Genomic DNA, 42,685 nt, shown 5'->3' on the forward strand with positions numbered 1-42,685 from the left:
TTCAACCCCCTGGAATTCGACGACGTCAGCGTCGTTAAGTGCGGTATTAACTTTATCGTAAATGCCGTTTTTCTTAATGGAGCCACCACCGTATAAAAAGAGTACTTTGGCTTGTTTAGGCAAGCGTGAAGCCACTTCGCTTAGCTGCCCTTTGCCAAATAAAATTTCGGTCCGATTTTTAAAAGTAAAATTAAGCATGGTTTGCCTGTCCTCAATTATTTTGTGAGTGTAAAGGAAGAAAATGTTCTTCTTAAAACCGATTCTCACCCATAGGATCTTCCCGAGATGCCACTTTGCTGCGCCTGGAAATGGTTAACAAGCCCACGTGGTAATAGGGTGATAATACGCGCCAGCGATAAAATTGATGATGCTTGATCAATTTTCATATCTTGTCGCATTAGAAAGTGCGCGCATCTTAGAGGGGTTGGGCAAACTGTAGAAGTCAGATAAATTTAGTACAGTCATCAAAAATCTGATGGGTAAGCCTATATGTCTTATTTAACCCAATTAAAAACCTTCGTAGAAGTGTACCGTAGTGGCAATATAACGCGCGCCGCGGCGCGTCTTCATATGTCGCAGCCGGCTGTGACATCTCATATTCAGGCAATGGAGAATATTGTCGGCAAAGAGTTGTTTGTAAGAAAGGCAAGAGGGGTTGAGCCTACCGCCGTTGCTGATGATTTAGCGCTTCAAGTGGCTGGCCACATTGATACGTTGGAGCAAAAAGTGGCGTCTATTCGCAGTCGGGCATCAACTGATCATGGAACCTTGCATTTAGCGGGGCCTGCTGAGTATTTAAGCGTTGTTGCCGGGCCTGCGCTGGCCAACTTACTGCAGGCAGATAAAGTCAATCTGGTTATTCACACAGGAAACAAAAACAACACTTTTCAGCTGCTAGAAAACGACATCGCAGAGCTTGCGATTATGGCGTCAGAACCTGCCGAAGGAAGGTACGAATATCAATTGCTAGATAAAGAACGTTTGATTTTGGTGATGAACAGAGTGCAAGGCAAGTTGCTGGAAAACAGGGAAGTGACCGCTGAACTATTAAATCAACACAAAGTGGTAACCTATGATGAACAGTTGCCGCTGATCCGTCGCTACTTTTCTGACGTGTTTAATGCATCGTGTGAGTCGCCAGTGGCGGCGGTGTGTCCGGATATTCGCGCGATAAGCAGTATTATCAAAGCCGGGGTAGGGTATTCGGTGCTACCGGATTATTTATGTAAAGAGGGGATCGCGAATGGTGAGCTCGTTCCCCTTGGTCAGCGTGGGCCTGAAAATGGGATATATTTGGTCTGGAAAAAAGGGGCGTTACGCCACCCAAGGGTCGATTTTGCTAAAGATGTGATCATGGCCTTTGCAAATATGAACTACCTATCGACGTATCCAGACTAATAGCGCACTGTTGTCAGTGCGCTAAATCGTCAGTTTTCCCGCAGCAACCCGGTTATTTGTGCACAGACTCTAGTTGCTGCAACAGTTTTTCTGATGCTTTGCCAGTCACCGGCTGCCCATGCTTGCGCTGAAATGCCATGATTGCTTGTCGGGTTTTCTTTCCCATTAACCCATCCAGAGGTCCAGGGTTGTAGCCTCGTCGACTCAATTGCTTTTGGGTTTCAAGCACCAGGTTGATTTTTGTGGGGGCTTTGGTTTTGGCCGGCGCTTTTGAGGCTTGGCACTCGGCTTTTTGGGCATTGCGCTTAAGATCGCAGTTTGTTTTGACGGGCGGTTGCGCACTCACGCCGACACTCACAAGTGTTCCGGCTAAGGCTACTAGTAGCGCTTTTTTCACAAGTTTATTCCTCAATAAAAGTAACGACAGAATCGAACTGTAGTGTACCGGTCAATGTGAAAATAACCAAGGTGGGCGTTCTCCCACTTGTGCGGGTTGAAATCGCCCTCTTCATACGTATTCAGTAGGTTGCAGTTATATACTGCTTACAATTGGAATAATTGCCCATTATGCTGTTAGTGTTTGCCTTAAAAAAACATTCAGTATGCACGTGAATTCGGAGAGTAAGATGCAGAAGTATTTCCCCCAGGCAAGTCGAATGATTTATGGTTGCATGGGCTTAGGTGGCGGCTGGAACACTCAACCGGTAGCACATCAGGATGTGCAACAGGCCCATCGGGTTATTGAGCAGGTACTGTCACTGGATATCAACGTTTTTGACCACGCAGATATTTATACCTTTGGTAAAGCGGAAACCGTGTTTGGACGGGTATTAAAGGACAACCCGTCTTTAAGGGATAAGCTGGTTATTCAATCAAAATGCGGCATACGTTTTGCCGATGAGTCGGGCCCCAAGCGCTATGACTTTTCTGCGAAATGGATAGAACGATCGGTAGAAGGAATTCTGACGCGATTAAATATCGAGCAACTGGATATCTTACTTCTGCATCGTCCCGACCCACTAATGGCGCTCGAGGAAGTTGCCAATACACTGGCGAGGTTACAACAACAAGGGAAAATTACCCATGTAGGTGTATCAAACATGCATGGCCACCAAATCGCCTACTTGCAGTCGGCACTGTCAACGCCTGTGGTGGTAAATCAACTGGAAATGAGCTTGGCATGCCGTGATTGGCTAGAAGATGGAATTACCACCAATAGTAAGGCCAATTGCTCATCGGGCTATGGGTCAGGAACACTTGAATACTGTTTGCTTAATAATGTACAAGTTCAAGCATGGGGCTGTTTAGCGCAAGGGATCTATACTGGCGCGAAAAACCAAAATAACGCAGATGCAGCCACGGCCAACTTAGTCAACCAATTAGCCAGTGACTATGAGACGAGTCCTGAGGCAATTGTACTTGCCTGGTTAATGCGCCATCCTGCTAACATTCAACCTGTGCTTGGCAGTACCAATTTACAACGTATAAAACACTGTGAAGCGGCAATGCGCGTGACCTTGTCTCGCGAACACTGGTATCTATTACTGGAAACAGCCCGCGGACACGAAATCCCCTAGTTTTCGATAATCACAAGGGCTTAACAACGAGACGCCATGGGCAGGGCACAGAAAACGCCCTGTGCTTCGTTTACTTAAAATAATAACGGGCGATGACCTCTTTTTGTTGCCCGGTTTCATCGGTGATACCGATGCCAAGGCCAATGATCTTGCCTTCAGCTTGCGGTGGCGAGGCTTTCATTTTTGCCTCAACGCTGGCCAGATTAGGGCTTTGTTCATTGGCCAGCAACGTTAGGTGTGGCTGAAAATTTTGAAACACATTTGGGCTGCCATAACGTTTGAAAGCTTCTAATTTATTAGGGTAGTGTTTTACCCAGCCAGGCAAGTCGGCTTGGTGATCACGCAAAGGTTCGATGGCCAGTGTCACTTCGTCGGCAAGCCTCTGCAGAGTAGGGGATAACTCCAGGTCGATGAACGCCCAATGACTGGGGGTAACAGTGAAACCCTGGGCTTTTATTGGAAACGCCTGGTGGTTTGCCACAATCTTTTCAACGGCTTTTTTGATGGCGGCTTCTGAGCCTTCAGGGAAGTCAGTTAAATAGAGGGTAGCGTGTACCTCAAACCCCTGCTCATAAAAGGACTCAATACCTTCCTTTTTTAGTGCGTCGCTGGTTTGTTTCACAAGCGTCACTAAAGGCTTTGAGGGGATAGCAAAGACATCCATGCTGATGCTTTTGGCTAAGGTGCTGGCAGAAAAGGTGGCCAAACTGGCAGTGATAAGAAGCGTAGCAGCCAATTTTGACAGGAATCTTTGATTGCGCATTTATCTCTCTTTTATTGAGTGGGTTCGGGGCGTGAGTCGTATTAAGTTGATCATAATAACCAGTAAATGAGCTATAGATGAAATCTAATTGGCCTAAGCGCCTAGTTTTAGTGACATGAATGGGTGTCTGCGTCACAGGCACTCACGTTGCGCCCCAATTTGCTTAGGTGTTCTTGTCCATGGTTGTTGCGGGCTTTTTAAGGATCTGCTTTTGTATCACTCTGTGGGTAAACAAGCGATTGAGGACTTCGAACATGAATGCAATAAAGAAGATTGAAAGAATATAATAAATGATATTCGGCATGGTTTGCGAAGAATAAGAAATCGCAAAAAATGCAGCGCCGAAAGATCCAACAACGGCGGCAATCACGCAGGGGAGGTTGGCGTTCGTTTGTTTAATTTTAAAAAGGTGGCCGGTATGCGTAAATCCTTGGATCAGCAATACTGCGACAGACGCTATACTTGCAATCTGACTTAAATCGAACAATAAAACCATTGGCACGATAAGCAATGCCGAAATCAGTAAGCCTTCGGTGTTATTAAAAATATGATATTCGTAGGCTTCTGGCAGGTTCCCTTCTTTGGCTAACGTGTAGCCAATTTGAGTGGCGGCGTACAGCGTGGCATTGATCGCCGATGCGGTAGCAAGCAAAGCGGTAATGGCGATCAATTTGAATCCCCATTCCCCCATGGCAGGGCGAACAGCTTCGGCCAGCGCATAATCTTTATCTTCCAAAATTGTTGCCAACGACAAATTACCAAACACAGCAAGGGAAACGGCAATGTACAAAACAGTGACCAGCGCAATGGCTATTATCATTGCCTTTAGCATAGTTTTTTCGGGGGTCTTCATATCTTCAACACTATTAGTAATGACGCTGAATCCTTGGAAGGCAAAAAAGGTAAGTCCCAAAGCATAAAAAACATGCAACGTGGTTGGTGAGTTCACCAAGGTTAGGCGCGCGGGCTGAATGTAAAACAGCGCGATGGTAGTAAAAATAATCAAGGCTAATAACTTAATCACTACAATGAGATTCTCGGCCTTAGCCACTATAGAAGCACCAATAAAATTTATAAAAACAAAAAAACACAGTACAGAAACGGCGAATATATTAAGCACTAAATCACTATCGCTATTGGGAAAGTAGGTGGCTGCATAAGTGCCAAAAGATTTGCACACGGCGGCGATGGACACTAATTGCGCGAAGTAAAAGAGTACTCCAAGTGCCCCAGAGAAAATGCCTTCCCCGTAGCCATGGGTTAAATATTCAACAATGCCTCCTCGGCTTGGGTAACGAACAGCTAATTTACTTAGTGAGTAACCACAAAATAGTGCAATGATGGCTGCAATGGCAAAAGAGAAAGTGACGAGGTTCCCGGCAATAACACCGGCTTCCCCAATAACAATAAAAATACCTGCGCCAACCATCGAACCAATACCTAAAAAGACGGCACTCCATAAACCAAATGCTTTTTTTTCTAAGGCGGGTTTAGTGATTAAACTCATAGCAACTTCTTTTATTTTTTATTAATAACAAATTTAAATTTAGTGAATTGTTTTTCACTGCTAAATTACCTGTTTTAAAGTAGGGTTATTATCTACTTGGTATTCATCATTTTATCATTGTCTTTCGACTGACGATTCGCGAGTTTCATACCGCTATACCTTCCCTTAGTGTAACGGTTTCTATTAGGTTAAATTTTGAGTGACGATGAAATCACCAATATTGTCGATTGTTGAACGTCTTGTTTCGTAGTGGCTTCGTCTTTTTTATATTCACTAATTTTATTTATTAAATTTATTTTATTTATTGGATTGCTTTTTTCTAAAGTTTTCCGACATAAAATTCCAAATATTTTATAATTATGTGAAAGGCTTCAAACTTTATAGGTGTAAAAATTACATTGTCGAACACTGTTTGAATTGGTGTTATTTTGATCAAATGTTATTTTTATGTATGGATTTTCACTTCAAAATTACTCGATAAAAATAACGACTAAGAAATAATTTTTTATATTTTTGTAAAATCTTTGAAAATGTTTAGCGCTTTGATTTCTTGTTATTTCCCTGTTTAGCCATTCAGTTTTTTCATTGCGTTTTATCGTGCAATCCCCCTTGTATTGTGTGATGTAGCGCGATAAAAGAAAATTAAGCGCATATAAATCAAGTGATTATGTTTGTTCTGCTGAGTTGGCATCAAGGTATTAAATAAAATACCAATTTATCGATAGGTATTTTTTTGATATAAGTTTAATTGTTATAATTACTGTTTTGTTGGTGTTTTATTTTTAAGGAAAGTTATGAAAAAAGCATTATTGATGGGGCTGTCGGCATCACTATTTATGCTCACTGGATGCGGTCAAAATGTAGATAACATTAAAAAAGATTTTGCAATTAAAGCAGGCACAAATGCAGAGCAAGCGTTTTCAGGGTATACGGTATCGATCCCCGATTCTGCAATTGAAAAAGTGAAATCATTTATAAATGAAAATAAAATTCCTTTTGGTTTAGATATTAACGAGCAAGGGCAGTTAGACCCATTTCCTGACGTTAAATTTAAAAATGGTGAATTTAGCCAAGCGGTTACTTCACGGGACGCGTACGCAGAATACCTGGAACAGTATCGAGGAAAAGCTCAAGCAGAGGCGTCATCCGTTGTCGAAAAGGCAGAGTCAACGATTGCTGGGTATCAGGCTCAAATCGACAGCTTAAATAGCAAGCTAGAGCAATTTAATAGTCTGGTGGCCGATGAGTCACAAGCATATGAGAGTGCACAACAATATGTAAAAGCCATTGAAGCTAAGATGGAGGCGAGAACCGAGCAGTTTCACACCGAGTTCTCTGAAGCCGTGGTGGCAAACAATCTGCCAATTAGCAAGGATCAGCGTGTTAAACCAACTCGCTACTACAAACATCGCAGTGAATCACGGTGCCGACGCTATGATCAGAGCGAGGTTACTTACCTGAAGATTAAATCAGAGGGATGTGTTTATTCTAACATTGGCGGCGATCAAGCGGTATTGGCTCCTATTTTTGCAAGCTTTGGGGTGGATTATGAAAACCTGAAAATTGATCTTAAAGCAGCAAAAGAAGACGAGAAGAAAGCGAAAAAAGTACTGCAAAACGCCCAGACCATTGCTGCAAACAAGCTGGATATAGATACCCGCAAGGTTGAGCGTTCAATTGCTTCGCTGAATCGTAATATTGAGCGAGAGCGCAATAGCATGAAACAAAATGCGGATATTTCTCGACTGATGAGCAAGGCAATGCTGGGTGACGAACAAATTCACACGTTAGTCAAAGAGTATAGAACTGCGGTAAGAGCGTATCACCTTTCCGTTAAACGTGAAGCCATCCTGGAAGGGGATTACTCTGTTGATGAGTTTGATGATGAACAGGCCATTCCTGAAATTGAAGATAATGAAAAAGGTTTAGCAATCTACGTATTTACTAATGATGCGGATGAGCAAACTGTATTCTGGTCTCAGCTTAAGTCTGGAGATACAAGTACCTTTGGCGATATGTTCAAGAAAACTGCCCGCTTATGGAAGTCTGAACAAGATATCAACGATGATGATGAGGCCGTGGCAGTACTCGCATCCATGTTTTAATTCACTCGTTAGGTAGTGGTGAAAGCCACTAACTTCTAAGAAGGTCAACGCCCCGCTCATACCAAAATGGTTTTGCGGGGCGTTTTCCACGCTATCCATCTGCAATTTTTACGCGCTATCCATCTGCATCAATACTTCTACGGCTTTTTCAAGCTGAGCATCTTTCCCATTTTTGGTATCTTCAGGGGTGTTTTTTACTTTGATATCCGGCTCTAATTGGTTATTTTCCAAGAAGTTTCCGTCGATGTCTGCGACTCCCATTTGCGGGATCCCAAACACAAGATCTTCTGTCTGAAGCGCTTCCCACCATACCGCGGTGCAGGTGCCGGGTACTGGCATGCCCACGGTTTTTCCAATGTTATTCATGGTGTAGGCTTTAGGAAAACAATAGCCATCAGAGTAGTTGCCTTCATTCATTACCACGATGGAGGGTTTTGCCCACCGTTTCATGGAGTCACCTTTATATTTAATACCGCCGGCCACTTCCCATGTATATTGCTTACCACTTAGTAAGGTTACTAAATCATCGGTAAGCCAGCCGCCGCGGTTAAACCTTGTGTCTACCACCACGGCTTTTTTATCAAAGGTGCGGCCAAACAGTTCTGCGTAGGTTGTACGGTACGCAGCATCATCCATTTGGGGAATGTGCACATAGCCTAAGGTGCCTTTAGACATTTTATCTACCAGCGCCCGGCGGCTATCTACCCAGCGCACATACAAGGCCTGTTGTTCTTCACCTATCGACGTGGGTTTTACTACCACCTCATGTACCTTGCCTTGGGTCACAAGGGTCAACCGGGTTCGTTGTCCGGCTTTGCCATTTAGCCTTTGATACACATTAGCGGTGAGGTTCACAGCCTGGCCATCCACATGAGTCAGCAGGCTTCCTTCTTTCACTAGGTCTGAAAACATCGTAAGGGGGCTTTTAGGCAGTATTTCTTCTATTAGGATCCCTTTACGGGTGGGCACATCGGCATAAATCACCCCAAGGGAGGAGGTTGAAGCCGGCGGCGAGGGAATGAAGCGATAATAGGTGCCTGTGTGCGAGGCATTTAACTCGCCTAGCAACTCACTGGTAATAATAGAAAAATCATAATTGTTTTGAGTGTTTACGGCTTTTTCGTAATAGGCGTCATACATCCGTTTCCAATCTATGCCGTGCATATCCGGGTTATAAAATTTGTCTTGGGTTTGGCGCCAAATATGATCAAACAGATAGGCGCGCTCTGCGCTTTCATCAAGGTTTATACTGCCACTGTAAGCGATGCTTTTTTTCTCATGATCTCCAGAAAGCGCCACTGTGTACAGGGCACCATCGGCAAGAATAACCGCGTTTTCGCCTTTTTTGTCCATTTGCATAAAGGCGTGTTTTGCATTTAATTTTACCGCCAGTTTAGTGCTCTTTTCTTTAAAGTCTTCCACCCACAGGTCAAAGCCCTTCTCAAACTTAGCCAGGTAATACAGCTTGTCACCCTCAGCGGTCAGACCATAAACCATACCCTCATTACCGTCGAAGTCAGAGGAATGTTTGGTTAAGCGTACAGTACGCATTTGTAGATCCTCCCACTCGATGGTGATGGGAGTAACCGCTTTTGCTTTCTCTTTGCTGTCTTTGTCAGTGTCTTCGTCTTTGTTTTCTTTTTCGGCATCTGTTTGCCGTTCATCTGCCAGGGTTCGCTCTTCTTTGTTCTTTAAAAAGTCGTCGTAGGCTGTTTGGGTAAGGAACACAGACATAATGTCGAAGTCGTTGCCCCAGCTGCCATGATTTCTTCTGCCAAAGCGACCAGAGACAAATTGAATGGCGCCATTTTCTCCCCATTGTGGAGCCACATCGGCGTAGCCCGATAAGGTAATATCCACAGGCAATTCACTGCCATCTGCCGGCGCTATGCCTAAGTCGGTATAAAATACGAATCCTCTGGGAATGTATGTTGCAACGATCCAACGGCTATCAGGCGACCAGTCAAAGCTAATATCGCCATCTGAATAGCTGTAGTTTAGCTGCTCAGAAAACACCGTATTTGATGTGTTTTTATCGATATGAAATACGCTGATTTCGTCGCGGTTTTTAATATAGGCAACAGACTTTCCGTCGGGGGAAACGCGGGGCTGGAAGGCGTCGTGGCTATCTGTAATCAGCGGGGTGTGAGTAAATTTAGTGGCAGCAAAAAAGTAGGGTTCCGCTTCATCAGCAATGGCCACTTGGTAAATGCCCCAGCTGCCATCCTTTTCTGCTGCAAAGGCAATGGTGCGTCCATCGGGAAACCAGCTTATTCCCCGCTCTTGTTCCGGGGTGTTGGTAAGCCTAACCGTGGTACCAAATTCGATGGAGGTGACAAACAGTTCGCCTCTGGCAATAAACGCCACTTCTTTACCGTTAGGTGAAAGGGAAAATCGATTGGCTTTGTTACTTACCGATAGCGCTTGTTGAGATAAATTGTGTTTCTCGGCCAGCAGGCTGACATCGAGTTTTTGCGGCTTTTTGCCATCTTGCAGTACAAAAAGATCGCCATGCCAGGCATAGGCAAGAAGACCCTCATCCGCGCGGGATAAAGATCGCACGGGATGGGTTTGGTGCTGGGTAACACGGATCTTATTGTTCCCCTTGGTGTCCATTTTCCACACATTAAAATTGTTGGTTTCGTCTTCGCTTAGATAATAGATGACGCCATCTTCACCCCACACCGGGTTGCTGTCGCCACCGGCGAAATTGGTCAGTTGCTTGTGTTCGCCGGTTTTCTTTTCCAGTAGCCAAATGTCTCTGGCAAAGGAAGACACATCGTGTTTACGGTAACTGTTTTCATACCCCTTGTTGTCCATATACACAAACTGCTTATCATCCGAAGAGGTTTTGCCCTGCATGGACGAGGTGGTCAGTAACATTTGCGGTGTGCCGCCGTTTACATTCACCGAATACAGTTGGGCTAACGCACGGGTAGGAAAATCAGAGGAGGTAACCGAGGGCATGCGCGCTGAATTAAAGTGAACGGATTGATTGTCTGGGGTGAACTCGGTGGGGAAATCGTTGGCGCTATGGTAGGTTAGCCTTGTTAGCGTGTTGGTCTGCAACGCAAGATGATAAACATCAAGACTGCCGTTTCTGTCACTGGCAAACGCAATGCTTGTACCGTCATGTGACCAAACCGGATAACCGTCCCAGCTGCTGTCAGAAACGATAGGAACGGCTTGTCCCCCTTGTGTACTTACCCGATAAATATCCCCCTTCGCGGAGAAGATAATACTTTTGCCATCTGGCGATATTGCCGGTTGCTGATACCAGTTTTCGTTTGCGTTGGCGACGAATGCGCTTAACGCGAAAACCGCTGCACATAGTAGTGTGAGGGAACGCGGGGCTATCTTCATATTTCATTCCTTTGATTGAAGAAACATTTACTGTGCGTAATTGCTAATAATTCGGGCGTTTAAAATTTATACAGAATGTCTAACCTTATTACAACCAATAAACAATAGGCACAGAGTGAATGCCCGTGTAACACCGGGGGCCGGCCGGCAGTGAGGTTAACCTCTAAGTTGGTTGAGAAACTCACCGTGTTTGGCAAGGCTTTCTACTTTGTGTTTAACCTGTTGACGCAAGCCAGACATAAATCCCTCGAACTCGGTGTCCGACATTTCATTTGCAATGCGGTGATATTGGCGCGGCTTGATGCGTTGACCAAGCATGACCTGAGTCCAAGAATCCACTCGGAAGATATCGCCATCATCTAAAAATACCCGACCGGTGTCTTTAAATAACTGGATTTTGTGGCGCAGTGAATCGGGGATCTCCATGGACTGACAATGGCGCCAAAAGGGGCTGTCATCCCGTTCCGTAGCACAGTAATGCAGGGTGATAAAATCCAAAATACAGGCCATTTCGCTGTCTAACTTATTATTGTATTCATCGATGGCGGCTTGGGTCACGCCTTCAAAGGGGAATAGGCGCATCAAGCGCACCACGCCAGTCATGATCAGGTGAATGCTGGTGGATTCCAGAGGTTCGATAAAGCCCGATGCCAAGCCCAGGGCAACACAGTTTTTGTGCCATCCTTTGCGGCGTTTACCCGGCTTAAAACGAATTAAGCGTGGTGATGTAATAGGTTGTCCATCCACAGCATCTAGTAGGCGTTGTTCAGCCTGTTGGTCGTCAAGGTAACGCTGACAATATACCAAGCCATTGCCCATGCGGTGTTGTAAGGGAATTTGCCAGCGCCAGCCCGCATCGTGAGCGATGGAGCGGGTATAGGGTTGCGGATCCTTGTGCACGTCGGTTTGCACGGCTAACGCGCTATCACACGGCAGGTAATGAGACCAGTCGTCATAGCCTGTGTGCAGAGCCTGTTCGATGAGCAGGCCCTTGAACCCCGTGCAATCAACAAAGAAATCGCCGTCGATGCGCTCGCCTGACTGCAAGATCAGGTGAGTAATATGACCTGTCTGCGGGCAGGTACCCACATGGTTAATTTTACCTTCCAGCCGTTTTACGCCGGCCTTTTCGGCAATACCGCGCAGAAATAATGCGTATTTACCGGCGTCTAGGTGATAGGCGAAGTTGAGAGGTTGCTGTGGCGACAAGGAAAATCTACCGGCTAGGGCAGCCTCGTGCTCCACGCAGTATTCGCCAAAACCGGCGGTCATTCCTTCGCGCTGGCCGCGCAGCCAGAAATGGTGAAATTCACCGGCCCAGCATTCTTTGCCTGTGATGCCAAACGAGTGAATATAGCTGTCGCCGATTTGCCCCCAGTCTTCAAATTGAATACCGAGTTTAAAGGTGGCATTGGTTTGCTGTAGAAACTCTTTCTCATTGATACCAAGCAGTTTGTGTAAGGTTCTGATGGGGGGAATGGTGGCTTCGCCCACGCCAACGGTGCCAATGTCATCAGATTCTACCAAGGTAACAGACAAACTTTTACCCAGTAAACGGGAAAGGGAAGCGGCGGCAATCCAACCTGCGGTTCCGCCTCCGGCAATGACGACACGTTGAACCTTATCCATGTTTGCTCCTTAATATCATCAGGCGTTGATCCCATTGCTCTAGACGCGACTTTTGGATGATCCCGCACAAAGCTTAATGACCTTTTCGCGGTTGCTGTTGACCAAAACGCTAGCCCGTTAAGTGTATACTGCTTTGCTGTAATGGGTGAACGAAAAGGCTGTGGCAGAGGGATAAAGTCTCCTGCCACAGCCTCTTAGGTAGCTTAGAAGCGGTATCGCGCACCGAGTGAGTAACGCGCACCCAATTGCTCGAGTCGCCACAGCATGGCGCTAGTACGACCATGTCTGCGACTGTTTTCCTCGGTAATGTTGATTCCTTCAACAAAGACAGTTAGATCGTCGCTGATGTCGTAGGACACGTTGAAGTCAATTTGCGAATAGGCTTCGGTAAAGCCCGGTTCATTGACATACTGGGAGGTAGTATCGAGGAATTTATCTCGCCAGTTATAGGCAACACGCGCCTGTAACGCCTCTTTTTCGTACATCAGGATGAGGTTGGCGGTATCACTTAACCCCACCAGGGCAAACTGGGTGACTGATGGGTCTGCATTAACGTCAAACTCAATATCGCCATCAACGGTGGTGTAGTTAGCCGACACACCAAACCCCGTTTCGCCAAAGAAGTGCTGCACGGCAATTTCAAAACCGTAAATGTTGGCACTTTTGTTGTTGACCGGTTTCGAGTTAATGAAAATCAGATCTGGATCGTCAGAATTGGGCAAGATGTCGTAGGCGGCTTCGAATTGCTCATCGGTCATCGAATCATAATCTACGCCATTTTCTATCGCTGCGACCATGTTAAACAGGCTGGTGTCACTGATCGTGATGCCTCTCGCCTCAAGCTCAGCGGCGGCTTCTTGGACCCGGGGCCCGTTGGTGGCATCGGTTAAACCAAAGATGCTTTCTTCGACCTGTTCGTTACCGATGAAGTTTTTCACCCGTTTATCGTAAAAACCCACCGAAACATAACTGGTCTCATCAAAGTAATATTCGAAAGACAAGTCTATGTTATCGGATTCAAGGGGGACCAGGTAAGGGTTACCTGACGTTGCGCTTGCTGTTGCTTCACCTGTGAGATAGGTGGGACCACTGGGCGGTGATACCGTTGCTGCCGCACTTAAGTTGTCGTAAGTGGGGCGCGCTATGGTTTTACTGTAAGAGATCCGGCCTATCATGTTGTCGCGAAACTCAATGTCAAAATCAAAGGACGGCAACAGGTGGTCGTAATCGGAGCGCACAGAGACATCTTGTGTTTGGTCACTGTCGTAGCGTACGTTAAAGTCGTTATTCCCTTCCCATGCAATACCGCTGGGAACGGCGATATTGGCAATAGAGGTTGTTTCTGTGCGCTCATAGCGAATACCCGCCAGCACGTTATAGGGCATACCACCGAGTTCACCATTCAGATCGAATTCAAAATAGGCCGCGACAATATCTTCTTTAATGGTGCGGTTTGTGGCGTAGGGGTTGTCGGCAACAAAGTCAAAGCCGTATTCATTGGCGGCAAATGCACCGAGCTTTGCCACATTCCCTGTAAAACCTTGTGAGAACATACCTGACGTATTGTAATCGCTGAATATGGATGACAAGTTTAACGGTGAGAGGATACCTTCTGGCAATTCACCTGGGTTTTCAATACCCCAGTTACCCATAGTGTGGCGGGTAAGCGATTGTAGCGACGTGCTTTCCATGGCACGTGACTCTATACCAAAGTTAACGCTGCCGTCTTCCAGGGTGTAGGTTCCGTCTAAGCGCGCTTGGGTAATTTCTGTATCTTGTGAGTTGTAGTACATATCTAAAATAGAGGTGCCTACATCGTCCTGATCGAGTACGCCGTTGGGGTTGAGGTTACCCCGTGCTTCGTCGTCGTAGTCAACGGTCATAATGGGGAATTCACCGCTGAAATCTACGCCTTGGCCAGCGACCACGTTTGCGCCTAAACCAAAATTAACCCAGGTGCCATAGGGGGCGTCAGGTCGTCCTTCGGCGGTGGAGTTATGGGCATCAAAGACCAATTTTAAATCGTCGTTAACAAAGTACTCGAGGTTGATCCCGATGGACTTATTTTCGTTGACCTGACTGAGTTGCTGCATGGCTAAGCCGAGATCGCGGGGTGCTAGTTCAAGGCGGTCTTGTACAATGCCAATGGGCGTTTTGACGGTTTCATCGTCGAAGGTGAGCTCCACAAAGTAGCGGTCATCCATCCAGATTGACTGTTCAGCACGGGCTTCGCTAAGTTCTTGCTTTGAATAGGTGTAATCGAGTGTGGCGGTGAGTTTGTCTGACGGAGCAAACTGCAGGGTCAATTGGGCGTTGATGCGGTCGCGCTCCCGATCAGCCACGTAGTACCGCAGATCGGAAGGAATGGCAAAGAGCTGGCCCATGGCCGGTGCGTTGTTGATCACAAGATCACTGTCGTTTTCTGGTGATTGGGGGATGGTGCCGTCGTATTCATTCACCCGCCATTCATTAACGAAAGCGCCTACGGCTGAACTATCGCGGGCTTGAATGGAGCCGCTAAAGGTCACACCAAAGGTGGCATCCTCGTTGACGAAATTAAAGAATCCAGACAGTTCCGGTGTAACATCATCGCCCACGCGGTTGGTGGTGTCATGCAGGGCTTTAGCGCCAATGGATGCGCTAAAACCGGTTTCTGCGGCATCAAAGGGGCGCGCGGTGCGAATGTTTACCGTGGCGCCGATACCGCCGGTGGCAATGCTGGCCTTACCCGTTTTATACACCTCAACCGCCCGCACACTTTCAGACGCCAGGTTGGAAAAATCAAAAGCACGTGAATTAGCTGTGCCACCGCCGGCGGGTAGTGCCAAACCGGGCATCGTACGACCGTTTAGCGTAACCATATTGTAATCTGGGCCAAAACCTCGGGCGGTTACTTGATTGCCTTCACCGTTGTTACGGCTGATAGAAATTCCCGTAATGCGCTGGAGTGATTCAGCGAGGTTGGTGTCCGGAAATTTACCAATGTCTTCTGCAGAGATGGCGTCAACCACCCCCGCAGAATTCCGTTTGATCCCCATGGATTCTTGGATACTGCTGCGGATACCTGTAACTTGAATGACTTCCACGTCATCGGCTTCCTGCGCCATGGCGGTATGAATAAAGCTAGTTCCGAGAATTACGGATAAGTTGGTGGCTAATCGTGTTTTGCTAAACGTTGTGCTTTTCACGGTTATTCTCTCTTTTTAGTCGAGTCTGTGTGTTTTTTAGAAAGCGCTTTCTTGTCCGTTAATGGGAACCTTGCTGCTCGAGAAAGCGCTTTCTCAAAACTTATTCCACATCCTGACAAAAATCAACATATATTTTACAAGCTGTTTACACTAAATATATTAACTTGCTGGTTTAAAACGTTATTTAATTTTAGTGAAAGACAAAGGAGAGGCCTCGTTAAGGCGCATTTTTGTGAAAACATCCGCTGTCTTGTACCCAATATTTTTATCATTACCAATCACTGTAATTGATTGAGAGCCGATAAACAGTTCGCGCTCTGGTCGGCCATCGGCATCGCAATAGGCGAGCATAAAGCCAAATTCCATGCCTGTGCTAAGGGATATGGGGGAAAGGTGTTGCCCATTGTCGGCATAAAAGCCAATTTTGGCTTCCCAAATAAGTCCATAAGGCGGGCTGGGATCCCGCTGCCAGCGATTGTGAATATGCTGGTTAAACACCACCACGTCACCTTCGCGACGCCCTAAATCAACCACCTGATTGTCTAGCGCGATATGGTAGGCAAAGGCGTTGTGTGAGTAGAGATGATCGCCGCCGGAGGCGTCCGGATCTAAAAACACCTCCAAACAGTCATCGTTCCAGTAATTGTCGGTGGGGTTGGGATGTGAATCGGTAAGTATGTCGTCTTGTATGTGTGCCAGCAGGTAGAGGTAATCGCCGTGCCAGCTGAGTTTAAATCGACCGGAAAAGTCACTTGGTTCAGGGGTTTCGCCAATAATAACGGCGTTTATGGGAAACCAGGAAAAATCACGCCAATGGGAGTCAACCACGCCATCGATCACCGGCGCGACCGGGCTGTGAAACACTTCCTGTGCCGCCATAGCGCAGTGCGCTGCCGTGGTGCTACACAGCAGTGCGCTTGCCAGTAAATTGAATTTACCAATCATCCATCACCGCCACACATTCAGCTAACTGTGTATCTAGCGAAAGTGTACCATCGATCCGCAGGCAATCTGTTTCGTTGATCGGTGGTTCAAAACACGCAAACTGACTGGTTAATAGGGTGTTCGAGGCAAAATGCCCTGTGCGTTGACGCAGACGTTGCTGCAACAGTGCAATCGGCACGTCCGGCCAGATAAATCTCACTGGTGCGTCAATGCGGCGAAATCGGTCGCGGTGTTGCTGCTGGAGGGCTGAACAGGCCAAGATCACCGTGGGGGTGCATGACAGTGCTTGTTCACAAGCCACCACAAGGCGGTGTAGCCAGGGCTTGCGGTGTTCTTCATTCAAACCGTGTCCCGCTTGCATTAGCGCTTTTGCTTGTGGCAGATGGTAGTCATCTGCCTCTATCATCGGCTGCTGAAAATACGCCGCAAGGCGTTGTGCCAGACTCGACTTTCCGCTGCCCGACACGCCTATTACTACCACTAATCCCTTGTACATTATTCACTCCTTTTGAGGTGCGGGCAGTTGTACGTCTAACACACAGTGTGTGGCGAGCCCCTCTAACGACAACACCGAGGTTTTCAGGCGTTGTCCGTTTACCTGTATCTTTGGCGCAGATAGGGCGGTATTACGGGTTACCCTGAGATCGAATCGATGCCCTCTGAATGTTCTTGTCGCCGTTAAGCTTGGCCAGTGACTGGGCAGCTTGGGTTGAATATGCAAGCCCTCTTCGCAGCCTTTCAGGCCACATAGTTCTTCGACAATCGCGCGCAATACCCAGGCCACCGTACCTGTGTTAAACAACCGGCTCGAGCGCCCTAAGTGCTGTGGATAGAGCTGCGGAGCACCGCGAAAATAGTTGGGTATGTACACGGGCAGTTGTCCTCGCTGGCGACAGTTGCTTGGGTCGGTGATTAAACTGTCGAGCACGGCAAAAGCCTCGTCTGTTTTACCTTGTTGCCACAAAGCATAGAGGTAAAATGCCGCGGCGTGACAGTACACAGAACCATTTTCGGCAACCCCGGGAAACTTTTGTGTCAGGCGGCCAATATCCTGATGCATTCGGGTATAGGGCGGCGCCAGCATTTGCGGACCATGGGCGGTCATTAGGTGTTGTTGCACCGCGTGGATAATGTGGGGCAATTTATCGCTATCGGCGGCACCGCACAACAGTGCCCAGCTTTGTGGGTTGAGGAAGATCTGTCCTTCTTCGTCTTTGGGGGTACCAAAGGTGCGTCCGGCATCGGTGATCCCCCTGGCATACCAGGAGTCCTGCCAAAAATAGTCATTGATGCTCTGATTAAGCCTGCGGGCTTGTTGCAACCAGTAGTCGGCTTTTTTTGGTTTATTGATACGCTGGCACAGCGCCCCCCACAGTTGAAAACTCCAGGCGGTTGCCATACTCAGCCAGGCTGATACGCCCTTGCCCTGGTGGCCCACCATATTCATGGGATCGCACCAGTCTCCTTCGGCGATCAAGCTCAAATTACGCTCATCGAGATTGTTGCGCAAATAATCCATGGCTTTGTCAATGTGTAACCACAATGGCGCTTTTACGGTGCTGTCTGCATAGCCTATCGATGCAAACATCAATTCGGTATCGGCGGTTTCGTCAATATACACAGCCAGGCAAATGGGTAGCCAGGCGGCATGGTCCGAATGAGGGATCTGGTTGATGTATTTGAGTTCGGCATCGGGGTGTAGCAGTATACCGTCGGGTACCTCGCCGTTGCTGTGTTGCTGTGCCAGTGTTGTCAGCAGCGCGGTGCGCATTATGGCCGGGTCGATAAAGCACATGCCCATGGCGTCCTGCAGGTAGTTGCGGGTTTGTGGATCCGTCGTTAAGCGTTGGGTTTCACCGTGATAAATAACCTGTCGGCATAGCCAGTGGTTCACAAAGTGGTTCAATTTATCATCCGGGGATTGCAAGTGGATCTTGGGCTGCCATTGCCGGGCACGTTGCAAAGCGGCCTCTAGTGAGGCTGCAAAGCCTGCGGCACTAAGGTGGTCGTCCCGTATACGTCTTATTGAGCTATGATCCTTGGCGGGACCAAAAACAAAGCGAAAACACTGGCGCTCACCCGGCAAGTAATCGCGGCTAAATTGCAGCGCCGCCAGTGGCGTTTCATAGATCGCCGGTTCCCTGTCTAACTCTTCATACAGTAAACTTTGGGGTTGTTGCCAGTCACCTTCGCCAAGAAAATCTCGCAGCGACGCTGTCCAACTGTCGGGAACCTGCTCAGATAACAAATAGGTTTGCTCAAGATAATGCTGTTGTTTGGCATAATCAGCGGTTTTTTGATAGGGCGTTACCTTATTAGCCACTAGGGCACCCAATGTAGGCTCATAGGTGGCCGATTGGTTCATCCACGACTGATTGCCAATGTTAAAACAACTGCAGTGTTGCAGGGTGCGTAACTGGTTATCGGTGTTGGTAATGGACAGGGACCAGAATTCGGCGACCTCGTGTTGGGGAAGGTGAACGCAAAGTTCAATACGCCAGTGCTTGTGCTCGATGGTCCAACTGAGCTGGTGTTTTTTTATGTCAAATGCAAAGCGGTCATGGCGTGCGTTAACCGGCGCATAGGGGGCCGAAAAGCGGTAGTCAGCCTGTTTATCGTGAAAGTAAAAAAAGCGCCCGGGATGGCCCGGATAATATTGGTGCTCGGGCTGTAAAAAGGTTTTCGCTTCCAGCGCCGGGCCGCACGAATAACTCGCCGGTTCAGGCTGCATAAAATGCACGTTAGCGTAGCCTTGGCAGGTCATGTTGAGCAACAGCCTGTGATTCCACAAATAGCCGCCAGCGGTGGCCACCGCTGTGCTGTCGTGCACAGTGATGTCACCGTTGTCGTCGTTGAGTGTATATAGCGATGGTGTTGGCATAGCGATTATCGTTTCCTCCCTCTCCCTGCAAGTGATTGATGAATGGTGTTGAGTTCACTTTGATTGAGTGAATAGCGATAGGCGATAACCACAGATAGCGCAGTAAAAAATGCCGGAATGACAGTCATTAGCAGTAAGATGCCGGATTGTGAGGCATCAGATTGCGCCTGGTTGGCCACATAGCCCATACTGGCGAGTACCCAACCTATGGTGGCGCCGGCCAAGGCACCACCGAGTTTCTGCGCAAAGGCCGCCGCCGAGAAAATCATGGCAGTGGCACGCCGCCCGAGTTTCCATTCGCCGTAGTCGGCAGTATCGGCGTACATGGAAAACACCAAAGGGGATTTAGGCCCAAGGCCCAGGCCAATTAAACATTGCAGCACAAAAATCACCGCCAGTTGATCCGCTGGTACAAAATACATGACCACAGAGCAGAGGGTCACGGTCCCCATAAGGAGCATCAGCAATTGGCGTTTTTCAACGTATTTACACAAGAGCGGGGTCATGGCCGCACCAACGGCAAGTGATAGCATATACACCATGCTAAAGGCGCCGATTAAATCCTCGCGGCCAACGTAATATTTGAGGTAAAAGGTGCCGGCACTGCCGCGCAGGCTGATGGTGATCATAATAACCAAGGCCAGTAAAAACAGGATTTGCCAGGGTTTGTTGTGGCCGAGATCGCGAATGTCCTGCCATACACTTGATTGTCGTATCGCGAAAGGTTGAATGCGTTCACGGGTCAACATAAAAGTGGTGGCAAACAATATTATGGCCACCGTGCCGTAACAGGCCATCGTCAACTGCCAACCGGTAATATCATCGCCGTTGCCCAACAGGATCACCAATTCGGGGGTGAGATAAGCCACCAGGGTGCCGCCGCTAAACGCGGCAATAAAGCGAAAGGAGGTTAACTGGGTCCGCTGCTGACTGTCACCGGTCATCACCCCCATTAATGCGCCGTAGGGCACATTGATAAAAGTGTACGCCAGCATCATGAAAGTGTAGGTGCCAAAGGCCCACAGGTATTGACCTGCCGGATCTGTATCGGGCACGGTAAAGGTGAGCACGCCCGCCACGGCCAATGGGATGGCGCCCCACAACAAATAGGGCCGAAACTTGCCAAACCGGGTGGTCGTGCGATCGGCAAGTGCGCCCATCAGCGGATCGGAGATGGCGTCGAACAGGCGGGTGACCAGCATCATGGTGCCCACAGCCGCAGCAGACAAGCCAAACACGTCGGTGTAAAAAATAAACAGAAATAGATCGAACACCCGCCAGTAAAAATTCGACGCCATGTCGCCTAGGGAGTAACCCACTTTCTCGCGCCAATGGAGCTTGGTGTTATCAAACATGGTTTATTCTCCGGTTACTGTAAGGCATGGCGCATCGCGTGCCTCGGCGTGGGTAACAATAGACACTTTGCTGAGGGTAAAGGCCGCACGCCCTTCGGAGTAGAGTGCAAAGGGGACAGTGGTATTTTGAAATTCCATTCCCGCAGCTGCGATACAACGCAGTGGGACGGTGTAAATTTGCCAGCGGTCGAGTAGAACGGCGGCAGGTTGCATCAAGGGAAGCGTGGCACCACAGGGCTGTTGCGTGTCGCTGTCGCACTGGGTGCGCAAAAATACCGGCTGCTCACCAATGTCGTGCACATTTACGGTAATTTTGAGCTCACCGTGTTGCAATAAATCGCTACGCAGATCTTCGCGGAAGTTACTCTTACTGTTAAACAGCACCTGACCGGGGCCTTCACCACTAAAGGTGATATGCATGGCATCTTCCTGAACCTGTTTATCGGCGGTTCGATAGGCTACCTGACCTAAGCGGCTGGCATTGCTGGTGACTTGCTCGCGCTGTGAGTCGGCGCCTAGCCACAGCAACCAGGGGGCGTGCATCTGGCCGTTGTAGAGCAGCCGTTCGCTATTTTGTCCTGTGGCTGCTTCTAGGGTTTCATTGAGGTCATCACCAAGGGGATCATGCTCGCCATAATGCAAGCCATAGCCAAAAGGAAACAGAATAGGCTGGGGATCGTCCCCCTCATTGACCTGAATATAAGGAGAATTTGGCCAGCTGAAACTGAGTTTTCCGCTGATAGGATATTGGATCTGCTGGCGTTGATTCCGCAGGATCACATCGGCGATCCCGGCTCCTTCACTGCCAGGTAACCAGGCCGCGACAAAGGCATCTGATGCGTTGAGTTCGGCATTCACCCACATGGGGCGACCAGATAAAAAGATGGACACAACGGGAATGCCCGCCGCCTGTAGCCGTTTTAGTATGGCTAAATCGGTTTTATCGCCGGGTTGATAGGCGACATCAGTGCGATCACCGTGACCTTCGGCATAGGGATTTTCGCCAAAGATCACAATGGCAACGTCGGGCTTGTGGGTATAGTTGCCCGCGACGTCATAAGACACTACGCCGCCCGCTACAGTGACTTGTTCGGTGATCCCTTCGAGTATAGAAGTGGCGCCGGGAAAGTCGCTGTTGCTGTTATTGGTGCCCTGCCAAGTCAGTGTCCAGCCACCTGATTGCTTGGTGATATTGTGCGCGCCGTCACCGGCAACGAAAATGTGTTGGGTAGGCGATAACGGCAGTAAGTTGCCGTGGTTTTTTAGCAGTACCAGTGATTTTCGCACGGCTTGACGGGCGATTTTACGGTGGGCGGCTTGTCCCAGCAGGTTTTGATCGCCGGCGTATGGCCGCTGGCTGGGTTTGCCTTGTTCGAATAAGCCAAAGCGGGCTTTAACGCGCAGAATACGTGTGACGGCGTCATCGATGCGCGCAATCGGTATTTGCCCTGATTTTACTTGAGCAAGGGTGTTATAGAACAATGGTCGCCAGGCATCGGTGGGCGCCATAAACATATCCAAACCGGCATTAATTGCTTGTGGGCAGCTTTCATTGCTACATCCTTTGACTTGTCCGTGCCCCGACCAGTCACCCACGACAAAGCCGTCAAAGCCCATTTGTTGTTTGAGCACGTCAGTGAGTAAATAATAGGAACCGTGGACTTTTTCACCGTGCCAGCTGTTAAACGACGCCATGACGATTTGGGCGCCGGCGGTTAAACCGCTGACATAGCCCTGGCCGTGAATATTGAGCAATTGTTGTTCAGTGTCACGGTTGTCGCCTTGATCGTCGCCCAGGTAGGTACCGCCGTCACCAATAAAGTGTTTTACACTGCTCAGCACGCTGTCTTGTTGTAGAAAATCTCTGCCCGGGTGTCCTTGCAGGCCGTATACGGCGGCGCGGGCATAATCTTTAACCACGTCAGGGGATTCTGAATAACTTTCATAGGTTCGACCCCAGCGGTCGTCTCGGGCAGTGGCAACGGTGGGTGCAAAAGCCCAATCAACGCCCGTGGCGCGAACCTCTAAGGCAGTGGCTTTGGCAATCGCTTCAATTAAGACGGGATCACCCATGGCGCCAAGGCCAATGTTATGTGGAAACAGTGTTGCACCGACCAGATTGTTATGGCCGTGCACCGCATCGGTCCCCCACATCGTGGGGATCACTGAGCCATCTAAGCTGTCGTCGACACTGGCTTGATACATGGCATCGGCCAGTGCTACCCAATCGGCTGCGCTGGCGTATTTGTTATCACCGGGCGAGGTGTTTCCGCCGTTGAGGTATGAGCCAAAGCCAAAGCGGCGCATATCTTCAACACTGATATCACGAATCTCCGGCTGAATCATTTGCGCTATTTTTTTGCTCTAACGTCATGCTCGCCAGTATATCGGCCACCCGTTGCTCGAGGGCCGCGTCGGGAGGGACTTCTGAGATGATCCGAGGCCATTTAATCTGATGTGTGCCCGGCGATGCGTCCCTTAGCCTGGTTGGCTGTGGCTCGGATTGGCATGCGGTTAAAACTGCGCCGAGTAATAAACAAGCTGTCAGGACTTTGAACATCGTTAACTCTCCATAAAAACGCATATCTGCATGGCTACCGGCGGATCCGCTTTCATTTATGACAAAATTATAGAAATTCGAGAAAGCGCTTTCTCAAAACGAAGATTACATGTTATAAACATAAATACAACAAATATTATTCATGAAACCATGTTGGGCGGCTTGAACTTTGCCTGACTTCAATGTTGCAAAAAGGGCATTAAATGACTTCCATCGCTTTAGCCAACAATTCACCATTACGCCACCCGGATTTTATTTTTGGCACGGCTACTTCATCCTTCCAAATTGAAGGTGATGCGGCCAATCGTCTGCCGTGTATTTGGGATACTTTCTGTAATACCGCAGGTAAAATCGCTGATGCCAGCAACGGCCTGGTTGCCTGTGAACATGTTCAGCGTTGGCAAGAGGACGTGGCGTTGATTGCGTCGTTGGGTGTCGATGCGTACCGGCTTTCTATTTCCTGGCCACGGGTCATTAAGCAGGATGGTTCACTTAATACCGACGGGGTGGCTTTTTATATCAAGTTGCTTGATGGTTTGAACGCGAAAGGCATTAAGCCCTTTGTAACCCTGTACCATTGGGATTTACCCCAGCACATTGAAGACCAGGGGGGCTGGTTGAATCGCAATACCGCTAATCTGTTTGCCGATTACGTAAGTAAAATTGTGCCGGCACTGGGTAAGCGCGTGCATTCTTATGCCACCTTTAACGAGCCTTTTTGTTCAGCGTATTTAGGCTATGAAGCGGGTGTTCACGCACCGGGCAAAACTGGCAGGAAAAACGGTCGTCAGGCGGCTCATCACATTTTGTTGGCCCACGGACTGGGCATGCAACAGTTGCAGCGTTTAAGTCCGTCAACCCTGAACGGTATTGTGTTGAATTTCACACCGTGTTATCCCGCTACGTCGAGGGCAGAGGATATCGCTGCCACGGATAAAGCCAATCAGTATATTAATCACTGGTATATCAAACCACTGATGGACGGCTGCTATCCGGATATTTTGCAGGAATTGGCCGTCGACGATCGACCGGAGGTTAGAGAGGGGGATTTTGAAATCATGCAAGCGCCCCTCGATTTTCTGGGCGTTAACTTTTACACCCGCCTTACCTATAGCGCGCCTTCAAAGGCCGGAGAATTTTATACCGAACTGCCGCATCTGGCACCACAAACGGATATTGGCTGGGAAATTTACCCGCAGGCACTAACAGAATGGCTAGTGTCACTGAATCAATGCTATGACTTACCGCCTATTTACATTACTGAAAACGGCGCGGCCATGGCCGATAAACTCGACGATGGCGAAGTTCTCGATTACGATCGTGTGGCGTACTATGACGGGCACTTAAACGCCTTATCAGAGGCGATGTTACAAGGGGTTGATGTTAAGGGTTACTTTGCCTGGAGCCTGATGGACAACTTTGAGTGGGCCGAGGGCTACCAAAAACGCTTTGGATTGGTGTATGTTGACTATGCCACTCAACAGCGCATTCCCAAGCTGAGTGCCAAAGCATACTCGGCGCTGATAACCCAGCGCTAATCAGCAGGAGATGTGTGGTGAATAAATTATCTCTGACTGAAAAGGTCGGTTATGGCATGGGGGATGCCGCGGCAAATTTGGTTTGGCGCGGGGCACTGGCCTATCTCGCGGTATTTTATACCGATACCTTCGGTCTGTCAGTGGCATCAGCGGCGCTCTTGTTTTTGATTGTCAGGCTGTCAGACGGGGTGACCGACATCGTGATGGGCATGATTGCCGACCGCACACATACTGCCATGGGACGTTTTCGCCCCTGGATCCTGTGGTCAACGCCCCTGTTGTGTATTTTTATGGTGTTATGTTTTACCACGCCAGATTTAGACGACAGCGGTAAGTTATGGTTTGCCTATTTTACGTATATCGGATTAACCCTGGCCTATACCATGAATAATGTTCCCTATTCGGCATTAATGGGGGTCATGACACCCGATGACAGAGAGCGTACTCAGCTGTCGGGCTTTCGCTTTGCTGGCGCGTTTCTCGGCGGTTTATTTGTCATGGGCTTTTTACCTTCATTGGTTGATACCCTTGGTGCCGGTAGCAAGACCCATGGGTATCAGTACGCCATGTTCGTTTACGCCGGGTTGCTGTTTGTCATGATGATGTTTACGGTTTGGTCAACGCGAGAACGGATTTCCCCTATTGCAGCGAAGTCCGTGTCGTTAACCCAGGAGCTAGGTGAACTGGCCAAACAATTGCCGTTTATCGTGGTGCCGCTAAGTGCTTTGAGTGCGTTTTTCTATTTTCGCAATTGGTTAAGCGGCGCGTTTTTGTTGGTGATCATTGTGCTTGTGATCCTGGGCATTCGCCGCCTGAAACGCACCGATCCTACCCACCTTAGCCGGGCCAAGCAGGATGTGCTCGATTTAGCCTCTAATACCCCGTGGTTGATTTTGCTGGGTATCGGTTTTTTAACCATGATGTTTAATGGCATTAAAATCGGTGCTGTGGCGTATTACTTTAAATACGTTGTCGGTGATGAATTGCTCGCCGGGCAGTATTTTATCGGCTTGTTAGTCATTTCCGTTATTGGCGCACTGGCCACCTCGACAATGACTCGTTGGGTAGGGCGCAAAGCCTTATTTATTATCGCGTTGATTGCCTCTAGCGTATTGACGGCACTGCTGTATTTTGCGCCAGAAGACCAACTGCTGGTGATCTTTAGTTTGGGGATCAGTGCGGAGTTTTTTGCCGCCATTATGCCCACGTTGTTTTTTGCCATGCTCGGGGATGCCGCGGATTATTCTGAATGGCGCACAGGTCGGCGAGCCACGGGGCTGATATTTTCTGCCGGTACCTTTGTCCAGAAGACCGGTGGTGGATTTGCCGGCGCGCTGATGTTACTGGTGTTGGGGTTTTACGGTTACGACGGTGCCGATATCAGTACTGTGGACAACAGCATACCCGGTATGATTTTACTGATGAGCTTTATTCCCGCTGTATTTGGCGTGCTTGGCGCACTGTTGATGATGGCTTATCCTCTCAATGATCGCACCCAACAACAAATCACCGCAGAGCTCACATTGCGACGTAGCCAAGGCTAGACTATTTATGCATAATATTCCGTCCAATGTTTTTTACAGTGTAGGCAAATGACAACCATTTATCAGGTTGCTGAGCACGCAGGGGTGTCGTTGTCCACGGTGTCCCGGGTGTTAAACGGCCGCAAAACGGTCAATCCCAAATTGCGAGAGAAAGTCGAACTGGCGATGCAGGAGCTTAACTATCGGCCCAGCAGCGTTGCCCGTTCGCTGGCGACCAATCGTACCGACAGCATTGGTATTCTGGTGTCGGAGCTCGATACGCCGTTCTTTGGCGAAATGGTGCAGGCCATTGAAGTCACGCTAAGGCAAGCCAACAAACACGTTATTATCACCGTTGGTCATAATGATTTGGCTCAGGAGGTGGATGCCGTAGAGTTTTTGATCAGTCGTCGCTGCGACGCATTGATCATGCACACGGAGGGGATGTCTGATGAACAACTGGCAGCCATCAATCAGGATCGCATTCCCATTGCCGTAATTAACCGCGATGTGCCAGGCATCGACGATGGCTGCTTTTGCCTCGACAACGAGCAAGGTGGTTTTCTTGCCACTGAGCACTTAATCGCGATGGGCCATCGACAGATAGGCTATATTTCAGGCCCCAGAAATAAACACGATGCCATGGAGCGCTTGAGTGGTCACAAGCGAGCCTTGGCAGAAGGCGGCTTGGATTTCTTACCTGAAATGGTGTTCGAAGGGCATTTTCAAGAACTGGATGGCCGTGACGGCTTACGCTATTTAAAGCAGCAAAACCCGGCGTTAACCGCTGTTGTTTGCGCTAATGACTGGATGGCTTCAGGAGCAATGAGTTGTGCTCGCGATATGGGCCTAGACTTGCCACGTGATCTGTCCATAGTGGGCTTTGATAACCTGATGTTTGCCCACCATGTGTTTCCTAAGTTAACCACGGTATCTAACCCGGTGAACAAAATGGGAGAGATGGCGGCTAAATCCATACTCAATCGAGTCTACGATCAACAGCATGTGCTTCAGCCGTTATACGATGCACAATTAGTGGTACGCGACTCGGTTTTCGATCTTAATTCACTTTAATGCCTTAGGTTAGCAGAGAACGTGAAAACCGTTGCGTGGTCGCTGGATTCCACCGATAACTCCCCTTGATGCGTTTGGGCAATTTGAGCGGCGATAAAAAGCCCCAAACCTAACCCCCCAGAGTGCTTTGCATTTTGATTACGCCAAAATGGTTCAAAGAGCTTCGCTTTGGTTTCTGTGGGAATGGGAGTACCGCCGTTAGCAATACTCAGCGTAAACATCCCATTGTCGCTCGCAGCATAAACGTCGATGGGGTGTGCGCTATCACCATGGACAATCGCGTTAATCAGTAGGTTGGATAGCAATTGGCCAATGCGCTCAGGGTCGCAATAAAGGGTTTCGGTAACCTGAATGTTTGTATTGATACGACATTCTGGATGTAGGGCGGCTAATTCATTTACGGCATGCAACAATATGGTTTGAAGGTTGTCTGAAGAACGTACATTTAGCGTAATACCTTTTCCCATCTTGCCATGGGTAAAATCCATGACATCGTTTATCAACCGCTTCATTTTATTCACGCTGTTGTCCATTCGCTTGAGCACCTGCTGGCTGGTCGCATCTGGCAGGGTGTCGATGAGAAAATCCACCCCCATTTTCAGTGATGACAACGGCGTGCGTATATCATGGCCGAGTATGGCAATGTATTGTTCCCGCAGTTTTGCCGCTGATTGCTCATCGTACAATGCCGATTGAGCCGAATGTAGCTGGTCGTTAACTTCTAACTGGCGGGAAATTAGTTCGGCAAAGGAGGCAATTTGGTTATGTATTTTGGCCGACTTTAACGTCGCAGGGATAGGATCAAGACCACACAAGGTGCCAAAAAATGAGCCATCGGTTTTGAATATGGGGTAGGAAAAATAACTTTCAAACCCATACATAACGGGAATTGGGCTGGTTTTATACTGGCTATCCTTAGACGCTTCTTCTATCACAATCGCCTTAGCCGATTGGCGTACCTGACTACAAAAAGTGGTTTGAATTTCCAGTTCATCGCCAGGCTGTAAATTAAAGTTCACCTTGTCGAGTACCGAGCACATGGTCCAATTGTCTTCGGTGACTCTGGCTACGCAGATAAAACGTAAGCCGGTGACTTCCGCGAGAATATTCATGATATGGGGGACGGCTTCAATGCCTTGAATCGCCGCGATATCTTGTTGAATGGCCCGTTGCATTATGTCCCCTTTTTAATCGCATTCTGTTGCAAATCTTTGATATTAGCGGCTAACGCGCCCAAAAAGAGCGCCACTGAATAACGGCGTTTTTCACTACCGACACGGTATAGCGTGAAGCCTTGTCAGCATATCAGTTATGCTCATACGCTGCATAAAAATCATCTTCAATTGCCGTGGGCTAAGGTATTTGGACAGGTGCGGTTTGTTCGTATTGGGGAAGCGCCTGGAATACCACCACGGGCTTGGGAAGCCCCCGCTTTCTACTTTCGCGAAAACGGGGTTTTTGTTCCAGAAATTAGCTTTCTATGACAAACTCATGGGTGTTGATTGGGCCAACTGATGGGGATTGAATGGAATCCACAAAGCGCCAGGTTGCCACTGCCTGCTCTGGGGTGAACGAAACGGTCAAATAGCCCCGTTGATGGAGGTTGCAGTATTGTAAATCGTCGATTAGCACGGGCAGATCCTCGGCTAATACTTTTGCTGTTGCCTCATCCATTTTTAAATAATGTTCCATGCCCGGTGATGATACGCTGGCGGTACCTAGCTCGGTGGCCACTGGGGTGCCATCTTGTAAGGTCAACCGATTGTGCCAGGCATTGTGGGTATCACCTGCCAGTGCGATAACCGGTTTATTTAACTTTTGAACCGCGGTGAGCAAGGTTTCCCGTTCAACGGGGTAACCATCCCAGGCGTCCAGGTTGTAGGGCATGGCAGTGGCTAACATCTGCGCTTCTTGTTCTGAAATCGCCTCACCAGCAAGTTGTTTGCGTTTACTGTTGGCCAGCGCATGGACGTGGGCTGGAATATTTTCAAACGGCACACCGTTAAAGATGGAGGCGGGAAAGGTCATACGGCCAATTAACAGCTGCTGCCCCAATACTTGCCATTTTGCGGTACTTTCCTGCATGGCCGAATTGAGCCAGGTGCGTTGGGCCTTGCCCAACAAACCGCGCTCTGGGGCGCTAATGGCAGCCGTAAAGCCCTGTAAATCGAAGGCCTTGGTTTCTGGGTCGCGAAAATCATCGTAGTTGAGTTGTTTATCCCGGGCCAGCACGCGGGTATCGAGCATATAAAGGTCGACTAAATTGCCAAAGGAAAACTGACGGTATATTTCCAACCGGCTCTCGCCAAAGGTGGGCCGAATCGGTAACCATTCATAATAGGCTTGTACCGCCGCGGCTCTGCGTGCGTAAAAATCCCCTTCATCTTGTTGATGGTTTTGTGCCCCGTCTTTGTAGGTATCGTTGGCCACTTCGTGATCATCCCACACCACAATAAAGGGTTTCCCTTGGTGTAAATCGAGTAAGCCTTGGTCGGTGCGATAAATGGCGTAACGATTTCGGTAATCTTCTAAGGTTAAAAGTTCGCTGTTGTTATTCTCAGCAAAGGTTCTACCGAGTGCTTTGGCATGCTCGGTGGCATAGCCGTCCCCGCCGTACTCGTAGATGTAGTCGCCTAAATGTAAGACATAATCAATGTCAGTGCGTGTGGCGGCATCAGCATACGGGGTAAAAAAACCTGCCGGATAGTTGGAGCAGGAAAATACCCCGAAGGTCACCTGATCCACGTTCTCTTTTGGCAAGGTCAGGGTTGTCCCCACCACGCTGGTTTGGCTGGCGCTTCGAAAACGATAGTAATAGCGGGTGGCCGGTTGCAAACCTTTCACATCAACTTTTACTGTGAAATCACGAGATTGTTCTGCTTTGGCAACATCGCTGGCCACCAGGGAGCTGAAGTCTTTAGAGGTAGAGACTTCCCATAAAATGTGAGCGCTCACTGCGCTTGATTCTGGTATTGCGCGAGTCCACAGGATAACACTGTCGTGAAGGGGATCGCCACTGGCCACACCGTGAGTGAAGGTAGCATTGTCTTGCGGTTGTTGGGTAGAAACACACCCGGCAAGCCCTGTTGAAATGGCGACACTTGCCCCCGCAAAAGTACTTAATTTGATAAAAGAACGTCTGTCCATAAAGGAGAATCTTTTGGTAAGTGAAAACCCAAGATATAGCGAAACTTTATGACAGTGAGATGGCACATTTGTAACACCAAGATAAGCTGCCTTTATTAAGGGATATAACCCATCTCGGTTTATACAAAAAACAGCTAACGCTAAAGATGTAAATGAGAAAAGATTAAAAATACTAAATCAATCAATGTCATACAGCTTACATATGATTGTCACATCTTACGGTTACCTTGTCGCAGTATTCAGATTACAGCGTGAAGAAAAGTATCTGGAGCATAGGCGGCAAGTCAATGTATTAGGGGGAAAATCCCAACGCGCTTAATTTTTTCTTGCCTTGCCCAACCCCTTAATTAACACCGAGAACAATAGAAGTTATGAATACTAAAAACTTATTCACACTGTCTCCTTTAGCATTGATGGTGCTATCTGCCTTTTCCGCTCAGGCACAGCAAGAGAGTCGCCAAGATATAGAAAGTATTACGGTTACCGCGCAAAAACGTGTGCAATCGATTCAAGATGTGCCTATGACCATCAGCGCCTTCGATTCAGATACCATGGAAGATTTAGGCATCGATCAGTTTGATGAATTGTCAGATTTTGTTCCCGGTCTTGTGGTTCAGCAGCAAAGCATTAATAACAACGGTTATGTAATCCGCGGCATTACCTCAGATGACGGCTCTGCCAGCGCGTCTGCACGGGTTTCGGTGTATTTGAACGGTACCGATGTCTCACGCTCTCGTGCGTCTTATTTTGAAACTTACGACATGGAACGTATTGAAGTGGTTAAGGGTCCCCAAGCCACCTTGTTTGGTACGGCGGCCTCCATCGGTGCTATGAGTTTTGTTACCGCCAAACCTGAACAAGAGTTCAATGGGTATGTTAAGGGGTCTGTGGGCAACTATGACATGTATGAAGTGCAAGGCATGGTAACAGGCGGTAGCGATGTGGTTCAGGGCCGCTTTGCTTTTGTAAAAAAAGCCCGGGACGGCTATGTTAAAAATAACGCCGAAGGCGAAAACGATTTAAATGGCTACGACCGACAAGCATACCGGGCGAGTTTGCGGTTCACCCCCAATGAGGATCTCACCGTGGATATTATTTATAACCACGATGAAGCCAGCGATCCCGGTACCGCCTTTGCCTCTGAAGATGTGTTATTTACGGATAACGGCTCCTTCAGTGTGCCAGATTCTACCTTGCTTGGTATGGACGATATTGGTATTGAGCGTGACGTGGATGATATCAATCTTACGGTGAACTGGGACTTGTCTGAGCGCTATAGTCTTACTTATATTGGCGCGTACCGAGATTACGACTCATTAGAAACCTTCGATGCAGATGGTACCGAGTATGAATTCTTAAATTTTGCCGAAAACGCCAGTGGCGACCAAACATCACATGAACTGCGCTTAAATTTCAGTGGCGATAAACTTAACGGTTTTATTGGCACCAGCTATTTTACAGAAGATGCGGCCCAGTCGATCCCCGTCATCGGTGAAGAAGGCTTGGTGGTCAGTTGTATGGGGCTGTTGGCGTCTTATGGCATTGAAAGCTGTAACACCAGCACCACGGCGCTTTTGACCGACGGCGCCTACACCGAACTGTTAAATGAAGGTATTTATTACTTAAATGAAGCTGACAATTCAAGTACCAGCTTATTTGCGGATGCCTCTTATGCTGTGACGCCTAACTTCGAGTTAACTGCGGGCCTTCGTTACGTCAAAGAATCAAGACAGACCAGCGAAGTGTCTGATATGCCATCAACCACCTTGATTTCATCACTGGTGGGCTATGATTCCACGTTGTTTTTCACCTCTACCGCCACCAATGGCATTACCTACACGGCGGATGCCGATGACAACGTATTGTTACCTCGCCTAAATGCATTGTATACGGTGAATGACAACCTCAATATTTATGCAACCTTTTCCCAAGGGCAGCGTTCTCAAATTGTTGACATTGATAGCGGGGTGATTGATCTGGTTCCCGCGGAAGAAATTAGCAACTACGAAACGGGATTAAAAGGCCGCAATAACGGCGGTTCATTAACCTATTCTGCCGCGGTTTTCTTACAGGATTACAAGAACTTTCAGGTTTCTGTGTATGACGCTGACAGCGGGTTGTCTGAAACGCTGAATGCCGGTTCAGCCAGTAATTTAGGGTTTGAAGGGGAAGTGTCGTGGCACATCACCGATAACTTAAGAATTTTGGCAAACCTTGCCATCATGGACGCAGGTATTGATGATGATGAAGAAAATGGTGAATATGCCGGTAACCAGTTCCGTTTACAGCCGAAAACATCTGGGGCGTTGGGGTATATTTATCGAGGAGACATGGGCAATAACCTAACGTTCTTTAGTTCTGGTAGTTACACTTATCGCTCTTCTGTTTATTTTGATATTGAAAATGAATACGAAGAAGGCTCTGTGGGGCTGGTGAATTTGCAGTTAGGTATCAGCGCAACGGATGACAACTGGGAGCTAACGCTGGCGGCCAACAACCTGTTAGACAATGAATACATTATGGATGCGGGCAATACCGGCAGTGCGTTTGGATTTGCCACCTATATTGAAGGGGCGCCTCGCATGGTCAGTTTAAATTTCACCAAGCGATTTGGGCAATATTAATTTAGCTGATTTTCCCATTTAAAATGCGAATAAAAAGCCACTCTTAAACGAGTGGTTTTTTTATGGAAAAACTGTATTTACGTTCGGTGTTTTTTTTACCGTTGGGTTGTTATGTTGTACATGACCTAAAGGTCTTTACCCATAAATAAGAGGACGTTTGCAAATGATTGAAGAATTAAACCCACAGGCATTAACGCAGGTCTCCGGCGGGATCTGGGGCCATATTGCAGTAGGTATTACGATTTTAGATGCGGCATACGACTTTTATCAAGGATATAAGTCAACTAGACGATAGGAATAAAAAATATGAACAATTCAGCGGCAAATAAACTAACTGAGCTATCAAGTGCTCAGATTAAGATGGTATGTGGAGCTCGTTTTTTCTTCGATTTAGGTGCGTTTTTCGGAGAAGTAGCCAATGCACATGACGATATATATCGAACTTACGGTCGAACGAGTATGAACCACTATTTGTAGCGCATCGAAAACTATTGTTTTACAAAGGAGCATCGCCAATGAAAAAAATCACTGGCATTGGCTTTAAGATCGCCGGCGGTTTGTTTCTTTGCCAAGCGTTGTATTCTTTTGTTACAACGCTTTCTCAAGAGGCATACCTAGACCAATTACAAATGGCAGTTTTGTTTTTTATTGCAAGTCAGATGTATGAAACAAAAACGCCGAGCAACAGCGGGTAGCCCGATAAAGGGGATCCTCCCCGCGCTTGCTTTACGGAGCAATAACAAAGTGGCAAATAACGCCATTTACCTGACTGTGCCTACCCCTTGGCCATTGCGTCTGATTTATTCTCAGCTGGACGGGCCTTAAGGTATTGCTGGGTCATTTTTTCAGCTGAACGACCGGCAACGTAACCGCCTAGTCCAATTTGCAATAACGTCCAGGCTTGAGGGGCAAGCTTGTTGGGTAGCCAGCCAAAGCTGTCGGATACCACTAAAACAAGAAACACTAACATGGTGATGGGGCGCCAATTGCGTTGCAGCCACGACTGCCCGGTGGCCTCAGCAGTGATGATGGCCGTCTTACTTTCCAGTAGCTGGTTTTCATAATCAATCACCTTGGCCAGCAGTTCATTTTCCACCGCCTTAATTTTACTTTGCAACTGGAGCTTTTCTTCATCGCTAGTGTGGAGTTCATCCACCAGTTTCACCGCCGGTTCAAAAATATTACTAATAAAAGAAAAAACGCTCATCTTAACCTCCTTATTTGTTGTCTGTATTTGGCATGAGTTTAGTAAAAGCCTCGTAGTGCTTTCGTATTTTTTCACCGTATACGGCTTTTTGTCCTGCGCCGTTATACATGCCGGCGAAATTCACAAAATCGTGATCTCGAAGGTATTGCAACATCTGCGGTGAGAAGAATTCAAAAAGCCCGCCAATTTGGTATTGAATGTGGGATGAAAAGGCGTCGAACATTTCGGTAACCGAGCGATAGCCTATGCGTTCATGATTAAACCCCATAATTTGCGGTGCCCCCATGCTAATTGAGAGCATGGCGGCTTCTTCGTTCAGCAGACGAGCAAATTCAAACACTTCCCACTCTGTGGTTTGACGGCCATGAAAGGGCTGCCAAGGGGTGTTCACACTTTTTCGCCATTCGTGGCCAAGCCATACTTTGTCACTGCGGTAGCGAAAATGTTGATTAAATTGTGCCGCATTATGTCGCCCCCAATATTGCCAGAATTTGTGGTTTTCAAAGCGGATGATCATTTTGTCACTGTTATTTTGTTCAAATCCTTTGCCGCCACTTTCTACGCATAACACGGCCACAGATGCCCCAGTGCCGACCTGTTTTTGCTCACACAATTGTATCAGCAAGGCACCAAAACGGTTCCAGGTGGTGGCAACAGCGCGCTGCTCGCTGTTACCGGTAACGGGCAGGATCACCGGTGGCGTAAGGGGCAGTAAGCTGTTGTCATCGCTCCGTTTAGGAATAGCATCAATGGTGTCGTTTTCATGATCGACCATGGCCACGGGCATGTCTGACTCGGGCCCGACGGTGTCGTCGGGCACGATATACGCGTTAGACACATAACCGCGATTGCCGTTGAATCTAATTTGGCTCCACCCTTGAAGGGTGCCTTCTACCCAAATGCGGTTGTTTTGCGCCAGTTGACCAAAAATACTGGCGGTTCGGGAAGGCGCTGCGCGGACATTTAACAAATTGGCTGTTACCAAGGCAGGGTAACCGGAGGATGAATAGGTTAGGTCCACATAAGGCGATGCCACATAGGCCGTTTGATGGTTGAATTCAATCTCCAGCCAACCATCTAAAATAGCGAGGGTTTTTACCGATGCGCCTTTTGTTAACGTGGCGAGGTAGGTGGCATTCGGAGAGGGGCCGGTTCGTACATTTAAACGTGGGGTGTTTACCGCGCCCGATAGCCGTGATACATCGTTGATGGGTTTGATATAAGCGCCGTGCACAAAACCGATGGTATCACGGTAACGAACTTGCCACCAACCGTTAATCTCAGCTTCACCGCGAACCACTTCGTTTTCGGTGAGTCTGCACAACACCGATGAGGTGGTCATGGGCATACTGCGCACATTGAGTCGCTGTGGAACCACCGCGCCTAACATACCTGGCCCCGGGTGATGGATACAAATGCATGTTTAACTGCAATGACACAATAGATAGTCAATCTTGATTCCTTTTCGTTTATCCTTAAACAAAGAGGCCGACTGCTTTCTGGCACGGATGTGTACTGCTATGAATGTAAATAAAATGTACCAGCTAAACGGGCTTAGTGCACTCTTTTTCACACCCTAAGGGCTAATTTTACCTGCGGCGAACGATCTATCAGCCCCGCGGTGGAAAGGGGCAGTTTTGCCGAAGCGGCCAGAATGCTGGATTCTAGCCGTTCGCCGGTGAACGAACAGGTGGCCTGTTTAGAAATGGCACTTCAGGTGCGCTCGCAGAATATATGCTGGCAGACAGTAAATTGATTGCCCATAACCCCCAAACTCTTGCCATGCGGGAAGCGGCAGCATTAAACGGTAATGTTCCCATCAAAGTGTCGATGGCCGAAATCGACCTTCACGGTGCCCACTTTAAAGGCTTATCGTTGCATGAGCTTTACTACGTTATCCTAAAAGGCGAGGCGGGCAATGCCTTTAAGCAAGCCTTTGGTGTTGGTAATGAGATTGCTCGTTCCATCGCATATTTATCCGCCCGAATCAGTGAGCCTGTGAGCATTGAAGAAATGGCTGATTACATTGGCATGAGTCGGGCAGTGTTTCACCGTAAGTTTAAACAAGCGACCAATATGTCACCCATCCAGTTTGTCAAATCCATGCGCCTGAATCATGCTGCCATGAAAATTTCAGAAGGGGTCAATGTAAATGTTGCTGCCATGGAAGTCGGTTATGTGAGTTCATCCCAATTCAGTCGAGAGTTCAAGCGCATGTATGGCAGCTCTCCTAAGCAATGGATCCAGCATAAAAAGCAGCTAGAACGCCCCATGCCTTAATCCCGTCGCCCCAAGTATCACCCGTTATCGACACATAGCGCTACTTAGTGGCACCTAACATTAAATCGATTAAAAAAATAATTGATTAATTATTGAGCAGTCGTAATGCTTGATAATGATTTTTTCAATGTGATCGCATAAATGTTTAGGGAGAGAGGTTATGAGAAGCGTGTTGAACGGCGTTAGGCTATGGCGAGTTTCTGCTATCGCTACTGCAGTGTTAGCAATCACTGCTTGCGGCAGTGGCGATAGCGAAGATGGAGAAACATTGTTATCAGGCGTGTTTTTAGACAGTGCGGTGGAAGGGCTAGAGTACGAAACCGCTAGCATGTCGGGTGTCACCGATGAAGAGGGCACATTTTACTATCATGAAGGGGAAAGTATCACTTTTTCCATTGGCGGGATCGAACTCGGCGAGGTGCCTGGCGAGGAGGTGATTTCGCCGTATTCATTTGTCACTTCTGACGCTGTCTCCACCGATGTGGTAACCAATATTGCACAATTTCTTCAGACTCTCGATATGGATGGCGACCCCACAAACGGTATTGTTATCAGCGACGATGTGCTGGTGGCCGCTGAAGATCTCGCCCTTATTTTTGATGTGCCAAGTGAAGAGTTTGCCTCAGACAGCGACCTTGCAACCGCCCTTGATCTCCTTGCTACCCATTTAGAATACAGTTATGAACACATGGTATCGATTGAAGAGGCCTTGGCGCACCTGGATGAAACCCTCGGTGGTGATGACGACACAGGCTCAGGCGGTGATGATAGCGTTGTTTTAACGAGTTTAAGTGTTACCGGTAACGATGGTGCTCTTAGCAGTATTTGGGATTATCTGGAGATTCGCGACATTGCGGTGGGGTATACAGAATTTACCGGTGTGGACGAGTCCGTTTTATTAGTTGGCGGTGAGGATGTGGATTCTGCCGAAACATTAAGTGGTTTAACGTCATCTCCGAATAACGGCTTTGCCATCGTGGCTGCATTTGCCGATGGTACAAATATCACCGGTGCATCCATTATCTCTGTGGTGGAGGGCGTGGAATATAACTTTGAATGTACCATTAATTGTGACATTGCCATTGATGTTGAAGGACAACTTATCACCTTTGATAATGCCGAATTTATTTGGGAAGACGGCAACGATGCTATTTTTGTTAGTGGATCTGTGCCCTGGGATGATAGTGATGAATACGTCGATACCACAGACTGGGTAGGCTCTGAAGCGCCCAGCGATACCACCTTTTGCGCCACTAACTTGGCAACTACCGCCACTGCGTTGTCAGACGGTGGCTTGGCCTATACCACCGATGACGGAAATTGCGTGGGGTTATTAAGCGTTGAAAGTAATAAATTTACCAAGCCGCTAACCACCGCCATAGTGTCAACCGGCGACGGCGCCGCCAGCGGCAGTATGTCCATCGACAGCCAAGTTAAACTCTATTCTCGTACCGTAGATAAGGGCATTGATTATACCGATGAAAGCGGAAACGCCTTATTTGAAACCCTTGTTCAAGGGGCGTTTGAAATCACCAATACCAGTGAACATGAGCTTTGTCTTTCAGATATTGATGATTGGCAGATGCTAAAAGCGGACGGTACAGAGTTAGTAAAATCAGAAGTGGTGAGTTATAGCTTTAACGATACGACCTATAGCTATGAATCTACCAGCTTAAACCAGTTCAGCCTTCCTGGCTTATCGTGCCTACCACCCAGTGGCACAACCATGGTACATCTCACGCTGTTACAATACATGGTGAGCGACAGTGAGGAATTACTGTTTCCTGAGGTGGACGAAATCGCCGTATCATTGGAAGCCGAGTATAACCTTGTCTCCGAAAGCACGGTGTATACCACATTAACGCCGAATTATATGGAATGGCTGTATGTGAACGGTACGCCAGGGATCCGGTTTGCCTTTACCAACAACACGGGGATACAACTGGTTCAAGATGATACACATCCGGTTTGGTATTACGATAGCGAGGGCTACCCAATTTTAAGAAGCTATGTGTATTTGCACAAAGAACTGGGTGTGGAAGACTACGAACTTATAGACAGTGATCTTATTATAAACGATGGCGATCAAGTGGTGTTGCTGGACGATTCTGCGGAAATTGCCATTCTGGCGCTAGGAGGCGGCAATGCGGTTAAGGCCGTGCTTTATCCTGACTTCTAAATAGGCAATAGGTCGTCAGTGACGGACAGGGAAAAGGGTATTGATGCAAAACTGCACAATACCCTTTTTTATTGGTTTAGTGTGTTGATAAATCGCGGTTCGCAGTGAGGCAAAAATAGACCTCATTCCCCAGATTTTCATACTCAGTCATCGGGTTTTTATTTCGATGGCTAAGACTAAATGAAGGGGAGGTTACTGCTGTGAGTTTATCTGCGCATGCCTTGATACTGCTGACAGGATTAAAGCTGAGGTCCTGTGGCACCAGCACGTGTGCAGTGGTGTCATTTTTGCCAGTAGGGGGATTGCCCTTAATTGAACCGGCAATATTTGCCAATTGTTCATTCGCAGCGCCGCTATTAGGCGCTTGCGGAGCTAGCCAGAGTAAATGGCCCACTAACATTACCACCGGGACCGGCACCAATAACCAGCTAAGGGCAAAGTCTGCCCATGGCGATGAAGTCAACGTGGGATGCGGCGTTTGAACAAGAGTTACCAGTGCAGGATCATCCCCCGCCATGATAAGCGTGTGTGCTTCTACTTCAAGGCCCATGGCGATGCGGGTGAGGTTAGCAAATGCAACGGGTTGTTCACGAAAGACCTTATTAATGAGATCTTTAGGAGGGTGGGCTAGGTTTTCTAATTCGGCAATTCGTCTGGCCAGTTGGATCTGGGTAGCAAAACCTTTGCGGATCATTGCTGCTTCTAATTTTTGACGTGATGCTTTAACGCCTCTTTTACGTTTACGATTTTCCATATTATTAGCGCCTACTAATAGAATGTGCTCTGAGAAATGGGCATAACTAACCCAATTTATAAACGCTTATAAATACATTAGAGACATTAACCTAAAAGCGAGGCCACCAGGGTTTTTACATCGCCATATCGACAGTGCTCGCAACTTCCGTATCCCGTGACGTGTTTTATTTTTAAACGGGTAAATAAAGGCATGGTCATGCCGGTTAAAAAACGGCAATAAATAGATTCCGTTAGCGGTATATCAACGTTATTTTTGAGGTGAGCATTAAGTGCCGCCATGGCTTCGGCAACCTGGGTTTTATCTGGCATGACGATGGGGTTCGAGTAGGCAAGCTTGGCCACCTTCCCCATACACACACTGCAATGGCCACATTGTGCCGGCGCTTGTTTATCATCAAAGTAGGCAGATAAACTCGCATTTAAACACGTATCGAGTTCAAAAAATCTTACTAAATTGGCAATGCGCTGAATTTCTTTTTGTTCGTTGTCAGCAAAATATGAGGCAAGTTTGTCGGCTAAATCAGGCGCTGACAGCCGCTGCAAGTTGACTTCGTAGACCTCGGTGATTAACCGTGATGCGAGCTCGATATGATTATGTTCGTGCAAGTACTCCAAAGCGGCGACCACGCGGGCGCGCTGCGCCCCATAGTGTTGATAAATACTGTCAAAATCCACAACACCCCACACTTTTTTCATAGTAGTGTGAGTAAATACGGCATTTAGAAATGCGCTGCGCTCCTGGGAGAACTGGCTGAGGATCTGGGCTTTGTCGGTATTAAAGCGGTATTTGTATTCGGCAAAATAGGCATATAACGGGCGGATGATCCCCGCGAGTTCAAGCTGTACTAACAGTGTTTTTAACGGCAACTGACGAATGTTGCTTAACGTTGATAAGCTATTTATTTGCATTTCCCATTGATAGACACCGTTCGGCGTTGCGCTTTCTTTTTGACTGGCAATATCGTCAATAACATGTTGAATAGCGGTTTGTTCCGGGGTGTCACCATAGACAAAATTCTCAATGGTCACTAAGCCATCTAAGTTCGCTAACACTGTGCAGTTGGCCGGTTGTCCGTCACGTCCACCGCGGCCAATTTCCTGGCTGTAATTCTCAATGGACTTGGGTAAATCGTAATGGATCACAAAACGGATATCTGATTTGTCGATACCCATGCCAAAGGCAATGGTGGCCACCACCACTTGCAGGTGGTTTTGCATAAAATCTTGTTGAATCGATTGGCGTTTATCACTGTCTAAACCAGCGTGATAAGCGCTTGCTTTGTATCCATTTTGCTGTAAAAACCGGGCCACGTCTTCGGCAGTATGTTGCAGTGTCACGTAGACAATGCCCGCCCCTTGTTGCTGCTGTAATTCTTGTAACAATGCCTTATTTTTATTGGCGTCATCGACAGGGGTGACGTTGAGGTTGAGGTTTTCGCGATAAAACCCCGTTTGAATAATGTCATCGGGAGCGATGGCAAACCGTTGGGCCATATCCTGTTTGACTTTGTTGGTGGCGGTGGCGGTAAGCAGCAAGACCAAAGGAATGTTAAGCCCTTGCTTGTAGGCGGGCAGTTTTAAATAATCTGGACGAAAATTATGCCCCCATTCAGAAATACAATGTGCTTCATCAATCACCAGCATAGAGACTGATACTGACTCGATAAACTGGCGAAAACGTTCGTTTTTGAAGCGCTCCACCGACACCATTAAAATTTTGCACTGACCGGTTCGCACATCCTGCATGACTTGTTTGTTTTGCTCCGGCGTTAAGGTGGAGTCAATACTTTCAGCCGCGACACCTTTCTCCCGTAAAAACGCCAGTTGATCTTTCATTAAGGCTAACAAGGGGGACACCACCAGGGTTAAGTGGGGAAGTTGGGTAGCGACAAATTGATAGCACAGGGATTTTCCTGATCCGGTGGGGAATATCGCTAACGTGGAACGCTGATTTAACAGTCGCTGCACCACGTCCTCTTGGCCCATACGAAATGACGAAAAGCCAAACAGACGTTGTAAAATGGAAGTGTAATCGGAGGTCATGTTATTGCATCTTTTTTGAACAGTGTCATAGGGTCTCGACGACGGAAGGTGATTTCGCCATTTTCATGGTGTAAAACCGTTAACCTTTTTCCAGTTGATATATGGCATCCGTGAGCCCGTCCATTCGGTCTGTCAACACCGCTTGGGCGTCGTATAAGCCTTGATTATAGAACAGGCTTCCCATTTCTTTGGCAATAAAATCAAGCAAAAAGTCAGCATCAAATTGCCCAAGTTCTATGTCTAACTCGGTTTCCATGTAGCTTTGTAGCTTTTCGGTGATCTGTGCTTTTTGTTCGGCGCTAAATGTAATGTCTGACATTGCCCATCTCCATACAGGATGCATTGTGAGTTAAGAAACTATTGCAATGAGCTTATCGCATTTACATCTACTTGTCGGTGAATTTAGCCTATTTACGGCTAAAACAGATCCTGAGTATTGGCTGTTGTTTAGACGGTGGGCTGTTCGAGGCATGCTTACCCATAAGCTGCCTTCCTATTTCCTTTTTGATTCGTAAAAACGTGTAAAAGTGCCTTCTTAGGCTAACCGTATTGCCGGGTAAAATAGCGCTAAGATTTGGTTTGTTAGTTAAGATAGTTTTGCGTAAAAATCATCCTTTTTTCATACTATTAACAGCTCGATATTAGATTATGGGATAGGCTTGTAGTTGCACGTATGGCCGTTTAGACTTGCCTTTACTTACTTCTTCTTTTTCTAAGAGATGGATTTTTCCACCATGTCGCCCTTTAAGTTTCTTCATCAATCGGTACGTCATGTAGGCGTGAGCCAGCTGTCTTATGGTATACGGGTTTTCATTGCACTATGCGGTGCGATAGCGGTCAGTCTGGTCACCGACCGAATCGATATGGTCATACCGCTTTTTCTTGGTGTTATTGCCAGCGCCTTAGCGGAAACTGAAGACGGTTGGCAGGGGCGTTTGCGGGCATTGTGCATTACGCTTGTGCTGTTTCTGATCACTGCATTTGGGGTTCAGCTATTAATGCCTTATCCATGGGCGATGGGCGTTTCTATTGCTGTTGTGGCT

General features: G+C 47.8%; 28 protein-coding genes and 3 pseudogenes. 12 read left to right on the top strand and 19 right to left on the bottom strand.

Annotated elements, in window-relative coordinates:
- Nucleotides 1–198: iron-containing alcohol dehydrogenase (locus tag V5298_RS08995; protein WP_332931130.1), on the bottom strand; the 198-nt coding region annotated here is incomplete at its 3' end.
- A gap of 291 nt (nt 199–489) precedes the next feature.
- On the opposite strand from V5298_RS08995, the gene V5298_RS09000 reads away from it, so the two are divergent.
- Entirely contained in the window at nt 490–1,398 is a 909-nt protein-coding gene (locus tag V5298_RS09000) for a LysR family transcriptional regulator (protein WP_332931131.1), read from the top strand.
- Nucleotides 1,399–1,450: 52 nt separating this feature from the next.
- On the opposite strand, the gene V5298_RS09005 is transcribed toward V5298_RS09000, so the two are convergent.
- Entirely contained in the window at nt 1,451–1,795 is a 345-nt protein-coding gene (locus V5298_RS09005; protein ID WP_332931132.1) for a peptidoglycan-binding domain-containing protein, read from the bottom strand.
- 229 nt (nt 1,796–2,024) lie between these two features.
- On the opposite strand from V5298_RS09005, the gene V5298_RS09010 reads away from it, so the two are divergent.
- Nucleotides 2,025–2,975, top strand: coding sequence for an aldo/keto reductase (locus V5298_RS09010; protein ID WP_332931133.1), 951 nt, complete (start codon nt 2,025–2,027; stop codon nt 2,973–2,975).
- A gap of 70 nt (nt 2,976–3,045) precedes the next feature.
- On the opposite strand, the gene V5298_RS09015 is transcribed toward V5298_RS09010, so the two are convergent.
- Together V5298_RS09015 and V5298_RS09020 are read right to left on the bottom strand one after the other, a co-directional pair.
- Nucleotides 3,046–3,738: a 2'-5' RNA ligase family protein gene (locus tag V5298_RS09015; RefSeq protein ID WP_332931134.1), complete on the bottom strand. Its 693-nt coding sequence runs from the start codon at nt 3,736–3,738 to the stop codon at nt 3,046–3,048.
- Nucleotides 3,739–3,901: 163 nt separating this feature from the next.
- On the bottom strand, nt 3,902–5,245 hold the full coding sequence (locus tag V5298_RS09020) for an APC family permease (protein ID WP_332931135.1): 1,344 nt from the start codon (nt 5,243–5,245) through the stop codon (nt 3,902–3,904).
- Between the two features lie 794 nt (nt 5,246–6,039).
- Between V5298_RS09020 and V5298_RS09025 the strand changes: the two genes are divergently transcribed.
- The gene (locus V5298_RS09025) at nt 6,040–7,350 is read left to right on the top strand and encodes a hypothetical protein (RefSeq protein WP_332931136.1); all 1,311 of its coding nucleotides are present in this window, start codon (nt 6,040–6,042) and stop codon (nt 7,348–7,350) included.
- Between the two features lie 108 nt (nt 7,351–7,458).
- On the opposite strand, the gene V5298_RS09030 is transcribed toward V5298_RS09025, so the two are convergent.
- From V5298_RS09030 to V5298_RS09065, 8 genes and pseudogenes are all read right to left on the bottom strand, one after another.
- A complete protein-coding gene (locus tag V5298_RS09030; RefSeq protein WP_332931137.1) occupies nt 7,459–10,713 on the bottom strand; it encodes a S41 family peptidase in 3,255 nt (1,084 codons plus the stop codon).
- A 156-nt stretch (nt 10,714–10,869) separates the two neighbouring features.
- Nucleotides 10,870–12,342, bottom strand: coding sequence for a tryptophan halogenase family protein (locus tag V5298_RS09035; RefSeq protein WP_332931138.1), 1,473 nt, complete (start codon nt 12,340–12,342; stop codon nt 10,870–10,872).
- Between the two features lie 203 nt (nt 12,343–12,545).
- Nucleotides 12,546–15,530: a TonB-dependent receptor gene (locus tag V5298_RS09040; RefSeq protein ID WP_416351164.1), complete on the bottom strand. Its 2,985-nt coding sequence runs from the start codon at nt 15,528–15,530 to the stop codon at nt 12,546–12,548.
- A 180-nt stretch (nt 15,531–15,710) separates the two neighbouring features.
- Nucleotides 15,711–16,475, bottom strand: coding sequence for a sugar-binding protein (locus tag V5298_RS09045; RefSeq protein WP_332931139.1), 765 nt, complete (start codon nt 16,473–16,475; stop codon nt 15,711–15,713).
- On the bottom strand, nt 16,465–16,971 hold the full coding sequence (locus V5298_RS09050) for a gluconokinase, GntK/IdnK-type (RefSeq protein ID WP_332931140.1): 507 nt from the start codon (nt 16,969–16,971) through the stop codon (nt 16,465–16,467). Before V5298_RS09050 ends, V5298_RS09045 begins: the two co-directional genes overlap by 11 nt.
- Nucleotides 16,972–16,974: 3 nt before the next feature.
- Nucleotides 16,975–19,356 carry a GH36-type glycosyl hydrolase domain-containing protein gene (locus tag V5298_RS09055; RefSeq protein WP_332931141.1) on the bottom strand — a complete coding sequence of 794 codons (2,382 nt, stop codon included), beginning with the start codon at nt 19,354–19,356 and terminating at the stop codon, nt 16,975–16,977.
- Nucleotides 19,357–19,361: 5 nt separating this feature from the next.
- Nucleotides 19,362–20,711, bottom strand: a complete 1,350-nt coding sequence (locus tag V5298_RS09060; RefSeq protein WP_332931142.1) for an MFS transporter — start codon at nt 20,709–20,711, stop codon at nt 19,362–19,364.
- 3 nt (nt 20,712–20,714) lie between these two features.
- Nucleotides 20,715–23,271 (bottom strand): annotated as a pseudogene (locus V5298_RS09065) (glycoside hydrolase family 3 protein).
- Between the two features lie 203 nt (nt 23,272–23,474).
- Here V5298_RS09065 and V5298_RS09070 point away from each other — a divergent pair.
- The 3 genes from V5298_RS09070 to V5298_RS09080 are packed head-to-tail and all read left to right on the top strand — an operon-like array spanning nt 23,475 to nt 27,406.
- Entirely contained in the window at nt 23,475–24,809 is a 1,335-nt protein-coding gene (locus V5298_RS09070) for a GH1 family beta-glucosidase (protein WP_332931143.1), read from the top strand.
- A 17-nt stretch (nt 24,810–24,826) separates the two neighbouring features.
- Nucleotides 24,827–26,353 (top strand): MFS transporter, encoded by a 1,527-nt coding sequence (locus V5298_RS09075; protein ID WP_332931144.1) that lies wholly within the window; start codon nt 24,827–24,829, stop codon nt 26,351–26,353.
- A 48-nt stretch (nt 26,354–26,401) separates the two neighbouring features.
- Complete coding sequence (locus V5298_RS09080; protein WP_332931145.1) at nt 26,402–27,406, top strand: LacI family DNA-binding transcriptional regulator; 1,005 nt, start codon at nt 26,402–26,404, stop codon at nt 27,404–27,406.
- Here V5298_RS09080 and V5298_RS09085 read toward each other — a convergent pair.
- Nucleotides 27,403–28,581, bottom strand: coding sequence for a HAMP domain-containing sensor histidine kinase (locus V5298_RS09085; protein WP_332931146.1), 1,179 nt, complete (start codon nt 28,579–28,581; stop codon nt 27,403–27,405). The genes V5298_RS09080 and V5298_RS09085 overlap by 4 nt on opposite strands.
- 295 nt (nt 28,582–28,876) lie before the next feature.
- Nucleotides 28,877–30,553: an alkaline phosphatase D family protein gene (locus V5298_RS09090; protein ID WP_332931147.1), complete on the bottom strand. Its 1,677-nt coding sequence runs from the start codon at nt 30,551–30,553 to the stop codon at nt 28,877–28,879.
- Between the two features lie 371 nt (nt 30,554–30,924).
- On the opposite strand from V5298_RS09090, the gene V5298_RS09095 reads away from it, so the two are divergent.
- The 3 genes from V5298_RS09095 (at nt 30,925) to V5298_RS09105 (ending at nt 33,872) form a co-directional block, all read left to right on the top strand.
- Nucleotides 30,925–33,177, top strand: a complete 2,253-nt coding sequence (locus tag V5298_RS09095; protein WP_332931148.1) for a TonB-dependent receptor — start codon at nt 30,925–30,927, stop codon at nt 33,175–33,177.
- A gap of 163 nt (nt 33,178–33,340) precedes the next feature.
- The gene (locus V5298_RS09100) at nt 33,341–33,472 is read left to right on the top strand and encodes a hypothetical protein (protein ID WP_332931149.1); all 132 of its coding nucleotides are present in this window, start codon (nt 33,341–33,343) and stop codon (nt 33,470–33,472) included.
- 220 nt (nt 33,473–33,692) lie between these two features.
- Entirely contained in the window at nt 33,693–33,872 is a 180-nt protein-coding gene (locus V5298_RS09105) for a hypothetical protein (RefSeq protein ID WP_332931150.1), read from the top strand.
- An 80-nt stretch (nt 33,873–33,952) separates the two neighbouring features.
- Here V5298_RS09105 and V5298_RS09110 read toward each other — a convergent pair whose 3' ends face one another.
- Both V5298_RS09110 and V5298_RS09115 read right to left on the bottom strand, forming a co-directional pair.
- A complete protein-coding gene (locus tag V5298_RS09110; RefSeq protein WP_332931151.1) occupies nt 33,953–34,384 on the bottom strand; it encodes a 3TM-type holin in 432 nt (143 codons plus the stop codon).
- Between the two features lie 10 nt (nt 34,385–34,394).
- A complete protein-coding gene (locus V5298_RS09115) occupies nt 34,395–35,774 on the bottom strand; it encodes an N-acetylmuramidase domain-containing protein (RefSeq protein ID WP_332931152.1) in 1,380 nt (459 codons plus the stop codon).
- A gap of 485 nt (nt 35,775–36,259) precedes the next feature.
- Here V5298_RS09115 and V5298_RS09120 point away from each other — a divergent pair.
- Nucleotides 36,260–36,664, top strand: a pseudogene (locus V5298_RS09120) (helix-turn-helix transcriptional regulator); the annotation flags it as partial.
- Between the two features lie 160 nt (nt 36,665–36,824).
- Complete coding sequence (locus V5298_RS09125) at nt 36,825–38,843, top strand: hypothetical protein (RefSeq protein WP_332931153.1); 2,019 nt, start codon at nt 36,825–36,827, stop codon at nt 38,841–38,843.
- A gap of 76 nt (nt 38,844–38,919) precedes the next feature.
- Here V5298_RS09125 and V5298_RS09130 read toward each other — a convergent pair whose 3' ends face one another.
- The 3 genes from V5298_RS09130 to V5298_RS09140 form a co-directional block, all read right to left on the bottom strand.
- Entirely contained in the window at nt 38,920–39,597 is a 678-nt protein-coding gene (locus tag V5298_RS09130) for a hypothetical protein (protein WP_332931154.1), read from the bottom strand.
- Nucleotides 39,598–39,683: 86 nt separating this feature from the next.
- Nucleotides 39,684–41,642, bottom strand: a complete 1,959-nt coding sequence (locus tag V5298_RS09135) for a RecQ family ATP-dependent DNA helicase (RefSeq protein ID WP_332931155.1) — start codon at nt 41,640–41,642, stop codon at nt 39,684–39,686.
- 79 nt (nt 41,643–41,721) lie between these two features.
- Entirely contained in the window at nt 41,722–41,961 is a 240-nt protein-coding gene (locus tag V5298_RS09140) for a DUF2164 domain-containing protein (protein ID WP_332931156.1), read from the bottom strand.
- A gap of 415 nt (nt 41,962–42,376) precedes the next feature.
- On the opposite strand from V5298_RS09140, the pseudogene V5298_RS09145 reads away from it, so the two are divergent.
- Nucleotides 42,377–42,685: pseudogene (locus tag V5298_RS09145) on the top strand (hypothetical protein); the annotation flags it as partial.

The sequence above is a fragment of the Alteromonas sp. 14N.309.X.WAT.G.H12 genome (assembly GCF_036697315.1).
Classification (GTDB): Bacteria; Pseudomonadota; Gammaproteobacteria; order Enterobacterales; family Alteromonadaceae; genus Alteromonas.

What these genes read in the sequence shown, in the direction of transcription:
- V5298_RS09000 (WP_332931131.1), top strand. Translation starts at nt 490, where the DNA reads ATGTCTTATTTAACCCAATTAAAAACCTTCGTAGAAGTGTACCGTAGT.
- V5298_RS09010 (WP_332931133.1), top strand. Translation starts at nt 2,025, where the DNA reads ATGCAGAAGTATTTCCCCCAGGCAAGTCGAATGATTTATGGTTGCATG.
- V5298_RS09015 (WP_332931134.1), bottom strand. Translation starts at nt 3,738, where the DNA reads ATGCGCAATCAAAGATTCCTGTCAAAATTGGCTGCTACGCTTCTTATC.
- V5298_RS09020 (WP_332931135.1), bottom strand. Translation starts at nt 5,245, where the DNA reads ATGAGTTTAATCACTAAACCCGCCTTAGAAAAAAAAGCATTTGGTTTA.
- V5298_RS09025 (WP_332931136.1), top strand. Translation starts at nt 6,040, where the DNA reads ATGAAAAAAGCATTATTGATGGGGCTGTCGGCATCACTATTTATGCTC.
- V5298_RS09030 (WP_332931137.1), bottom strand. Translation starts at nt 10,713, where the DNA reads ATGAAGATAGCCCCGCGTTCCCTCACACTACTATGTGCAGCGGTTTTC.
- V5298_RS09035 (WP_332931138.1), bottom strand. Translation starts at nt 12,342, where the DNA reads ATGGATAAGGTTCAACGTGTCGTCATTGCCGGAGGCGGAACCGCAGGT.
- V5298_RS09045 (WP_332931139.1), bottom strand. Translation starts at nt 16,475, where the DNA reads ATGATTGGTAAATTCAATTTACTGGCAAGCGCACTGCTGTGTAGCACC.
- V5298_RS09050 (WP_332931140.1), bottom strand. Translation starts at nt 16,971, where the DNA reads ATGTACAAGGGATTAGTGGTAGTAATAGGCGTGTCGGGCAGCGGAAAG.
- V5298_RS09055 (WP_332931141.1), bottom strand. Translation starts at nt 19,356, where the DNA reads ATGCCAACACCATCGCTATATACACTCAACGACGACAACGGTGACATC.
- V5298_RS09060 (WP_332931142.1), bottom strand. Translation starts at nt 20,711, where the DNA reads ATGTTTGATAACACCAAGCTCCATTGGCGCGAGAAAGTGGGTTACTCC.
- V5298_RS09070 (WP_332931143.1), top strand. Translation starts at nt 23,475, where the DNA reads ATGACTTCCATCGCTTTAGCCAACAATTCACCATTACGCCACCCGGAT.
- V5298_RS09080 (WP_332931145.1), top strand. Translation starts at nt 26,402, where the DNA reads ATGACAACCATTTATCAGGTTGCTGAGCACGCAGGGGTGTCGTTGTCC.
- V5298_RS09085 (WP_332931146.1), bottom strand. Translation starts at nt 28,581, where the DNA reads ATGCAACGGGCCATTCAACAAGATATCGCGGCGATTCAAGGCATTGAA.
- V5298_RS09090 (WP_332931147.1), bottom strand. Translation starts at nt 30,553, where the DNA reads ATGGACAGACGTTCTTTTATCAAATTAAGTACTTTTGCGGGGGCAAGT.
- V5298_RS09095 (WP_332931148.1), top strand. Translation starts at nt 30,925, where the DNA reads ATGAATACTAAAAACTTATTCACACTGTCTCCTTTAGCATTGATGGTG.
- V5298_RS09100 (WP_332931149.1), top strand. Translation starts at nt 33,341, where the DNA reads ATGATTGAAGAATTAAACCCACAGGCATTAACGCAGGTCTCCGGCGGG.
- V5298_RS09105 (WP_332931150.1), top strand. Translation starts at nt 33,693, where the DNA reads ATGAAAAAAATCACTGGCATTGGCTTTAAGATCGCCGGCGGTTTGTTT.
- V5298_RS09110 (WP_332931151.1), bottom strand. Translation starts at nt 34,384, where the DNA reads ATGAGCGTTTTTTCTTTTATTAGTAATATTTTTGAACCGGCGGTGAAA.
- V5298_RS09115 (WP_332931152.1), bottom strand. Translation starts at nt 35,774, where the DNA reads ATGTTAGGCGCGGTGGTTCCACAGCGACTCAATGTGCGCAGTATGCCC.
- V5298_RS09125 (WP_332931153.1), top strand. Translation starts at nt 36,825, where the DNA reads ATGAGAAGCGTGTTGAACGGCGTTAGGCTATGGCGAGTTTCTGCTATC.
- V5298_RS09130 (WP_332931154.1), bottom strand. Translation starts at nt 39,597, where the DNA reads ATGGAAAATCGTAAACGTAAAAGAGGCGTTAAAGCATCACGTCAAAAA.
- V5298_RS09135 (WP_332931155.1), bottom strand. Translation starts at nt 41,642, where the DNA reads ATGACCTCCGATTACACTTCCATTTTACAACGTCTGTTTGGCTTTTCG.
- V5298_RS09140 (WP_332931156.1), bottom strand. Translation starts at nt 41,961, where the DNA reads ATGTCAGACATTACATTTAGCGCCGAACAAAAAGCACAGATCACCGAA.